Genomic DNA, 56,837 nt, shown 5'->3' with positions numbered 1-56,837 from the left:
CCGCGGCGGTTTCGGGGTCGATCCGAGTGATCGCGGCGCCCGCGACGGATCCGCCGAGCCGCTCGGTCAGCTGGCGGGTCTTCTCGGTGTCGCCGAGGGCGCTCCGCTCCGCCGTGGAGACGAGGAGGGTCTCGTCCGCGAGGCCGAGCGGGAGGGTGGAGTCGTGCGAGAGTCCCGCGCCGGCGTCGATCAGCACGTAGTCGGCGTCGTCGAAGGCGTCGACGACCTCCCGGAGCCCGGAGGGGTCGGCCGCCGCGTACGCGTCCAGGTCCGCCGCGCCCGGGACGACGCGGAGTCCGGACGGCCCCTCGTGAACCGCGTCGAGGGGGTCGGCCGCCCCCGAGAGCACGTCGTGGAGGGTGATCCCGCCGGGTGTCACGCCCACGGCCGCCGCGAGGTTCGCCATACCGAGGTCGGCGTCGATCGCGACGACGTCGGCGCCCGAGTCGGCCAGGAGCGTCGCCACCGCCGCGGTCGTGGTGGTCTTCCCGACCCCACCTTTCGCCGACGCGACCGCATACACCGTTGCCATACGGTGAGGGTCCGGCGACTGATACTTAAATGTAGGCGGCAACGGCGCGATCGGGACGGCGTTTCGGCGCGATCGGCCGCCTGAATCGGCGGAACCACCCGCGCATTTTCGCAAACACCTTATACGTCGCTTGTAGAGTTTCAGGCGATTAGTAGTATGGCGAGACCAGAGGTGCTCGACCGGATCAAGGAGGCTGAAACGGAGGCGGACGAGATCATCGCGGAGGCGGAATCGGACGCCGACGAGCGCCTCGCCGAGGCTCGACAACGCGCGGAGGAGATCCGCGCGGAGGCCGAGGAAGAGGCGGACTCCGAGGCCGACGACCGGCTGGCGGCGGCCCGCGAGGAGATCGAGGAACGCCGCGAGGAGATCCTCGAATCGGGTCGTGCCGACCGCGACGAGCTCGAACGCGAGGCCCGCGACCGCGTGGACTCGGCCGTCGACTACGCCGTCGAACGGTTCGAAGAAGCGGTGAACCAACAGGCCGAGGAGGCGGTGGATGCTCAGGCCTGAGCGGATGAGCAAGGTGTCGGTGACGGGCTCGAAGCGCGTCATCGACGACGTGATCGAGGCGACGTACGAACACCACTCCCTGCACGTCACGGACTACGACGAGCGCTACGAGGGCTTCTCGCCCGGCGAGTCGCTCGACGGCGCGGAGACCGTCAACGAGAAGCTCGTCACCGTGCGCTCGCTGGAGAGCATCCTCGACGTCGAGGGGGACGAGGCCGACGGGGCCCGCCCGATCGACGACGAGGCGCTCGAAGCGGAGCTCGCCGACGTGCGCGAGCGTGTCAACGATCTCAACGACCGGCGCGACGAGCTCAAAGCCGAGATCCGAGACCGGGAAGAGGAGCTCGACCGGATGGAGCCGTTCGCGGATCTGGGGATCGAGCTCGACCTGCTCGGCGGCTACGACTCGCTCGAAGTCGTCGTCGGCGAGGCGAAGCCGGAGGCGGTCGAGGCGACGCTCGCCGACGCGGACGGGATCGAGGCGTTCGAGGTGTTCGCCGGAAGCGATATCGTCGCGATCTTCGCGCGTCCCGCGGACGGGGCCGAGGAGGGCGTCCTGCAGGACTCGCTCGTGGGCGTCGACATCGCGCTGCTCGAAGTGCCGGAGGCGGAGGCCAGCCCGAGCGAGTACGTCGCGGAGCTCGAGCGAGAGCGCGAGGAGCTCCAGAACGACCTCGACGAGATCGAAGCGGAGCTCGCGGCGGTGAAGGAGGAGGCGGCCGGCTTCCTGCTGCGCGCCGAAGAGCAGCTCACCATCGAGGCCGAGAAGAAGCAGGCGCCGCTCTCCTTCGCGACCACCGAGAACGCCTTCATCGCGGAGGGGTGGGTGCCGACCGAGACGTTCTCCGACCTGCGGGCGGCCATCACCGACGCGGTCGGCGACCACGCCGAGGTCGAGGAGCTTGAGCGCGCGTCGTTCACCCCCGACGGCGACCACCACACCGAGGCGGTCGCGGACGGCGGCGCCGAGCGCGAGGCGGCCACCGACGGCGGCCACGCGACCCACGGCAGCGACGACCCGCCGGTCGTCCAGAACAACGGAAGCGCGGCCGGGCCCTTCGAACTGCTCGTGCAGGGATTCGGGCGGCCGAAGTACTCGGAGTTCGACCCGACGCTTCTGGTCTTCCTCACGTTCCCGCTCATGTTCGGCTTCATGATCGGGGACGTGGGGTACGGCGTGTTGTACGCCGCCATCGGCGCCTTCCTGTACAGCAGGTACGACGGGACGTTCCGCGAACTCGGCGCCGTCGCGCTGTGGGCCGGCGGCTTCACGATCCTGTTCGGGATCTACTTCGGGATCGACGTGTTCGGCTACCACGCCTATCAGCTGCTGCCGGGTGACGTCCACTGGCCCGTCGACGGGAAGGGCCTCTCACCCGCCGACATCGACTGGGCGCTGTCGTTCCTGGTCGCCAGCGTGCTGTTCGGGCTCGCGCATCTGAACGTGGGGCACATCCTCTCGTTCGTGAGCAACTACCAGCAGCACGACCTGAAACACGCGCTGTACGAGGGCGGCTCGTGGCTGCTGATCCTCAACGGCGCGTGGGTCTGGATCTTCAGCCAGCACCTCCCCGGTCCGAAGCCGGACTTCCTGTTCGACTCGTTCTCGATCCTCACCTTCGGGGCCGTGTCGTTCGCCGGCTTCCCGGTCGCGGTCGGGTACGCTGCCATCGTGGCGATCCTGCTCGGGATCGTCCTGCTCGCGATCGGCGAGCCGCCGGAGCTCGCCGAGGTGCTCTCGCCGATCGTCAACGTCATCTCGTACGCCCGGATCATGGCGGTGCTGCTCGCGAAAGGCGGGATGGCGCTCGCCGTGAACCTGCTGGCGTTCGGGGCGTACATCGGGGAGGGCGGCGAGGGGAGCTTCCACTTCATCTTCTCCGCCGACTACCTGGAGTACATCCAGAACCACCCGGAGGAGTACGAGCTCGTCTTCGCCGGGATCACGACCGCGTTCGACCCGGCATCGATCGGTGCGGTCGGCGTCGTCGCGCTCGTGGGCGGGATCGTCGTCGCGGTCGTCGGCCACATCGTCGTCCTGGCGCTCGGGGTCACCTCCGCCGGCATTCAGGCGGTGCGTCTCGAATACGTGGAGTTCTTCGGGAACTTCTACGAGGGCGGCGGCGACTCGTACCTGCCGTTCGGCTACGACCGGCAGTACACCGCCGACGAGGAGTAACGGTCGCGGTCTGCTCTGCGACCGCCCTCGCGGACGTCGTCCGGAGTCAGAAAATCGCCGTCGTTAGTCGCACCTTTCTCCCGTGTCCGGGGCGCTCTATTCGGTCGTTTTGGGAAGCTTTATGACCACTGTGGCGGCAACTAGCAACTGTTCGGAGACGAGCAACCGCAACTACTACCAATGCTTGAAGCTACCAACGAACTCGGGAACGTCGCACTGCAGGCCGGTGGAACGCTGACTGACGCCAACGCCGCGGCAGCACTCGCCGTCGGGCTGGCGGCGCTCGGCGCGGGCTACGCCGAGCGGGGAATCGGTTCCGCGGCCGTCGGCGCGATGGCCGAAGACGACGATCTGTTCGTCAACGGGCTCATTCTGACGGTCCTCCCCGAGACGATTGTCATTCTCGCACTCGTCGTCGTCTTCATCGTCTAAGCGGCACTCCCTTTCCACACCAATGAGTTTGGACACTGTCGTTGAGGACGTTCGAGACGAAGCCCGCGCGCGTGCAGAGGAAATCCGTGAGGCGGCGGAGTCCGAGGCGGACGAGATCGTCGCCGAGGCGGAGGCCGATGCCGAGCGCATCCGCGAAGAGCGGCTCGCCGAGGTCGATCGACAGATCGATCAGGAGCGCGAGCAGACGCTCTCCTCGGCCAAACTCGAGGCCAAACAGGAGCGGCTCGGCGCCCGTCGCGACGTCTTGGAAGACGTCTACGACGACGTCGAGGCCGCCATCGATGGGCTCGACGGCGATCGGCGCCGCGAGCTGACCGAGACGCTGCTCGACGCGACTCTCGCGGAGTTCGACGACGACGAGGACGTCGCCGTCTACACCCGCGCCGAGGACGTCGAGCTCGTCGAGGAGCTCGTCGAGGACCGCAACGCCGCGGTCGACGGCGAGGTCGACTGCCTCGGCGGCGTCGTCGCGGAGAGCGACACCTCTCGCGTTCGCGTGAACAACACGTTCGACTCGATCCTGGAATCCGTCTGGGATGACGAGTTGAAGAACATCTCGGAGCGACTGTTCGACCAATGAGCGCCGTCGGGAGCTCGAACCCAGAGTACGTCGTCGCGCGGGTTCGTGCCCGCCGCGGCAGCCTCTACGGTGACGAGGAGTACCGGAAGCTGACCCGGATGGGACCGTCGGAGATCGCTCGGTTCATGGAGGAGTCGAGCTACGGCGCGGATATCAACGCCCTCGGAAGTCGCCACGGCGGCGTGGACCTGATCGAGTACGCGTTGAATCGGAACCTCGCCGAGCAGTTCGACGACATCCTCGACTGGAGCGAGGGGTCGCTGTACGACCTGATCGCTCGGTACCTCCGGAAGTTCGACGCCTGGAACGTGAAGACGGTCATCCGCGGCGCCTACACCGACGCGGACCAGTCGGCCATTGAGACCGACCTGATCCGCGCCGGTGAGTTCGACGATCGGCGGGTCCGGCGGCTGCTCGAGGCCGACTCGATCGACGCGGTCGTCGAGGTGCTCGAAGACACCATCTACGGGGACCCGCTCCGGGAGGCGTACGCCGAGTACGAGGAGACGGACGTGCTGGTGCCGCTGGAGAACGCCGTCGACCGCGCGTTCTACGAGCGGCTCCTGTCGGGGCTCGGCGGCGACGAGCCGACCCGCCAGTACGAGGCGTTCCTCAAGGCGGAGGTCGACTTCCGGAACGCGATCAACGCCCTCCGGCTCGCCCGGTCGGGCGCTGACATCGACCCCGCTGCGTACTTCATCGAGGGCGGCGACCTGTTCACCCGCGGGTCGCTCGCGCGGCTCGCGCGGAACCTCGACGACCTCGTGGAGTACATCGCCGACAGCCAGTACGGCGAGGAACTCGGTCCCGCGCTGCGCGAGCTCGAGGAGGCGGACAGCCTCATCGCGTTCGAGCACGCGACCGACGCCGCCCTGCTGGCGTACGGCGACCGGCTCGGCACGATCCATCCGGTGTCGGTGACGCCGGTGATCTCGTACATCCTCGCGAAGGAGCGCGAGGTCGAGAACATCCGGGCGATCGCCCGCGGGAAGGAGGCCGGGCTGTCGGCCGACGAGATCGAATCGGAGCTGGTGATAACATGAGCCAGGAGATCGCCGTCGTCGGGAGCCCCGAGTTCACGACCGGATTCAGGCTCGCCGGCGTGCGGAAGTTCGAGAACGTACCGGACGACGAGAAGGACGAGCGGCTCGACGACGCCGTCGAACGGACCCTCGACGACGAGGACACCGGCATCATCGTGATGCACGACGACGACCTCGACCACCTCTCGCGGGGGACCCGCGAGTCGGTGGAGGGGAGCATCGAGCCCGTGCTCGTGACGCTCGGCGGGTCCGGCGCCGGCAGCGGCGGGCTGCGCGACCAGATCAAACGAGCCATCGGGATCGACCTGATGGAGGAGGACGACTAATATGAGTAAAGCAGAATCCACGGAGACCACCCCAAGCGAAGACGGTGTTATCCAAAGCGTGAGCGGTCCGGTCGTGAGCGCCCGCGACCTCGACGCCCGCATGAACGACGTCGTCTACGTCGGCGACGAAGGCCTCATGGGGGAAGTGATCGAGATCGAAGGCGACATCACGACCATTCAGGTGTACGAGGAGACCTCCGGGGTCGCCCCCGGCGAGCCCGTCGAGAACACGGGCGAGCCGCTGTCGGTCGACCTAGGTCCGGGGATGCTGGACGCCATCTACGACGGCGTTCAGCGTCCGCTGGACGTGCTGGAGGGAAAGATGGGCAGTCCGTACCTCGACCGCGGGGTCGACGCGCCCGGCATCGACTTAGAGGAGGAGTGGGAGTTCGAGCCCACCGTCGAGGTCGGCGACGAGGTCGGCCGCGGCGACGTGGTCGGCGTCGTCGAGGAGACGGTCACCATCGACCACAAGGTGATGGTGCCGCCGGACGCCCTCGACGAGGGGGAGACCACCGAGGTCACCGCCGTCGAGTCTGGCTCGTTCGACGTCACCGAGACGGTGGCCGAGCTCGCCAACGGCACGGACGTCTCGATGCACCAGGAGTGGCCCGTCCGCGAGGCGCGTCCCTCCGAGAACAAGAAGACGCCCCGGACGCCGCTGGTGTCCGGCCAGCGCATCCTCGACGGTCTGTTCCCAATCGCGAAGGGCGGGACGGCCGCGATTCCGGGGCCGTTCGGCTCCGGGAAGACGGTCACGCAGCACCAGCTCGCGAAGTACGCCGACGCGGACATCATCGTCTACGTCGGCTGCGGCGAGCGCGGCAACGAGATGACCGAGGTCATCGAGGACTTCCCCGAGCTGGAGGACCCGGCCAACGGCAACCCGCTGATGGCGCGGACCTCGCTCATCGCGAACACCTCGAATATGCCCGTCGCGGCGCGTGAGTCCTGTATCTACACGGGAATCACGATCGCCGAGTACTACCGCGACATGGGGTACGACGTGGCGCTGATGGCCGACTCCACCTCGCGGTGGGCGGAGGCCATGCGCGAGATCTCCTCCCGGCTGGAGGAGATGCCCGGCGAGGAGGGGTACCCCGCGTACCTCGCCGCCCGGCTCGCGCAGTTCTACGAGCGCGCCGGCTACTTCGAGAACGTCAACGGGACGGAGGGCTCCGTCTCGGCGATCGGCGCGGTGTCGCCGCCCGGAGGCGACTTCTCCGAGCCGGTCACCCAGAACACGCTGCGCATCGTGAAGACGTTCTGGGCGCTCGACGCGGACCTGGCGGAGCGCCGCCACTTCCCGTCGATCAACTGGAACGAGTCGTACTCGCTGTACAAGGACCAGCTCGACCCGTGGTTCGAAGACGAGGTCGCCGACGACTGGGCGGAGAAGCGCCAGTGGGCGGTCGACGTGCTCGACGAGGAGACCGAGCTGCAGGAGATCGTCCAGCTCGTCGGGAAGGACGCCCTGCCCGACGACCAGCAGCTCACCCTGGAGGTCGCCCGCTACCTGCGCGAGGCGTACCTCCAGCAGAACGCGTTCCACCCGGTGGACACGTACTGCCCGCCGGAGAAGACGTACCTCATGCTGACGACGATCGAGACGTTCAACGACGAGGCGTTCAAGGCGCTCGAAGCGGGCGTCCCCGTCGAGGAGATCGTCGACACCGAGAGCGCCCCCCGGATCAACCGGATCGGCGTCCAGGAGGACTACGAGGAGTACGTCGAGGAGCTCAAAGCGGACATCACCGAGGAACTCCGGAGCCTCTACTAACATGAAAGAGTATCAGACCATCACCGAGATCAGCGGTCCCCTCGTGTACGCCGAGGTCGACGAGGCCATCGGCTACGACGAGATCGTCGAGATCGAGACGGCACAGGGGGAGACGCTGCGCGGACAGGTGCTCGAATCCTCGGAGGGCGTCGTCGCCATCCAGGTGTTCGAGGGCACCTCCGGTATCGACCAGAACGCGTCCGTCCGCTTCCTGGGCGAGACGATGAAGATGCCCGTCACCGAGGACCTCCTCGGACGGGTCCTCGACGGCTCCGGCCGTCCGATCGACGACGGTCCGGAGATCGTCCCCGAGGAGCGACAGGACATCGTCGGCGCGGCGATCAACCCGTACTCCCGGGAGTACCCCGAGGAGTTCATCGAGACGGGCGTCTCGGCCATCGACGGGATGAACACGCTCGTCCGCGGCCAGAAGCTCCCGATCTTCTCCAGTTCCGGCCAGCCGCACAGCGAACTGGCGATGCAGATCGCCCGACAGGCCAGCGTGCCCGAAGAGGAGGAAGGCGACGACGAGGAGGGCTCGGAGTTCGCCGTCATCTTCGGCGCGATGGGGATCACCCAGGAGGAGGCCAACGAGTTCATGGAGGACTTCGAGCGCACCGGCGCGCTGGAGCGGTCCGTCGTCTTCATGAACCTCGCGGACGACCCCGCCGTCGAGCGGACGGTCACCCCGCGGATGGTGCTCACCACGGCCGAGTACCTCGCCTTCGAGAAGGACTACCACGTCCTCGTCATCCTGACGGACATGACCAACTACTGCGAGGCGCTCCGGGAGATCGGGGCGGCCCGCGAGGAGGTCCCGGGGCGACGCGGCTACCCCGGATACATGTACACCGACCTGGCGCAGCTGTACGAGCGCGCCGGGCGGATTCAGGGCCGTGAGGGGTCGGTCACGCAGATCCCGATCCTCACGATGCCGGGCGACGACGACACCCACCCGATCCCGGACCTGACCGGGTACATCACGGAGGGGCAGATCTACGTCGACCCCGACCTCAACAGTCAGGGCCTGCAGCCCCCGATCAACGTCCTCCCCAGCCTGTCTCGGCTGATGGACGACGGGATCGGCGAGGGGCTCACCCGCGAGGACCACGCCGACGTGAAAGACCAGATGTTCGCGGCGTACGCGGAGGGCGAGGACCTTCGCGACCTCGTGAACATCGTCGGTCGCGAGGCGCTGTCGGAGCTCGACAACAAGTACCTCGACTTCGCGGACGCCTTCGAGTCGGAGTTCGTCGACCAGGGCTTCGACCAGAACCGCGACATCGAGGAGACGCTGGAGATCGGCTGGGACCTGCTCTCGATGCTCCCGAAGGACGCCCTCAACCGGATCGACGAGGAGTTCATCGAGGAGTACTACCGCGAGGAGGACTCGGAGCGCCAGGTCGTCGAAGCGGCCGACTGATCGGCGGCTTTCCTCGCTATCCCTCGTCGAGACTTCTCCCCGGAGCACCGCTTATCGCCGTCGCGGTGAGCACCGACACGTCACGACTGAAAAGAATTATCCGCCTCGGAGCGGAACCGTTCCCCAACAAGATGGCCAAGGACGTCAAACCGACTCGCAAGAACCTGATGGCGATCGAGGACCGCATCGAGCTCTCCGAGCGCGGTCACGACACGCTCGAACAGAAGCGTGACGGCCTCATTATGGAGTTCATGGACATCCTCGATCAGGCGCAGGACGTCCGATCGGACGTGTCCGAGAACTACGAGACGGCCCAGCGGAAGATCGATATGGCCCGCGCGATGGAGGGCGACGTGGCCGTTCGCGGCGCGGCCGCGGCGCTGAAAGAACACCCGGAGATCACGACCCAGTCGAAGAATATCATGGGCGTCGTGGTCCCGCAGATCGAGTCCTCGAAGGTGAAGAAGAGCCTCGACGAGCGAGGCTACGGGCTGCTCGGCTCCTCGGCGCGGATCGACGAGGCCGCGGACGCCTACGAGGAGCTGTTAGAGAAGATCATCCTCGCCGCCGAGGTGGAGACGGCGATGAAGAAGATGCTCACGGAGATCGAGACCACCAAGCGCCGCGTGAACGCGCTGGAGTTCACGCTTCTTCCGACCCTGTACGAGAACCAGGAGTACATCGAGCAGAAGCTCGAAGAGCAGGAGCGCGAGGAGATCTTCCGCATGAAGAAGATCAAGGCGAAAAAAGAGGAGGAGGAGGCGGAAGCCGAGGCCGAGGCCGAGGCCGCCGCGGCCGAGACCGAGAATCCGGAGCCCGCGGACTGAACACCCCCGAATCGCTTCGTTCCCGCGTCCATCGATCGTCTCTCTCGTCGCAATGTCCTGTCCCCACTGCGACGCCGCCGTCGTCGCGTTCGCCGTTCCGCCCGCGCTCCGCGAGCACGCGCCGGACCCGCTGACCGCGATCTGCACGCGCTGTCTCCGGACGTTCCCGGCCGCCGCCACGGCTAGCGATCGGCCCGACGACGACGCCCCAACCGACGACACCGATCCCGACTTCTCGGCGGTCGATCCCGCGTTCCCCGCCGGCGAGGCCGGCGTCGCGCTCGCGCTCGCCTGCGGCCAGTTGGAGTCGCTCGCCCTCAACCGGGCGTCGATCGAGGCGCTCGTCGAGCACGCGGAGCGGTCGGGTGCGGACGCCTTCGCCTTCTTCGAGCGCCTCGACGGCGCCGACGCCACGTTCGACCTCGGACGGCGGCGGTCGGCGCTGCTCGACATGCTGTAGGCGGGACGGCCGCCCTCTAACTCGGTCGAGCCCTCGGATCAGCCGTCGTCGATGTCGATCCCGTCGGGATCGTTCCACTCGTCTCCGTCTCCCCTTCCGTCTCCACTTCCGTCTCCACTTCCATCTCCACTTCCATCTCCACTTCCATCTCCGTCCCCGCCGTCGTCGGCCTCGGACCCGGCCGGCCCGATCGCCTTCTCTCCGCGCCGTCGCTCGTGGACGGCGAGGCCGGCCTTGCGCGCGTCGCGTCCCGCTGCGTAGGGGTCCTCGGACGGATCGTAATCGCGTTCGCCTCGCTCGAACACGTACGCGAAGAAGCCGAAGAGCGGGACGAAAAAGCAGATGAGCGCCCATTTCCGCCGGTCCATCCCGTGGTTCGGCGCGTCGAGGTACGCGTATACCGCGAAGCTGACGAGCCACGCGAGCGGGACGCCGACGAGGATGACGGCGACGAACGGGTTCATACCTCTGCTTCGACCTCGACGACATAAGCGCACGGGTGGGGTCCGGTCGGACCGCAATCGCACTCGCCCCGGTCGGGGCTCGCGCGACGGGTGTTCGAAGAGGCGCTCGGGAAGCGGTGAGACGCCGTCACGGGCACGGCGAGATCGGGGTGACTCCGTTCCGTAACCGAGTCCTTTTCCGGAGTCCCCGAGAACACCGCGCTCATGTCTTCCGTCACGATCACGGATATCGAGGCCGCCGCCGACCGGCTCGAACCGGCGGCGATCGTCCAGCGCACGCCCGTCGAGCGCAGTCGATCGCTGAGCGAGCGGTGCGGCGCCGACGTGCGCCTGAAGATGGAACACCTCCAACGCACCGGCTCGTTCAAGACGCGCGGCGCGTACAACGCGATTTCTCGGGCCGTCGACGGGTCCGGGAAGGGAGACGGAGGGGACGACGAGAGCCGGGACCGAGAGTCCGCGGTCGAGCGTGTCGTGGCCGCGAGCGCCGGCAACCACGCGCAGGGGGTCGCGCTGGCGGCGTCGGGGGCGGGGATCGACGCGACGATCGTGATGCCGGAGTCGGCGCCGGCGGCGAAGATCGAGGCGACCCGCGGGTACGGCGCCGAGGTCGTGCTCCGCGGGAACGCGTTCCCGGAGGCGATGGCGCACGCGCAGACGCTGACCGACGACCCCGGGACGCGGTTCGTCCACGCGTTCGACGACCCGGACGTGGTCGCCGGACAGGGGACGCTCGGGCTCGAGGTGCTCGATCAGGTGCCCGGCGCGGACACGGTGCTCGTCCCGGTCGGCGGCGGCGGGCTCGCCGGCGGGGTCGCGACCGCCGTCAAGGCGCGTTCGCCCGAGACGCGGGTCGTCGGCGTCCAGACCGAGGGCGCCTCGACGCTTTCGGAGAGCCTCGCTGCCGGCGAGCTCGTGACGCGCGAGGAACCGGACACCATCGCCGACGGGATCGCGACCGGCGGGCTGAGCGACCTCACCTTCGGCCTGTTGAAGGAACATCTCGACGAGGTGGTCGTCGTGAGCGACGACGACGTGGCGAGCGCCATCCTGCTGCTCTTGGAGCGCGCGAAGCAGATGGTCGAGGGCGCGGGCGCGACCGCCGCGGCCGCCCTCCTCGACGACGGCGCCGTCGACGAACTCGATCTGGCCGGCGAGACGGTGGTCCCGCTGCTCTGTGGCGGCAACATCGACGTCACGACGCTGAAGGAGGTGGTGACGCACGCCCTCGTCGACCGCGATCAGCTGATCGAGCTCTCCGTCCGGATCGACGACACGCCCGGCACGATGGGGGAGATCACCACCCTGATCGGGGGGGAGCGCGCGAACATCCGGACGGTGCGCCACGAGCGCAGCCGCCCGGACCTGCCGGTCGGCGACGCCGACCTCGTGTTCGAGGTGGAGACCAACGGTCCGGCCCACGTCGATCGGGTCCTGAACGCGGTGCGCGAGGCGGGCTACGAGGTGACGTGGACGACGCAGGAAACGTGAGAAACGAGGCGAGTGGCCGATACCCGGACGGCGGTCTCGCTCGATCCGACGGGTAAAAGTCGCACCCCGGCGATCACCCGGTAATGAGTCTCGTCGTTACCGACACCCTGGAAGACGAGCGCGTCGAGTTCACGGCCGACGGCGACGTCACGCTGTACGTCTGCGGCCTGACGGTGTCGGACGACCCCCACCTCGGACACGCCCGCCTGTGGTTCCACGCCGACGTGCTCCACCGGTGGCTCGACCACGTCGGCTACGACGTGCGCCACGTCGAGAACGTCACCGACGTCAACGAGAAGATCACGGCCCGCGTCGGCGAGCGCGACGAGTGGACCGAAGAGCGCGACGTGGCCGAGACGTTCACGGCGACCGTCTTCGACGCGATGCGCGGGCTGAACCTGTTGCGCGCAGAGGTGTACCCCCGCGTCACCGAACACGTCCCGGAGATCCGCGAGCTCGTCGGGACGCTGATCGAGAAGGGGTACGCCTACGAGTCGAACGGCTCCGTCTACTTCGACGTGACCGCGTTCGACGGCTACGGGAAGCTCTCGAACCAGAACGTCGAGGACCTAGAGGCGCAGGGCGAGCCCGACGAGCGCTCGGAGAAGCGCAACCCGTCGGACTTCGCGCTGTGGAAGGCCGACGGCGTGAGCGAGACCGCCGCGCGCGAGCACGCGAAACACGACCACGGCGACGATCCGCCCGCGGGCGAGACGTGGGAGTCGCCGTGGAGCGAGGGCCGCCCCGGGTGGCACGTCGAGTGCTCGGCGATGTCGACGACGCACCTCGGCGACACCCTCGATATCCACATGGGCGGGCGCGACCTGGTCTTCCCCCACCACGAGAACGAGATCGCGCAGTCGGAGGCCGCCACCGGCGAGACGTTCGCTCGCCACTGGCTCCACGTCGGCCTGCTGGAGATGGAGGGCGAGAAGATGTCCTCCTCGATCGGTAACTTCTGGACCGTCCCGGACGCCCTCGACGAGCTCGGCGTCAACGTGATCCGCACCTTCTACGCCGGGGCCGCCTACCGCTCCGAGCAGGCGCTCACCGAGGAGACGATCGCCGAGGCGGAGGAGCGCTGGGAGCGCCTCTCGCGCACTTACGACCGCGCCGTCGAGGCGCTCGACTCCACCGAGGCCCGCGCGAAGGCCGAGGACGAGGCGCTTCGCGAGGCCGTCGAAACCGCTCGCGACGACTTCGCGAGCGCGATGAACGACGACCTGAACCTCCGGGAGGCGACCGCGGCGCTCTTGGACCTCACCGACGCGGTGAACCGGCACGTGGACGGCGTCGAGGATGGCGATCCCGGGTCCGCCTACGACTACCGCGGCCTCCGCGACGCTGTCGAGGCGTTCGAGGCTCTCGCCGGCGACGTGTTGGGCCTCCAGTTCGGGTCGACGACCGACGGCGACGTCGATCTGGCCGGCGAGCTGGTCGAGCTGGTGCTGGACGTGCGCGAGGCCGAGCGCGAGGCCGGCAACTACGAGCGCGCCGACGAGCTCCGGGACGCGCTCGCCGAAGTCGGCGTCGAGATCGAGGACGGCCCGGACGGCGCGACGTACCGGTTCGAGTGAGCCGAAGCCCGCCCACACCTGCAACCACACACCTCCTCAGACTCGCGTGCGCTCCTCGTGGCCTCGCGGCCACTCGGGGGCGCGCGCCGCGTGTCGCCGAGAAAGAGCTCTACTCCAACACATGCTCGGTGTCGTACGACCCGAGCACCTTGACCCAGCCGTTGTCGGCGATCGCCTCGATGTCCTCGACCGCCCTCGCCATGTGCGCCTCGTAGAGGCCGGCGTCGACGTCGAAGTGGAACAGGTAGTCGCCGAGTCGCTCGCCGCTCGGACGCGACTCGATCCGCGAGAGGTTGAGGTTGCGGTCGGCGAACGCCTCCAGCAGTTCCAAGAGGAGGCCGGGGTAGTTCGCGTTCGGGTAGACGATCAGGGTCGTCTTCCCGCCGGCGTCGGAGCGCGCGGACTCGGGCGCGACGACGAGGAAGCGCGTCGCGTTGGAGGTGCGGTCCTGGATGTCCTCGGCGAGGATCGTGAGGTCGTCGCCGGCGTTGTCCGGGTGGCCGATCCCGGCGATTCGGGCGTCCTCGCGGGCGCGCTCGACCCCGCGAGCCGTGGAGGCGACCGCTTCGAGGCCGGCGTCCGGGTGGTTGGCCTCCAGCCAGTTGCGACACTGCGCGAGCGCCTGCGAGTGGCTGGCGACGACATCGAACTCCGGCTCCTGCGCGAGGAGGGCGTGGCGGATCGGGGTGACGACCTCGCGGGTGACCGCCACGTCGTGGTCGGCCAGGGCGTCGAGGCTCTCCGAGACGGATCCCTCGATGCTGTTCTCGATGGGGACGACTCCCCGCTCGAACTCGCCGGCCGCGACGGCGTCGACGATGGCGGTGACCGACTCGCGGAACGACACCTCGGTGGCGACGGCCCGCGCCGCGCGGTGCGAGTACGTACCGGCGGGACCGAGCGTGACGGCGTTCATCGACCCTACCTATCAGACCGCGTTAGAAAAGCGTGCGGGGTCGCACGGATATTGACTGGAGAGACGGGAGACAGGGGGCCGATCGGTGACTCAGCCCTCGTCGACCGGAACTGCCGCCAGCGCCGCCTCCGCGACCCGGACCGCGGTCGCGCCGTCGCGCCGTCCAACGACGACGACGAGCGTCTCCGCCGCCACGCCGGCGGCCTCGACCGCGACATCGGCGGCCGCGAGACGGCGGAGGACCGCCCCGAGCGCCGCGGCGTCGACCGCGCCGGTCGCGAGGATCGCGGTGTCTCGCCCCTCCGGGACGACCGCCGCGCCGCCGACGCGGAGGAGGGGGCCGGGATCGGTGGCGTCGGTGTCGTCACCGCCGTCGGCACCCGCCTCATCGGAATCGACGACCGCCACCCCGCTCCGCATCGACACGCTGGCGGCGCGGTCGGCGGTCCCGTAGTCGGGCAGCTCCTCGCGGAACCGTCGAAGCGCGGTCGCGATCGCGTCGGCGTCGCCGTCGAGGCCGGCGTCGTCGGCCAGCCACGCGGCGGCGGCGCTGTGGTTGAGAACGCCGGCGCGGAGCGCGTCGAGGACGAAGGGGCGCGCCCGGGCCGCCTCGCGGGTCTCGGCTGCGAGCGACATGGCCGGACCTGCGGCGCGGGTCGCCATGGCGGTTTCGATCGCGGTCTCGGGGCGAGAGACGGGCGTCGGGTTCCCGCGACCCCGGACGTGCCGAAGTCCCTAAGAGCGGCGCGCCCCCAGCGCGTGTATGCAGTCGCTCGTCATCGTCGCACACGGCTCACACCTCAATCCGGGGTCGAGCGCGCCGACGTACGACCACGCGGACACCATCCGCGCGACCGGCGCCTTCGACGAGGTGAAGACCGGCTTCTGGAAGGAGGAACCGCACTTCCGAGAGGTGCTCCGCACCGTCGAAGGCGACGAGATCTACGTCGTCCCGCTGTTCGTCTCGGAGGGGTACTTCACCGAGCAGGTGATCCCCCGCGAGCTCCGGCTCGACGGCTGGGACGTCTCGGAGTGGGACTCCGACGGCCTCTCCGCCGACCAGGCCACCCTCGTCGCCGAGGACATCGACCACGAGGTCCACTACTGCGGCCCGGTGGGGACCCACCGCGCGATGACCGACGTGATCGTCCGGCGCGCGGAGTCGGTGACCGGCGACCCCGACGTGGGCGAGGGGTTCGGCCTCGCCGTCGTCGGCCACGGCACCGAGCGCAACGAGAACAGCGCGAAGGCGATCGAGTACCACGCCGACCGGATCGCCGAGCGCGACCGCTTCGACGAGGTGAAGGCGCTGTACATGGACGAGGACCCCGAGGTCGACGACCTTCCCGACTACTTCGAGAGCGACGACGTGGTCCTCGTCCCCCTCTTCATCGCCGACGGCTACCACACCCAGGAGGACATCCCGGAGGACGTCGGGCTCTGCGAGGACCACACCGAGGGGTACGACGTGCCCACCGAGGTCGACGGCACTCGGATCTGGTACGCGGGCGCGGTGGGCACCGAACCGCTGATGGCGGACGTGATCCTTGAGCGCGCGGCCGACGCCGGCGCCGACCTCGGGACCGCGCTCGACGACGTGCGCGAGACGACCCGCGTCGCCACGGGGGACTGACCGTGCCGGAACCCACTTCCGACGCGACCGCAGACGAGGGCGCCGCGGCCGACGACGACACCGAGACCGCCCCGGAGGTCCCCAGTATCGACCTCCCGAGCGACGCCTTCGACGCGGTGCTCGACGCGCTCGACGGGCGCGATCCGAACGACCCCCTCCGCTTCGAGGGGTTCAGCGTCGCGCGCGACGACGGGGGCTACGTCCTCGACCCCGCCGACGGCGACCGCCAGACCGGGGTGAGCGAGCGCGAGCTCCACGAGGCGCTCGACGAGCGCGCTCCCGCGGTCACCGACTGGTACGCCTTCGAGCGCGTCGTCGGCGAGTTCGGCCCCCGCCGCGCGTTCCTGCGCTGGCTGGAGGACGCCGACGGCGCGACGGTGGCGACTCGATACGCCGCGCTCGCCGAGGGGATCGAGCGCGCGTGGGGCGAGCTGAAGATAACGGCCACGGTCACCGACCGCGGCGAGCGCCGGTACGACGTGCGCCACGCCGACGACGCGGGCGTTCCGGTCGACGAACTCGACCGCTACGACGACCCGCTCGACGCCCGAGAGCTCGTCAAGCTCGACGAGAAGGGGCGGTACCGCCCCCTCAAGACCGCGCCGACGCTCGCGGGCGGCTGGGTCTTCCCCGACCTCGGCCCGCGTGACGCCTACGAGGCGGTCGAAACGGTCTACCCCGCGACGGTCGCCAACTGGCACCGGGAGCGCGAGGGGGAACTCGACGTGAGCCACTGGCGCGAGACGATGGAGCGGCAGTCCGGCATCTACGGCGTCGTGAAGACGTGGGACCGGGGCGAGGGCCACGAGCACGTCGACTGGGTCGCGGAGGCGTGCTGCGACGACTCGCAGTGTCTGAAACGGCGCGAGTGGGAGTACGACGACGAGACCGACCTCAATGTCGACGGCGGCGACGGCGCCTTCCCCTGCCGCGAGCCCTGTTCGGTCGTCGTGAGCGCCGCGCGCAAGTGGACCCGCCTGGAGAGCGAACGGCCCCGCACCTACGAGTTCGACTTGACGCCGAGCGAGAAGGAGCAGGTCGAAGACATCATCGACGCGGTCGCCGACGGCCGGATCGACGAGATCCGCGAGGCCGACACGAAGGAGGGGGCGAACCGCTACCGCACCCGCTTTTTGCGCGCCAAGCGGTTCGACGACGAGGGGAACCTCGGCGGCGTGCCGACCGAGCCAGCCGAGACGGGAGACGAGGAGTAGCGGAAGCGGCGCGATCGCCGTTTTCGGCGGCCTATTCGAGAGATTCCCTCAGATCGGGTACTCGCGCGGCTCGTGCTGGACGGAGATCCACTTCGTCTCCGTGATCTCTCGCAGGAACGCGTCGCTGTTGTACTCGCCGACGCCCGACGCGCCGATCCCGCTGAACGGGACGTGCGCCTCGTCGTTGATCGGCTGGTCGTTGATGTGGACGTTCCCGGTCTCCATGCGGCCGGCGATCTCCTTGGCGACCGCGAGGTCGCCGGCGTGGACGGAGCCGGAGAGCCCGTACTCGGTGCCGTTGGCGATCGCGACCGCCTCGTCGACGTCCGAGAACGGGATGACGGGCGCGATGGGGCCGAAGTGCTCGTTGCACGCCGCGGCCATGTCGTTCGCGACGCCCGAGAGGACCGTCGGCTTCACGACGAGCGAGTCGTCGACGCCGTCGATGTCGGCAGTCTCGCCGCCGGTTTCGAGGGTCGCGCCGGCCTCGATCGTCCGGTCGACGTACCCCAGCATCTCGTCGCGCTGAGACTCGTCGATGATGGGGCCGACGACGGTGTCGGGCTCGTGGGCGCTCCCGACCGGGAGCTCCTCGGCGCGCTCGGTGAGCTTCGCGACGTACTCGTCGTACACGTCCTCGTGGACGACGTGACGGTTGATCGAGATACACACCTGTCCCTGGTGGACGAAGGAGCCGAACGTCGCCGCGTCGACGGCGCGGTCGACGTCGGCGTCGCTCGTGACGACGTGGGCGTTGTTGCCGCCGAGCTCCATCGCCGGCACCGCGAGGTTCTCGCCCGCGAGCCCCGCGACGCGCCGGCCGACCGACGTGGAGCCGGTGAAGGAGACCACGTCGCTCTCGGGGTGGCTGGCGACGCGGTCGCCGATCTCGGAGCCGCGGCCGGTGACGACGTTGATCACGCCGTCGGGGAGGTCGGTCTGCTCGAAGAGCCGCGCGAACAGCAGCCCGCCCGTGATCGGCGAGTTCGTCGACGGCTTGAGGACGACGCCGTTCCCGGCGGCGATGGCGGGAAGGACCGCTCGCGCGCTCAGGTTCAGCGGGAAGTTCCACGGCGAGATCACCGTCACCACGCCCTTCGGCCCCCGCTCGACGACGTTCTCTTTACCGGGGATGTTCGACTCGGCGCGCTCGCCCTTCATCCGGCGCGGGAGCGTCGCGGCCTCGCCGGCGTGGTCGGACGCGATCTGGATCGAGGTCTCGCCCATGATCGCCGAGCCGCCGACCTCGTTGGCCAGCAGGTCGACCACGTCCTCGTCGTGTTCCTGTAAGGCCTGCAGGAACTGCTGAACGACCGCCGAGCGCTGCGCCGGCGGGGCCTCGGCCCACCCCTCCTGTGCGGCGGCCGCGGCCTCGTAGGCGTCGTCGACGTCGCCCTCGGTCGCGCTCGGCACCTCGGCGACGACCTCGCGCGTCGAGGGGTCCTCGACGGCGATGGTCTCGTCGTCGCCGGCGGCGACCCACTCGCCGTCGATGTACTGCGCGCTCCAGTCGGCGTCGATGGACAGGTCGGTCGACATCTGTGTTTTACCAAACGGTAGAATAAGGGAAAAGGCGGCCGATAGGAGTAGCATCGCCCGGATCACAGCTCGGCGACAGATCCTCGGCAGCGGTGCGTCGACCGGCGTCGCTCGCTGGCGATCGCACGCGCGTGCGTGCGATCAGGCATCGCGAAAGCTTTAGACGGGAGAGCGGCCTACCTCGGGGCAATGAGTCGCGGCCCCGAGCTTATCATCACGGAGAAGGACAACGCGGCGCGTCGCATCGCCGACATCCTGAGCGGCGAGTCCGCGACGGCGGAGCGGGAGAACGACGTGAACGTGTACAAGTGGGGCGGCAAGCGCTGTATCGGCCTCTCGGGCCACGTCGTCGGCGTCGACTTCCCCGCCGAGTACAACGACTGGCGCGACGTGGAGCCCGTCGAGCTGATCGACGCGCCGGTGACCAAAGAGCCCACGCAGGAGGGGATCGTCGCCGCGCTCCGCAAGCTCGCGCGCAACGCCTCCCGGGTCGTCATCGCGACCGACTACGACCGCGAGGGCGAGCTGATCGGCAAGGAGGCGTACGAGCTGGTGCGCGAGGTGAACGAGGACGCTCCCATCGACCGGGTCCGCTTCTCGTCGATCACCGAGAACGAGGTGCGAGAGGCGTTCGCGAACCCCGACGAGCTCGACTTCGACTTGGCGGCCGCCGGGGAGGCCCGACAGGTGATCGATCTCACGTGGGGGGCGGCGCTCACCAGGTTCCTCTCGCTTTCCGCCCGCCAGCTCGGCGACGACTTCATCTCGGTGGGTCGGGTGCAGGGGCCGACCCTCAAGCTGATCGTCGACCGGGAACGGGAGATCCAGGCGTTCGACCCCGAATCCTACTGGGAGCTGTACGGGAACCTGACGAAGTCCGGCGGCGACCCCTTCGAGGCGCGATACTTCTACCTGAACGACGAGGGCAACGAGGCCGAGCGCGTCTGGGACGGCGACGCCGCCGAGGTGCTCACGGAGGCGCTCGACGCGGCCGAGGATGCCGTCGTCGACGACGTGCGCCGCCGCACTCGTACCGACGACCCGCCGACCCCGTTCAACACCACGGCGTTCATCCGCGCCGCGGGCTCGCTCGGCTACTCCGCGCAGCGCGCCATGTCGCTCGCGGAGGACCTGTACACCGCCGGCTACGTCACGTATCCCCGGACGGACAACACGGTGTACCCCGACGACTTAGAGCCCCGCGAGCTGATCGAGGAGCTCTCGGCCGCCTCGACGTTCGGGACGGACGCGAAGAGCCTCCTCGACCGGGAGGAGATCGAGCCCACCGAGGGCGACGAGGAGACCACCGACCACCCGCCGATCCACCCGACCGGCGAGCTCCCATCGGCCTCGGACCTCTCGGAGGACGAGTGGGAGGTGTACGAGCTGATCGTCCGCCGCTTCCTCGCGACCTGCGCAGAGCCCGCGACGTGGGAGCGGCTCCGCGTCGTCGCGCTCGCGAACGGCGAGGCGACTCCGATCGCCGAGCGCGCCGACGGGCTCGCCGCCCTCCGCGACCCGGACGAGGCGACCGGTCCCGGCGACCTCGCCGCCGACGGCGGGCTTCGGCTGAAGGCCAACGGGAAGCGCCTGTTGGAGGCCGGCTACCACGACGTGTACCCGTACCGCTCCAGCGACGAGCGCATCGTCCCCGACGTCGAGGTCGGCGAGACGCTCGCGCTCACCGACCGGCGGACGGACGCGAAGGAGACCCAGCCCCCCCGCCGGTACGGCCAGTCCCGGCTCATCGAGGAGATGGAGAAGCGCGGCGTCGGCACGAAGGCGACCCGCCACCGCACCTTAGAGAAGCTGTACGACCGCAACTACATCGAGAGCGACCCGCCGCGGCCGACCCGACTCGCGGAGGCGGTCGTCGAGGCGGCCGAGGAGTTCGCCGAGCACATCGTGAGCGAGGAGATGACCGCCCAGCTGGAGCGAGACATGCAGGCGATCGCGGCCGGCGAGAAGGAGTACGAGGAGGTGACCGAGGAGTCCCGCGAGCTGCTCGACCGCGTGTTCGACGACCTCACCGAGTCGCGCGAGGCGGTCGGCGACCACCTCCAGAAGTCGCTGAAGGCGGACAAGACGCTCGGCCCCTGTCCCGAGTGCGGCGAGGACCTCCTCGTCCGGAAGTCCCGACAGGGGTCGTACTTCGTCGGCTGCGACGGCTACCCCGACTGCGAGTACACCCTGCCGCTCCCCTCCACGGGGAAGCCGCTCATCCTCGACGAGACCTGCGAGGAGCACGACCTCCGACAGGTGAAGATGCTCGCGGGCCGGAAGACGTTCGTCCACGGCTGCCCGCAGTGTAAGGCCGACGAGGCCGACGAGCAGGAGGACGAGGTGATCGGAACGTGTCCCGAATGTGGTGAGGAGCACGGCGGAGAGCTGGCCATCAAACGGCTCCGCTCCGGCTCCCGGCTCGTCGGCTGCACGCGCTACCCCGACTGCGACTACTCGCTCCCGCTCCCCCGGCGCGGCGAGATCGAGGTCACCGACGAGACCTGCGAGGAGCACGACCTCCCGCACCTCCGGATCCACTCCGGCGACGAGCCGTGGGAGCTCGGCTGTCCAATCTGCAACTACCGGGAGTTCACCGCCCGGCAGGAGGGCTCGGAGCTCCAGACCGTCGAGGGGATCGGCGAGAAGACCGCGGAGAAGCTGAAAGACGCCGGCGTCGACGGCGTCGACGACCTCAAGTCGATCGATCCGGACGATCTGGCGGCCGACGTGGACGGCGTGGGCGCGGACACGGTCCGCGACTGGCAGGCGAAGGCGGACTGAGTGGACTCCCCGTCGGCGACGGCGGACTCCCCCACGGCGGTGCGTCCCTCGCCGTTTATAAGCTCTGAGCTCGTGAAGCGGGTATGAATGGATCGTGACGGCGAGGCGACACCCCGCGTGGTTCGGTCGTTCGTCGAGGCGATTCCGACGCCGACGTTAGCCTGCGATCCGGAGACGCACGCGATCCGAGCGGCGAACGCGCCGGCGGCCGAGCTGATCGGGCAGGACCGCGGGACCCTGACGCTGATGGGGCTCACGGACCTCGATGAGACCGACGAGACGGTCGACGGCGATCCGGTGGGCGCGGTCGTCGACGACGCGGTCGACCGTGAGGGGGTCACCGAGTTCGAGTGGGAGACCGTCGACGAGCGGGGGCGTCGCCGCCTCGCCGTGTCGCTCCACGCGACGACGATCGCCGACGAGCGGTGGCTGATCGTCGGGTTGACCGACGTGACCGATCGCGTCACCGCCGAGGAAAGCCTCCGGTCGCAGCTGCGCGTCGTCGACGCGGTCGCCTCGACGGTTCCCGCCGCGCTGTTCCAGTGTAGCGTGGACGGGACGCTCGCGCGCTGGAACGACCGGCTCGCCGCCGACGCCGAACGCGACGGCGAGGAGCTGTCGGGGACCGATCTGACGGTGCTGTTCGACGACGAGACCCGTGACGGCGTCGCCGAGGCGCTTCGGCGCGTGTACCGCGATCGCGAGCCGGCCGACTGCGAGGCGACGCTTCTGACGCGGTCCGGCGAGCGCGTCCCGTACCGGCTCGCGCTGGGGCCGATCGTGGACGACGGCGAGGTCACCGGTGCGATCGGCGTCGGCGAGGACCGCACCGAGGCGTCGCTCCGCGAGGAGCGGCTGGCCGTCCTGACACGGGTCCTCCGGCACAACTTCCGGAACGACCTCAACGTGGTGACCGGCTTCACGGAGCGGGCCATCGAGTCCGTCGACGACCCGGATCTGGCGACGGAGCTCGAACGCGTCGTCGACACAGCCGAGCGCCTGCTCCGCGTCGGCGAGACCTCTCGGCGCGTCGAGCGGCTGCTCTCCGACCGGCCCGCGCCCACCCGGCTCGACCTCGCCGAGGCGGTCGACGAGGCGCTGATCTCGCTCCCGGCGGAGCTCCGCGAGGGCGCCGACATCGAGGTCGACGTGCCAGAGGGGGTCACGGTGTCGGCGATCGGCTACCTGGCCGAGGCGATCACGGAGCTCGTCGACAACGCCATCCGACACAGTGAGGCCGAGCGCCCGCGCGTCGAGATCACGGCCGCCGAGCTCCCGAGCGAGTCGTGGGCGTCGCTCGTCGTCGCCGACGACGGCCCGGGAATCCCCCCGGCCGAACGGTCGGTGCTCACCGGCGAGGAGACGCCGCTGGAGCACGCGAGCGGACTCGGCCTCTGGTACGTCAACTGGATCGTCAGCGCCGGCGGCGGGTCGTTCGACATCGGCTCCGCGTCGGCCGGCGGGACGCGGATCGAGATGGATCTCCGGACACCGGACGACGAGTGAGCCGGGTCGTCGGGCGGTGTTGACGCCGGGTCACTCGACGAGCCGGACCTCGTCGCCGACGGCGACCTCGTCGGCCGCGCCGGCCGGGAGTTCGACAACCGTGTCCGCGCGGCCGCGGCCCAGTCCGACGAACGGTGCGAGCCGCTTCGCCTTCTGCACCTCGCCGTCGACGAGCCACAGCGCGTCGATCGCGAAGGGGACGAACAGCATGTGGAGCCACTGCGTGTCCGGGGCGTCGAAGGGGAACACGAGCGCGTAGTCGTCGGGGATCGACCGGCGGAACATCAGCCCGCGACCCTGTTCGAGCGTCGAGCGCGCCACGTCGACGTCGCTCGCGAGGGGCGTCGACGGGGCGTTGGATCGGCCACTGCGGTGGACGAGTCGCACGCTGGGCACGTTGCGGGCACCGGATAAATAGACTCGCGATCGGCCGGCAATACGGCGTCGGAAGCGGCCGGCGAACCGCCTAGCTCGCGTCGCCGTACGTCTCTTCGAGGTACTCCACGATGTCGTCGCTCTCGGACATCCCCTCGATCCCGTTCGCCTCGTCGACGAGGACGGGGACGCCGGTCTGGCCGGAGACCGCCTCCACCTCGGTGCGCTCGCCGTGCGACCGCGGCACCATCACCGACTCGTACTCTAGGTCGAGGTCGGCGAGCTTGGTCTTCACCTTCGCGCAGTACGGGCACCCTTCCAGTTCGTAGAGCGTCAGGTCCGTCATCACTGTGGGATAGGGGACAGACGCGTAAAGAAGTACGGTGGGCGGTGCGCGCGGCGCGCACGGACGCCGGACGGACGCCGGACGGGAGGGTGAAACACCGCTTTCAGCCTCTGGAAAGCATATACCGGTGCAAGGCGGGCGTAGGGACATGAACCGCCGCACGCTGCTCGCGGGCGCCGGAATCGCCGTCACGTCGTCGCTCGGAGGCTGTCTCGACGGATCGCTCGGTGACGGCACCCGAGACGGGGGCGATGAGCCCGCGTCCGGCGATCCCGACCGCCCCACCGAGCTCCGCGACGCGACGATCACGCTCGGGATCGACGACGCGCCGGCGGCCGACGAGCCGCCTCGAGTCGCGTTCGACGAGGAGGCGTCGGTAGTGACCGTCGAGGGGACGGTCAGCTACTCGTCGAGCTCGTGCGGAGAGGTCGCGCTGAAGCGCGCGACGTACGAGCCCGGGGGGAGCGCGGCCACCGTCCGAGTGGTCGGTCGGCGGGATCCGGAGGCGGGCGAGGAGTGCACGGACGACATCGCGGCCGACTCCTACCGGGTCGAGCTGACGTTCGACATGGGTGTCCCCGACACCGTCGAAGTCACCGAGGACGGGGAGTTCGACGAATTCGTCGTGACCGCGCCGTAGCTGGGGCGGCGGATGGCGGCGAGGAAGAGCGCAGCGGTCCGCGCGAAGCGGGTGGCGCCGGGGGTTAGAGGATGACGCCGCGCGTCTGCAGGACGTAGTACAGCGCCAGCAGCGCCGCGATGACGTACTGCCCGAGCGCGACCTCGTCGTAGTCGCCGACCGCGACCTTGATCAGCGGGTAGGCGATGATACCGGCGGCGAGCCCGTCGGCGATCGAGTAGGCGAACGGCATCACGGTGACGGTGAGGCCGGCCGAGACGGCCCACGCGGGGTCGTCCCAGTCGACCTCGACGAGCCCCTGCAGCATCATCACGCCGACGACGATCAGCGCGATGAAGGAGGCGTACGCCGGGATGGCGGCGACGACGGGTATCACCGCGAGCGACGCGACGAAGAGGCCGGCGATGACAAGCGCCGTCAGGCCGGTGCGGCCGCCCTCCTCGACGCCGGCCGACGACTCGATGAACGTCGTCACCGTGGAGGTGCCGAGCATCGCGCCGGCGGTCGTCCCCACCGCGTCCGCCATCAGCGGCTTGTCCATGTCGGGGAGGTCGCCGTCCTCGTCGAGGAAGTCACCGAACTGCGAGACGCCGATGAGCGTCCCGGCGGTGTCGAAGAAGTCGACGAAGAAGAACGTGAACACGACCAGGACGAACGTGAGGGGATCGATCTGCCCAAGCCCGTCGACGAACGCGCCCGCGAGGGGCGTGATGTCGTACTGCGCGCTCGGGAGCGTCTCCGGCGTGACCGTGCCGCGGGCGAAGACGCCGGCGAAGGTGAGCCCCCAGCCGACGAGGGAGGTCGTCACGATACCGATCACGATCGAACCCGTGAGCCCGCGGGCCCAGAGGCCGAAGGTGAACGCGACTCCGAGCAGGCCGAGGATCGCCCACGGGTTCCCGAAGATCCCGCCGAGCGTGACGAGCGTCGACTCGTCGGGAACGACGATCTGGAGCTCCTGAAAGCCGATGAAAAGCAGGAAGAGACCGATACCGGCACCGACAGACCGCTTCACCGGCTCGGGGAACAGCCGGATGACGTACTCGCGCGCGCCGACCGCGGTGAGCAGCATGAACAGGACCCCTTCGACGAAGACGGCGGCCAGCGCCGTCTGCCACGGGACGCCGAGCCCGAGCACGACCGTGTACGCGAAGAAGGCGTTGAGCCCGAGGCCGGGCGCGAGTCCGAACGGCCGGTTCGCGTACAGCGCCATCACGACCGTTCCGATCGCCGCCGAGAGGACCGTCGCGATGGCGATCATCTGGAACACCTCGCCCTGTCTGTACCCCTCGATCTGGATCGCTTCCGAGAGGATCGCGGGATTCACCACGATGATATACGACATCGCGAGGAAGGTAGTGACCCCCGCGATCAGTTCCGTCCGAACGTCGGAGTCGTGCCCATCTAGGTCGAACTGCGCAGCGAGCGTGTCTGTAAGCCCCATTGAACGGGTGAGTGTTCCCCGGGATCGAGTGATAAGCTTTGCTGAACGTTAGCGCAAGATACACAAGTTCATGTGTATAAACCCGGTTTGAAACGTCGACACGCCTATAGAAATGCGCGAACGTGTGTACTCAAAGGCGCGGCCGCGCTCACTCGAACGTCGTCAGCGCGCCGACCGGAGCGTCGGTGATCGCTCGCGCACGCTCCATCCCCTCGTCGCCGACGGCAATGAGCGTGAACACGCCAGTGACGTCGGCGTCGGCCTGTAAGGCGATGTCTAAGAGTAGCTCCTGCGTTTCGCCCGACCGGATCAGGTCGTCGACGACGAGCACCGTGTCGCCGGCGTCGATCGCGCTCGCGGGGAGGTAGTAGGTGAGCTCGATGCCCGAGGCGAGCCGCTGGCGCGACTCGATGAACTCCTCGACGGCGGTCTCCTTCGACTTCTTGGCGTACGCGAGCCGCGCGTCGAAGAAGGAGGCCATCGCCGCGCCGAGGGTGATCCCGTCGGTGGCGGCGGTGAGCACCACGTCCGGCGACTCGAACTCGAACGTCTCCGCGGCGACGGGCGCGACCAGGTCGAGGAACGACTGGTCGAAGACGACGCCGGAGTTGTCGACGTACCCCTCGTCGTCGAACTCGACGCGGGCGAGGAGTTCGTCGGCGAGCGCGTCGCGACCGACCGCCTCGACGACCTCGCTCGCGCGGTCGGTACCGGGGAGCACGTGGCCGTTGACGTACCGGTTCAGGTCGCCCGCGGGCAGGTCGGTCACCTCGGATAGCTCCTCGTAGGTTCGCGTCTCCTTCAGCATCCGCAACACGGCGACCGCCTGCAGCTGGAGGGCGGCCTTCTCTGCTCGGTTCATGTAGATGATCGTGATCGCACAAGTATGAATACGTCGAAGTCGCCGGACGGAGCGATCGCCATGAACGTGTGTTCGGGGCCGTCACACGCGGCGCGACCGGCGTTACTCCTCCGGATCTCGGAAGAAGATATCCGGATCGTCGATCGCGAACTCGACGCGGTCGCGGTCGTCGAGCGGGCGGAGCCGGAGCGTCAGCCGGTCCGCGTCGGCCGCGGCCGCTTCGAGCGCTTCCCTGTCCGAGTCGAGGACGAACGTCGGGACGCAGACGGCGACCTCCGCCGTCTCGCTCTCGGCGACGACCAGCCGGTAACTTACCGTCTCGCCCGCCGCCGCGTACACCCGAACCGATTCGATCTGTACCCCGGAGAGCAGCTCGTCCGCCTCGTCGAACTCCGACCCGGGCAACAGGACGTGAAGCCGCGCCTCGTCGGCGATCGGGTTCACGTCGCCGGGATGGAGCGCGATCGCCTCCCAGCCGCGGTCGCGGTACTCCGCCGCGGTCGCCTCGGTGTCGTCGAACACGCGCTGCCACCGCTCGCCGAGATCGGCTCTGCTCATAAGGGGGAGGCGTCGCCGCGGGGAATTAAACCTTCCTCGCGCGTCCTCGGGGCGAACATGAGACGGACGAGTAGACGGCAGAGGCGGTGTTAGACGCTTAAACGTCGTGTCACGTGACCACAGCCCTTATGTCCCCCGATAGTATTGAACTGCCTATGTTACGCGATGACTCGGACGTGAACCGCCGGACGTACCTCAAATACGTCGGAGGCACTGCAGCCACCGTCGGGCTCGCCGGCTGTTCGGACAGCGGCGGCGACGGAAGTGATGGAAGCGACGGGAGCGACGGGTCGGACGGCTCCGACGGCACCGACGGCGAGGACGGAGAGCAGCTCCCGGAGCCGGAGACCCGCGAGGAGCACCTCCAGCGCGCGAACCTCCGGCTCAACGAGCGCGCTCCGTGGATCTTCCTCAACCGCCAGTACAGCGTGTACGGCATCGCGAGCCGGCTCGACTGGACCGCCCGCCGCGACGAGCGGATCGAGGCCCAGGCCATCTCGGTGACCGAGGGCGAGCCGTCGGTCACCATCACCCAGTCGTCGATGGACTCGGGGCTCGACCCCCACGACCACCGAGAGACGCCGACCGACAACATCGTCGTGCAGGCCCACGACGGCGTGCTCGGCCGCAACGCCGACGGCGACATCATCGACGCGCTCGCGACCGACTACGAGCGGCTCGAAGAGGGCCGCGTCCGGTTCGAGATACGCGACGGCGTCACGTTCCACAACGGGGACGAGCTCCAGCCCTCGGACATCGCCTACAGCGTCAACCGCGTCGTCGATAGCGAGGTCGGGATCGAGAGCCCGCAGAGCGACCAGCTCGCCGGCGTCACGGGCGCCGAAGTCGTCGACGGCGGCGTCGAGGTCACCTCCGACGGGATCAACCCGATCGTGTTCTCGCTTTTCGCCTCGTACTGTAAGGTCGTCCAGCAGGACTGGATCGAGTCGCGCGACTCCTCGGAGATCAACTCCGACATGAACGGGACCGGCCCGTTCCAGGTCGTCGAGTACGAGCAGGACGTGGAGATCGTCTACGAGCCCTACGAGGACTACTGGGGCGACGCGCCGGAGATCGAGGAGCTGACGATCCGCGCGACCAGCGAGTCGAGCACGCGAGTCTCGCAGCTGCTCGCCGGCGAGACGGACCTCGTCGTCAACGTGCCGCCGCAGGAAGTGAGCCGCGTCCGAGACGAGGACAGTACGGAGATCACGGCGGTGCCGAGCACCCGCGTCATCTTCAACGCCATGCGGTACGACGTGGAGCCGTTCTCCAGCCCGGAGTTCCGGCAGGCGCTGAACTACGCCATCGACCTGAACAGCATCATCGAGAACATTCTCCAGGGGTTCGCCGACGCGACCGGCCAGCCCACGCTCGAAGGGTTCGTCGGCTACAACGGGGAGGTCGGCCCGTACCCGCAAGACGTCGAGCAGGCCGAACAGCTCGTCGAGGACTCCGGCCACGCCGGCGTCGAGATCACCCTCGAAACGCCCGTGGGTCGGTACCTCCGCGACGTGCAGATCGCGCAGGCGGTCGCCAGCCAGATCGACGAACTCTCGAACGTCTCCTGCCAGGTCGAGCAGCGCGACTTCGCCTCGCTCGCGGGCGAGGTGACGAGCGGCGACATCGAGAACATGCCGCACTTCTACCTGCTCGGCTGGGGGAACACCACGTTCGACGCCAGCCAGACGATCATCCCCCTTCTCACCTCTGACGGAGCGCTCTCCAGCTACCGGGGGGACGAGGAGGTCGACGAGCTCATGTCCGAGTCCCAAAACCTGCCGGGCGAAAACTAAGGTTCGATGGCGCTGGGACGGTTCCTCCTGAAACGCGGGATCCAAGGCGTGCTGGTCGTGTGGGGGGTCGTGACCGCAGTGTTCCTACTGCGATTCATCACCCCCGGCGACCCGGTGACGTTCGTCGCGCCGCTGGACGCGAGCGCCGAGCTTCGCGCACAGATAGCCGCGGATCTGGGGCTCGATCAGCCGCTGTACGTCCAGTACGTCGACTACATCGTCGGGCTGCTTCAGGGAGACATGGGGTACTCGTACCTCCGCGGGACGGAGGCGAGCACCATCGTGCTCGCCCGCGTGCCGGCCACCGTCGAGCTCGCGGTCGCGGCGACGGTCGTCGCGATCGTCATCGCCATCCCGCTCGGCGTCATCAGCGCGACGCGACGGCGCGAGCCCGCCGACTACGGAGCGACCCTGTTCTCGCTCGTGGGCATCTCGACCCCGAACTTCTGGCTCGGGATCATGCTCATCCTGGTGTTGTCGGTGCAGCTCGATATCTTCCCGACGAGCCGGCGGCCGATCGGCCTCTTCGAGACGTTCGCGTTCCTCGTCACGGTCGAGAACGGGCTCGCCGCCCCGATGGACGTCGGCGCGTTCCTCGACGGGCTGTGGACGTGGCTGTGGCACATCGCGCTGCCGGCGGTGACGCTCGGCACGTACTTCACCGCGCTCGTCACCCGGTTGACCCGAAGCGGGATGATCGAGGAGCTCGGGCAGCCGTACGTCCGGGCGGCGCGCGCGAAGGGGCTCCCGGAGTCGCTGATCCAGTACAAACACGCGCTGCAGAACACCCTCATCCCGATCGTCACCGTGTTGGGGCTCCAGCTGGGGACCCTGATCGGCGGCGCGGTGATCACCGAGGCCGTGTTCTCGTGGCCCGGCCTCGGCACGCTGGTCATCGACTCGATCAACGTCCGCGACTGGCCGCTGATCCAGGGGTCGCTGATCGTGATCGGGACCGGGTTCGTGCTGATCAACATCTTCGTCGACGCGCTGTACGCGTACCTCAATCCGCGGGTGGTCCACTGATGACGAACCGAACTCTCTCCGTTCTCTCAGGCGGTGTGACGTGTCACACGGTTGAGCCTCGAACGACCGGGGCGGCGCGCGGGGCGTCTCCCGAGACGGCTCCGGGGGTGACCGGCCGGTGATCTCTCCCCGGACGCTCCGGAACCTCCGGAGCGAGCTCTCGCGGAGCCTCCTCGCGAAGCTCGGGATTGCGATCCTCGCAGTGATCCTCTTTACCGCGGTGTTCGCTCCGCTCTTGGCGCCCCACGACCCGACGGAGCAGGACCTCGACAACGCGAACATTCCGCCGCTCGGATTCACGGCGACGGAGAATCAGACGACCTCGCAGATGGTCGACGGCGAGGTGCAGATCGTCGAGGAGGAGGTCGTCGTCAACACCACGGTCGCTCACCCGCTCGGAACCGACTCGCTCGGCCGCGACGTGCTCTCGCGGACGATGTTCGGCGCGCGCACGTCGCTTCTGGTCGGCCTGTTCGGGACCTCGATCGCCGTCGTGCTCGGCGTCACCGTCGGTATCACGGCCGGCTACTACGGCGGCCGGATCGACGACGCGCTGATGCGGTTCGCCGACGTAATGTTAGCGTTCCCGTCGCTCGTGCTCGCGATCGCGCTCATCGGGCTGTGGGGGCAGGCGTCGCTTCGCATTCCCGACCCGCTGGTCGAGCTCGGGATCGCGTCGTCGGAGATGCCGAGCGACATCGTGTTGCCGGGGACCGTGATCGCCGTCGTCGCGCTCGTGAACTGGGTGTGGTTCGCCCGCGTCGCGCGCGGCGAGGCGCTGTCCGTCCGCGATCAGGAGTACGTGAAGGCGGCGAGATCGATGGGCGGAAGCGACCTGCACGTGATCCTCAGACACGTGCTTCCGAACAGCCTGACGCCGATCTTAGTGCTCGCGACGATCCAGGTCGCCGCGATCATCCTGCTCGAGTCCTCGCTGTCGTTCCTCGGCTTCTCGGGGGCGCAGCTCTCGTGGGGCTTCGACATCGCGCAGGGCCGGGACTACCTCTCGTCGTCGTGGTGGATCGCCACCGTCCCCGGGCTGGCCATCGTCGCCGCCGTCGTCGGGATCAACCTGATCGGCGACTGGCTGCGCGACGCGCTCGATCCGGGCATCGAGGGACAGGGGGGTGCGCCGTGACCGACCTGCTTCGCGTCCGGGACCTCTCGACGCGTTTCTTCACCGAGGAGGGGCAGATCAACGCGGTCGAGAACGTCTCGTTCACGGTGGAGGCCGGCTCCGTCCTCGGCGTCGTCGGCGAGTCCGGCAGCGGGAAGTCCGTCACCGGGCTCTCGCTCATCGACCTCGTCGAGTCGCCGGGGAAGATCACGAGCGGGGAGATCTGGTACAACAACGCCGACCTCGCGGAGCGGGTCGAGGGCGATCGCCCCGAGGCGGTCGACGGCGACTTCGTCGACCTCCGCCGCCTCTCCGAGGCGGAGCGCCGGTCGCTCCGCGGCTCCGCGTTCAGCATGATCTTCCAAGACCCGATGAGCAGCTTCAACCCCTCGATCACCGTCGGCGAACAGATCGCCGAGGCGGCCGAGGTGCAGCGCCGCGCGAGCGCGAACCCGCGCTCGACCCGGTCGCGGACGCAGGGGTACGGGCTGGGGCAGATGCTCCTCGACGGCGTCCTCCCCAACCGCTCGTACACGTCCGAGGAGAGCTGGGACCGCGCGGTCGAGCTGCTCGAACGCGTCGGCATCCCCGATCCGGCCGAGCGCGCCGAGGAGTACCCGCACCAGTTCTCCGGCGGCATGCTCCAGCGTGCGATGATCGCGCAGGCGCTCGCCGGCGACCCGGATCTCTTGGTCGCCGACGAGCCGACGACCGCGCTGGACGTGACCATCCAGGCGCAGATCCTCGACCTGCTCGCCGACTTACAGGAGACCATGGAGATGAGCGTCGTGCTCATCACCCACAACCTGGGCGTCATCGCCCGCGTCGCCGACCGGGTGAGCGTCATGTACGCCGGCGAGGTGGTCGAGCGCGGAACTCTGCGAGACGTGTTCGACGACCCGGTCCACCCGTACACGAAGGGGCTGTTGGGGTCGGTGCCGGACATCGATCAGCCGGGCGAGCGGCTCGAACCCATCGCGGGCAACGTGCCGGACCTCGTCGACGCGAACATGCCCGACCGCTGTTACTTCGCCGACCGCTGTCCGAAAGCCATGACAGACTGTCTCACGCGACCGCCGGAGTACGAGGTGAGCGACGGCCACCGCGCCCGCTGCGTCCTCGCCGAGCGCGAGTACAGCGAGGCCGACGCGGTCCCCGACGAGCGGTTCGCGAGAGCGACCGACGACGGGACGGCCGCGAACGACGGATCGACCGCGGCCGATGGGTCGATCGCCTCCGACGCGGAGGTGAGCGATGACTGATCCCCTCGTCACCGTCGACGACCTCGAGAAGTACTACTACGAGAACGACACGCTGTTAGACCGGCTGACCGGCGCGGAGCGGGAGGCGGTGCGGGCGGTCGACGGCGTCTCCTTCGAGGTCCGCGAGGGCGAGACGCTCGGCGTCGTCGGCGAGTCCGGCTGCGGGAAGTCGACGCTCGCGGAGACGCTGATGCGCCTCCGCGAGCCCACCGGCGGCTCCGTGACGTTCGACGGCGATCCCGTCTTCGATCTCTCGGGCACCGACATGAACGCGTTCAGGCGGCGGGCGCAGGTGATGTTCCAGGACCCGTTCTCCAGTCTGGACCCGCGGATGACCGCCGGCGAGATCATCACGGAGCCGCTCGCGATACACGGCGTGGGAACCTCCGGGGAGCGCCGCGAGCGCGCCGAGACCCTCCTTGATGAGGTCGGACTCTCCGCCGACCAGATCGACCGGTACCCCCACGAGTTCTCCGGGGGGCAGCGCCAGCGCATCGGGTTCGCCCGCGCGCTCGCCATCGACCCGGAGTTCATCGTCCTCGACGAGCCGGTCTCCGCGCTCGACGTGAGCGTGCAGGCGCAGGTGCTGAACCTGCTGGCCGACATGCAGGCGGAACGCGACCTGACGTACCTGTTCATCGCGCACGACCTCTCGGTGGTGCGCCACATCTCCGACCGGGTCGCCGTCATGTACCTCGGCGAGATCGTCGAGATCGGTCCCACCGAGGAGATATTCGAAGACCCGAAACACCCGTACACGAAGGCGCTGTTGGAGTCGGTCCCGCGGGCGGACACCGACGAGCGGGACCGCACCGTCGAGACGATCCGCGGCGACGTGCCCTCTCCGCGGAACCCGCCCTCGGGGTGTTCGTTCCGGACGCGGTGTCCGGAGCTGATCCAACCGCCGGGGCTGGACCTGCCGCAGGCGACGTTCCGCGGGATCAGTGAGTTCAGGACCCGGATCGAGAACGGCGACATCGACGTGGACCTGCGGTGGGAACAGGTCGGCGATCCCGACCGGGAGGACCGGGAGGCGTTCGTCGACTCGCTCCGCGAGGAGGCGTTCGACACGGAGCTCCCGGACGCCGAGGAGGAGACGGTCAGCGAGGCGATCCGCGCGCTCGCCGACGGCGACCGCGAGACCGCCGCGGCGACGCTGCGAGAGCGGTACCGGTCGCCCTGCGAGGCGATCGATCCCGGGTTGCCCGCGGGGGAGCACCCCTCCGCGTGCCTGCTGAACGAACAGCCGGAGGACGTGGAGACGGCCCGCGAGGAGTGGGAAGCGGACTACGAGGCTCCGGAGGCCGGGGCGTCGTCGCGGTAGCTCCGCGCGCGTTTCCGCCGAGTCGAACCAAAAGCGGGACCGGTGCGAGTCGCCCTCGTTCCCTACCGCTCCCGCACGACGACGAACTCCGCGAGGTCGCGGAGGTACTCGATCGCCTCCGTCTCCGGCGGGTCGGCGTCGTCCAGCGCGGCTAAGGCGAGTTCGGACTGCTCGCGGGCGCGCTCGTCGATCTCCTCGGGCGACAGCGACGTGACCTGCAGGACCGAGGGGCGGTCCATCTCCGCGTCCTGCCCGGTCGGCTTGCCGAGGTCGTCGGCGTCCGCGGTCGCGTCGAGCACGTCGTCGCGCATCTGGAAGGCGACGCCGACGCGCTCGGCGTACTCGCCGAACGAGTCGACCGCGCCGGGGTCGGCGCCGCCGGCGATCGCGCCCAGTTCGGCCGCCGCCCGGAACAACGCGCCGGTCTTCCGGCGCGCGAGCTCCATGTACTCGGCCTCGGTGGTGGGGCGGGCGGCCAGCTCGGTGGCCTCGCCCTCCCCGAGCTCGACGAGCGCCTCGGCGACAGTCCGCATCGCGCGGGGCTCGGCGGAGAACAGCGCGAACGCCTCGCCGAGGAGTCCGTCGCTGGCGATGATCGCCGGGCCGTAGCCGTACTCGGCCCACGCCGACGGCGTGCCGCGGCGCACCTCGGAGCGGTCGATGATGTCGTCGATCACGAGCGACGCGTTGTGGACGAACTCGATCCCGGCCGCGAAGTCGACGGCCGCGTCGGGGTCGCCGTCGAACGCCTCGCAGGCGAGGATCGTCACGGCGGGTCGGACCCGCTTGCCGCCGGCGAGGACGACGTGGCCGACCTCCTCGGACAGCTCGTCGGGCTCGACCTCGTCGATGACGGCCTCCAGCCGGTCCTCGACCAGCGCGACCCGGCGCTCCAGGTACTCCATCTATCGCCCGGAGGGACCGGTCGCGCAAAGGCCTAACGGAACGACCGCCGGCCTCGGATCACTTGAACTCGATCCCGAGGTCGTGGAGCCCGTCGTTGTGCTGGGCGACGTTGATCAGAAGCGGCGTGAGCGCCTCGATCTCCGGGGCGTTGGCGACGCCGCCGGCGTCGAGCGCGCGAAGCCCCTCGATCCCCTCGGCGAGGTCGACGACCGTCCGCTTGGCGTCCCCGTCGTCGCCGATCACGAGCGTGTCGATCCCGAGGTCGGCGTCGAGGTTCGCGAGGCGGTCGGCCGCGAGGTTGTGGAACGCCCCCACGACGTCGACTCCGTCGGGCGCCGCGTCCGCCGCGATCCGCGTCACCGAGCCCGCGCCGGGCCTGTGGTAGTGGAACCCCTCGTCGTCGCGTTTCATGCCGGTCGCGGGGGAGACGAGCACGTCGCCCTCGTCGAGCGCGTCGGCGATCGACTCGACGGTGTCGCCGACGTGGTAGGGCGGGATCGCGAGCACGACGACCGTGGCCGCGGCGGCGGCGGCCTCGTTCTCGGCGCCGGTCACCGCGGCGTCGAGGCCGCGGCTGTCGAGTTCGGTGGTGTACTCCTCGGCCTTGGTCGCCGCCCGCTCCGCGTCGCGCGAGCCGATGGTGACCTGGTGGGGAGTGTCGGCGGCGAGCCGGAGCGCGAGGCCCTGTCCGATGTCGCCCGTGCCGCCGAGTATCGCGATTTTCATACGATCAGTCGCATCGCTCGCGTCTTAGGGGTTGCGCGACCGGACGTCCTCGCCGGGGTTCCAACGGACCTCGGCTACTCCGCCGCCGCCTCGCGCCGATCGAGCGCCCCGTTTATCGCCAGCGGCACGACGACCCCGCCGCCGAGGAACAGCGCGAGGGGCACCCATCCCGGGTACGCAAGGTTCAGCGATTCGACGACGAGGGCGAGGGCGACCGTGAGGGCGATACACGTCCCGATGACCGCGTTCTCGCGGGAGACCATACGCGGCGCAAGGGTCTCGCGGAAAAAATAGATACCGACCGTCCGGTCGCGACCCCGCCGCGGTCGGACCGCGCGTTCGATCGCCGCGGTCCGGCCCGGTCACCCAAAGCCGTCGAGCCCCGCGGCCGCGAGGTCGACGTGCTCGGCGACGAGGTCGGCGGCGCGGTCGTAGGGAGACCGACCGTCGTCCGGCGCGCTTTCGTCCGACTGAGACGGTTCCGTGGGCCTCGACGCGCCCGCCGCCTCGAAGACGGTCGCCGCGAAGGCGTCGCGGACCGCCTCGTTCTCGAAGAGCCCGTGGAGGTAGGTCCCGAGCGCGCGGTCCGTCGCCGCGCTCTCCGGACCCAGCGGCCGGGGGACCTCTCCGATCGGCGACGACCGACCCATGTGGATCTCGTAGCCGGACGCGCTCCCGTCCGCACCCGTCAGCGGGCCGACGCCCTCGACGGACCGGGTCACGCGCTCGACGCGCTTCTCGGGCGAGAAGCGGGTCTCGACCGGGAGCACGCCGACGCCCTCGACCTCGGTCACCCCACCGGTTCCCTCGATGTCCGCGCCCGTGATCCGCTCGCCGAGGATCTGGTAGCCGCCGCAGATCCCGGCGATCGGTCCCTGGAAGCGGCGGATCGCGTCGTCGAGGCCCACCTCGCGCAGCGCGAGCAGGTCGTCGACCGTGTTCTTCGAGCCGGGGAGGACGACCGCGTCGGCGTCGGCGAGGGGGGAAGCAGCGGAGGCGTCGAGCGGGACGTACGCCACCCGGACGCCCGGTTCGCGAGCGAGCGGCTCCAGGTCGGTGAAGTTCGAGATGCGCGGGAGCCGCGGGACCGCGACCCGGACCGCGGACTCCTCGGGGACGCCGTCGTCCGCACCGAGGACGGCTCCGCCGCGCCCGGGGCCCCCGCCGCCCGCGCCTCCGCCGCCGGTTTCCGCCGCGTCCGGCAGCGAGAGGCTGTCCTCCGCCGGGAGCCCGGGGTCGTCGTGGGGGACGACGCCGACGATCGGAACCCCCGTCCGTTCCTCGATCTCCGCGACACCGGGCTCGAGGAGGGAGCCGTCGCCGCGGAACTTGGTGATGACCGCGCCGGCGACGCGGTCGCGCACGTCGTCGGGGAGGAGTTCGAGGGTGCCGTAGAGGCTCGCGAAGGCGCCGCCGCGCTCGATGTCGACCGCGATCAGGATCGCGGCGTCGGCGAAGCGCGCGCACTCGACGTTCGCGAGGTCGCGGTCGTGGAGGTTGATCTCGGCGATGCTCCCCGCCCCCTCCGCGACGACCACGTCGTAGTCGCCCGCCAGCCGGCGGTGGGCCGCGACCGCCGCGTCACGCGCCCGGTCCCAGTGCGACTCGTAGTACTCGCCGGCCGCGACGTGGTCGTCCGCCGCGCCGTCGATCACCAGCTGGCTCTCGCCGTCGCCGCGCGGCTTGAGCAGGACGGGGTTCATGTCGGTCGTCGCCGGGACCTCGGCGGCGCGCGCCTGCACGTGCTGGGAGACGCCGATCTCGCCCCACTCGCCGTCGGGCGCGAGCGCGACGCGGGCGTTGTTGCTCATGTTCTGCGCCTTGAACGGCGCGACCGAGACGCCCCGGCGCGCGAGCAGCCGACAGAGCCCGGCCGCGAGCGTGCTCTTGCCGACGTGGCTCGCGGTGCCGGCGATCAGGACGGTGTCGGCGTCGGTGTCGGTCACGGGGGGCACCCTCGGGGCACGCTCAGTACTCCGTCCCCCGCCGGGCGCGGTGGCCCGCGTCGAACGGGTGGGCATCCTTCCGGACGTTCGTGATCAGGTCGGCGACGCCGTCGAGGTAGTCGGGCTCGTCGTGGCTCCCGGTGAGGACGAGTTCGAGGTTCTCGGGCTTCGACGCCGCGAGCGCGACGATCGCCTCGGGGTCGACGAGCCCGCGGTCGGCGGCGTACAGCACTTCGTCCAAGATCAGCATGTGGACCCCCTCGTCGGGGTCGCCGTCGAGCGGGAGGGGTTCGGTCAGGTCCGCGTCGGCGGCGCCCGCGACGAGTTCCTCCGCGCGCTCGAACGCCGCGCTCGCCTTCGCCTCGTGCTCGTCGTCCGCGGAGCCGTCGAGGAGGCCGTGCCAGCCGTAGTGCCCGGCGTTCTCGTAGGAGAAGCCCGGCATGGCGGCGATTGCGTTGTACTCCCCCCTGACGCCCTCGACGCTGTCGGCGCCGCCCTTCATGAACTGGAGCATGTGGACGCGGTAGCCGTGGCCCGCGGCCCGGAACCCCATCCCCATCGCGGCCGTGGTCTTCCCCTTGCCGTCGCCCCACCACGCCTGCACGAGCCCGAACTCCTCGGGCGCGGCCGACTCGATCGGCTCCGGTTCGGGGGCGGCGCCACCGCCGGGAGTGCGGGCGGCCGTGTTCTCGCCGCTTTCGGCCGATACTTCGTCCGTCGGTGCGTCTTCGTCGCCGTCGGTGTCAGTGTCGTCGTGTGTCATAGCTCAAAAACCTCCGCCCGATCGTCGGCGACGACGCCGTGTTCGGCGTCGGCCGTCGGGCCGGGGTACTCGCCGTCCGGGTACCGCGACCGCAGGCTCGCGCGGACCGCGTCCCGGACGCAGACGCGGGCCGCCGCGCCGACCGGGGTGGCGCTGCCCGAGAACGCCGCCGGCTCCCCGGTCGGGTCGTCGCCGACGACCACGGCGTCGCTCGTCGTCCCCGGCACGCCCGCCGTCGCGAGCAGCGTCGCCGCCTTCGCCTCGGCCGCGACCGCGACGAGGTTCGCCGCCGCGCCGTCCGCGAGCCGGCGGGTCGTCCCGAGGATCAGGTTGACCGTGCCGGGTCGCCGAGCCGGCTCTCCGGTCGGCGCCTCGACCGGCGCCTCGGCGTCAGGCTCGGAGGAGCCGGCGTCGTCGTTCGCCGTTCCCGTCGGATCCACCGGTAGCATCGCCGGATTCGACAGGCCGGCGGTCGCGTACGCGACGACCGGGCCGCGGCGCGCGCCGCGGGCGTGGGCCATCGAGACGCCGGTGAACAGGGTCGGCGGGTCTCCGTCGTCGGCGAACCCCGCCCGCGCCAGCCGCTCCTCCCGGTACGCGCCGAGGTCGGTCCGGTCGAATCCCTCCGGCACCGAGACGTTGTAGGCGGTTCCGCCCCGCGATCGTCCCCCGTCCCAGCCGGTCGAGAGCCAGCGCGTCTCGGGGCGGCGCAGGCGGAGCACGCCCTCGCGCACCGTGGCGTCAAACATCGTCGTTCCCCGCGTCGGTCGCCCCCGCGTCACCCCTCGCGCCGTCCCTCACGCCCAGCGCCGCGAGCAGGCGGTCGTTCTCGGCGGGCCGGCGCACCGCCACCCGGACGTGCGAGTCGAGCCCGCGGAAGGTGGTCGCGTCCCGGACCGCGACGCCGCGGTCCCGGGCGTCCGCGACCACCCGCTCGACGGAGCGGCCGCCCGCCGCCTCTCCCACGTCGAGCAGCAGGAACGGCGCCTCGGAGGGGACCACGTCGTACCGCTCTGCGAGGGCCGTCGCCATCCGCGACCGCTCCGCTCGGACGCGCTCGCGGGTCTCTCGGACGAACGCGTCTTGTCGCATGCAGTACGCGCCGGTCGTAAGCGCCGGGACGCTCGCGTTCCACGGGCGACGGGCGCGCTCCAGCGCCGCGCCGAATTCGCCCGTCGCGACCGCGAACCCCGTCCGGATCCCGGGGAGCCCGAACAGCTTCGTCAGCGACCGCGCGACGACGACGCCCTCGGTCCCCGCGATCGAGGGGCGGTCGGTGAACCCGCGGAACGCCTCGTCGACGAGCAGAGGGGTGTCGGCCGCGCGGCACCGCGCCGCGAACCGCTCCAGTGCGGCCCGCTCGTAGTCGGTCCCCGTGGGGTTGTTCGGGGCGCAGACGACCGCGAGCGCGTGGTCTGCCGGGTCGGCGTCGAGGACCGCGTCGGCCGGGACGAAGGCGGGCTCGCCGCCCTGCAGTCGCACCTCCCGGGCGTACTCGCCGAAGCTCGGCGCCGGGAGCAGGGCGGTGTCCCCCGCGTCGACCGCGAGCCCGATCGTGAGCCTGATCGCGGCGAGCCCGCCCGGCGTCGGCACGACCGCCTCGGGGTCGCAGTCGACGTAGTCGGCTGCGGCCTCGCGGAACGCCGCCGGCGGCTCCGCGGGGTACGACCGCGCGTCGGCGAACGCCTCGCGGTACACCTCCTCGACGCCCGGCGGGACCTCGGGGTTGGTGTTCGCCGAGAAGTCGAGCAGGTCGGGGTCGTCGCTGCTGCCGTGCGGTTCGCGGTCGAGGCCGAGCGCGGTGTCGAGGTTCATCGGTCGGTGTGGTGTGTTGAATCGTCCGCCAGCAGTCGCTCTGCGGTCCGCACGTCCGACGGGTAGTTGACGTTGACGGCGATTCGGGCGTCGTCGGTGAGGTGGACCGCGCCCTCGCCGGCGTCGTCCGCGTCGTCCGCGGAGCCGTCAGCGTCGTCCCCCGTGCCGTTCCCGCCGTCGCCCGCCCGGCCGCCGACGACGTTGATCCCGGCGGGGACGACCTCGCGGCCGTCGATCTCGGTCGTCGCGTCCGCGCTGACGCCGAGTTCGCGCTTGCGGGCCGCGGGCACGCAGACGGTGAGCGAGTCGCCGTCGACGGCGCGGGCCGCGTCGAGGACCGCGTTCACCGCCGCGCCGTCGAGCAGCGGGAGATCGGCGGCGACGGTCAAGCGAGGTCGCCCGTCCGCGCCGATCGCCTCCATCGCGTGCTGCAGGTCGGCGACGTAGCCGTTTCCGGGCGCCTCGACGACCGACGGCGACGCCGACTCGCTCGCTCGCGCCGCGAGGTGTGCTCGCGTCCGCGTCGCGTGCGGGGAGACGACCGCGTGGATCGTCTCGACCCGGCTCTCGGCGAGCGCGTCGAGCACGCGGTCGACCATCGGCCGGCCCGCGACCTCGCGGAGCGGCTTCTCCGTCCCGCCGCCGAGGCGGGTGCCGCGGCCGCCGCACATCAGAAGCGCGTCCACGCGATCACCCCCGCGTGCAGCGCGGCGACCCGCGCGATCTCGGTGGTCGCACCGAGCGCGTCGCCGGAGATCCCGCCGAGCCGGCGTCGGGCCCACCGCGCGACGAGCGCCGCCGTCGCCAGCGCGGCGAGGAGCGCCGCGACGCCGGGAAGCACCCGCGGCCACGCGAGCAGCGCGGCAGGCGCTGCCAGCGCGATGACGGGGAGCGCCGAGCCGGGAGCTGACTCGTCGGTGAGCGCCGAGCCGAGCCCCTCGTGGGGCGCGTCGCCGACGCAGACGAGCGCCGCGGTCGCGGCCTTCGCGCCGACCTCCGCGGCGACGACGATCCCGAGCGCGGCGAGGGAGACGCCGCCGCTCCCCGCGGTCGCCGCGACCTCGACCACCGCGAGCGCGGCGGTCGCCAGCCCGAGCACGACCAACGCGAGCGCGACGGTCCCGCCGACACCGAGTCGGGAGTCCTTCAGCACGCGCCGGCGCTCCTCGCGGTCCCCGTGAACGGCGGCCGCGTCGCCGAGGTCGGCCACGCCGTCGAGGTGACCGATCCCGGTGACGGCGTAGACGGCGAGGACGAACCCGAGCGCGGCCGTTGGGGAGGGGACCGACGCCGGGGGCGAGGCGAGCAGCAGCGGGGCAGCGACCAGCCCGCCGACGAGGTACCCGACGACCGGGAACGTCCACGGCGAGCGCGCGAACGCCCCCCACGCCGCCTCGTCGCGACCGATCGGGATCCGAGTGAGGAAGCCGATCGCCCCGCGGAGCGCGGTCAAGACCATCCGACCACCCCCGCAGGGGTCGGGAGCCAACCGCGCGACAGCGCCCAGCCGACCGCCGCCAGCCATCCCGCCGCGAGGACGACCGCGACCCCGCCGGCGGCGCCGACGAGCCGGACCGCGCGCGTCGCGTCGGTGACGCTCGGCGGGCTCGCGTCCGGGTTGAGGACGTAGTGACCGGGCTTCTCCAGTCGCGCGTCGAGCGCGGCCGCAGCGGTCGCCATCGGCCACCCGGAGTTCGGCGACCTCGGCTCCCGCGCCCACGAGGCGCCTCGGCGGAGCGCGCCGAGGGATCCGGCCGCGAGCGCGAGACAGCCCGCGGTCGCGCGGGCCGGAACGAACATGACGGCGTCGTCGAGGCGGGCGCTCGCCCACCCGACCGGCTTCGAGCGGTAGCCGAGCATCGAGTCGAGCGTGTTGACGGCCTTCACCCAGACCGCGCCGGCGACGCCCGCGGCGAGCGGGAGGGCGGTCCCGGACCCGCCGACAGCGGCCCCGGCCGTCGGACCGACCGCCAGCCCGAGCGTCGCCCCCAGCGCGAACCCGCAGAGGGTGGCGACGAACCCGTCTGCGAGGTTCTCGGCCGCGCTCTCGATGGCCGCGCTCCGGAGGTCGGCCGGCGAGAGGTCAGTCGCGTCCCGGCCCGCGAGCGCCCGGAGCGACTCCCGTGCCGCGTCCGGGTCCGTCTCAGTCAGCCCGACGACCTCGGCGGTCGTCGCCAGCAGCAGCCGGAGGCTGACGGTGGAAAAGAGGAGCGCGCCGGCGACGAGGACGGGGATGGCGGGGGAGACCCGCGCGCTCGTCGCGCCCGCAACCGCGACGACCCCGCCCGCGACCGCCGCGGCGGCGAGCGGGAGCGCGACCGCGACCGCGACGCCGACGGGACGCGGGCGCGACCACGACCGGTCGAATCGCCCCACGATCGACCCGAACAGCGCGACGGGGTGGACCCGCGCCGGCGGCTCCGCGAGCGCCAGATCGAGCGCGACCGCGATCGTCAGCGCGGCGAGGGGGGCGAGCGCCGCGCCGAGAGGTGAACCGATCGCCATCGCGGTCACAGCCCGTCGAGGAACGCGTCGAACGCCCCGCTCTCCGGGTGGACGTGACAGTACGTTCCGAGCGTTCGGTGTTCGATCAGCCCGTCGCGGTCGCCGTCGATCCCGGTCCCGCGCTCCACGTCGAAGGCGAACCGGGCGTCGCTCGCGGCGTCGGCGGTCGAGTAGTGGAACTCGTGGCCGCGCAGGGTCGCGCCCGCCGACGCCGTCGGCGCGTCCCGCGTCGCCCGCAGTTCGACGTGATCGAGCGCCTGGTACCGGTCGCGCATGCGCACGTCGGCCGGGAGGACGCCCGCCATCGCGTGCGTCTCGCCCTCGGCGGTCGTCAGCGACTCCGCGAGCGCCATCAGCCCCCCGCACTCGCCGAGCACGGGAGTCCCCTCGGCGGCCGCGCTCGCGATATCGTCGAGCGCCGGGCTCGCCGCCAGTTCCGCGGCGTGAAGCTCTGGGTAGCCGCCGGGGAGGTAGACGCCGTCGCAGGGCGGGAGCGGGTCGCCCGCGACCGGAGCGAACGGTTCGACGGTCGCCCGCTCGCGCAGGCGCTCGACCGTCGCCGGGTACGCGAACCGGAAGGCGTCGTCGCGGGCGACCGCGACGCGCGGGCGGTCGGCGGTCGGCGCGACCGCTTGCGGTGGGTCCGGTGCGCCCGCCGGCTCCCGCGCGAGGTCGACGAGCCGGTCGACCCGGAGCCCCTCCGCGGCCGCGTCGAGTGCGTCGTCGGGCAGGGGCGACTCGTCACCCATGTGGAGCCCGAGGTGGCGGTCGGGAACTTCTAGGTCGTCGTTCGGCGGGATCCGACCGAAGTACGCGATCTCGTCCGGGAGCGCCTCCCGGATCCCGTCGGCGTGGCGCCCGCCGTGCGCGCGCTGGGCGATCACGCCGGCCACGTCGATGTCGCGACCGATTTTGTCGGCGTAGGCGCGGAACCCGAGCGCGGTCGCGGCGACGCTCTCCATGCCGGCGCTGGCGTCGACCACGAGCACGACCGGGAGGCCGAGCGCCTCGGCGACCGCGGCGGTGCTCGACCCGTCGCCGTCGTACAGCCCCATCACGCCCTCGACGACGCAGACGTCGCCCTCGCCGCGGGCGTAGTTCCGGCGGAGCCCGTCCTCGCCCTGTAACCACAGGTCCAGCGTGCGCGAGGGGCGCCCCGCCACGCGCTCGTGGTGGCTCGGGTCGATGAAATCTGGTCCGGCCTTCGCCGGCTGGACCGCGTGGCCGGCGCCGTCGAGCGCCCGGATCGCCGCGAGCGTCGCGACCGTCTTGCCGACCCCGGAAGCGGTGCCGGCGAGCACGATCCCCCTCATCGGGGAGCGCCTCCCGTCGCGCCTCCCGCCTCCCGCTCGGCCAGCAGGCGGTCGGTGAGCGCGGCCACGCGGTCGCGCACGTCGCCCGCGGGGACGCCGGCGCGCTCGGAGAGGGCCAGCGCGCCACCCATCCCGACGCCCTCCTTCGCCTCGCCGCGGGCGTACGCCGCCATCGCCGAGTGGTCGCTCTCGCCGAACGCCGGGTCGGTCGCGGCGAGCGTCAGCCCGAGGTCGTCCGCGAGCGCGCTCACGTCGGCGGAAGGGTCGTCGGCGACGAACGAGGTCGTCGCGAGCGGGAGCCGGCGCTCGACGCCCGCGTGTCGCGCGAGCGCGGCGACCGCCGCCAGTTGGGTCCCGCCCGCGAGCGTCACCGGCACGCCGCGTTCGACCGCGCCGACCACGAGGCCGGCGGCCGCGGCGAGGACGGGGTCGCCCATCAGTCGGAGCGCGTCGAGCGGGTCGCCCGCGGCGTCGCCGGCGGCGAGTCCGCCGGCGGCCAGCCCCTCCTCGACGACCGCGCGCTTGGTCCGAAGGGGGTTCGCCGGCAGCGACGAGGAGACCGCCGGGCGCTCGCCGAGCGCGGTGAGAACGCCGAGCGCGGTCGTCGTGCCGCCGGGGATCGTCTCGGCGACGAGGAGGTCGCGGTCGTCGGCGTCGATATCGCCGCCGTCGGGCGCGTCCGACCGCCCCTCCACCGCTGCCGGCACCATCCCCCGCGCCCGCTCGAAAATCGCCGCCGCGTCCGGGACGGGCTCCGGATCTCGCACGTCGCCGCCGGGCGCGGCGCCCGCGTCGAGGACCGGCGCCCCCGTCGGCGCCGTCGGGACCGCGAGGCCGGCGTCGATCCCGACGAACTCGAACCCGACGAGTTCGCGCACGGCGCGGGTGACGACCGCCGGAGTCGGGCAGCCGGAGGGGCTGACCGGGACGGCCGAGTCGGGAGCGGGACGCCCGTCGGCGACGATCTCGAGGTCGGCGCTCGGGGTGTGTTCCCGCAGTTCTGGGTCGGCGCCCGCGGCGCTGATCCCGTCGATCGCGGCGGTCGCGGTCGTTCCAGCGACGACCGCGAGGGTCACGTCCGTCACGCGACGCCCCCGGCTCGCCGCCCCGATCGGTCGAGTTTCTGGGCCGGTCGATCGCGTCCGTCGCCCGCCCGGTCGATGACAACCACTAGCGGTTGATTAGCACAAGTCGACTTTAATCGATCGGGACCCGACCCGTCGCGAACGGGCCCGTCGCGAACGCCGTCGCTACCCGTCGATGCGCGAATTCGAACCGCGCCCTACTCGGTGAGGGGGAGGAAGATCCCGAAGACGAACGGCGTGACGAGCGCGATCGCGGTGCCGAGGAACTCCAGATCGAGCAGGAGCCGCTCCTCCCAGCCGGGCACCTGCGCGCCCGTCATGTGGATGTACGCCTCGCCGACGGCCCCGATCAGGAACAGTCCGAGCCCGAGCAGGACGCCGCGTTTGGTGATCGTCGGATAGTCGAGGTTGCCGTATCGGCCAGCCATGCGCGAGGATCGCTCGGAGAATCGCATAAGGGTTGCCGTTCGGACGGGTTCATACCACCGCGAACGACCGGCCGTCAGCCCCGGAACAGCCGAACGACCTCGTCGCTGATACCGGCCCTGACGGCGACCAGATACCGGTAGCCGGGTTCCAACACCATCTCCGGCCCCGGGAGTTGGTTGCTGTCGCGTCCGGCGACGACGACCGACCCGCGCGGGAACGCGACGTCGCGGAGTTCGCGGTCGGCGACCGGCGCGTCGCCCGCCACGGTGAGTTCGAGCAGCGCGAGATCCCCCGTCACCTCCTCGATCGTCTGGACGCCGCCGCCGGCGACGTGGAGGATCTCGTTGGTCGCCGCGTGCGCCGCCAGCTCCTCCGGATAGACGACCCGGTCGACGAGCCCGTCGTACTCGTCCCGGTCGCCGTGGTCGATCCGCGCGACGGTCCCGATGTCGGGTTCGATCTCCGTCGCCATCGCGCAGATGCCGATGTTCGTCATCGCGCCGTAGCCGGTGAGCGCCGCGATGACGTCGCTCCGGTCGAGCCCCGCCTGTTGCAGGACCGATCGCCGGCCGCCGTCGCCGTGAATGACGGTCGCGTCGTACTGGTCGCTCAGGAACGCCACTCGCTCGGGGTCCTTCTCGACGACGACCACGTCGTGACCGCGCTCGGAGAGCTGGCGCGCGGCGTGATACCCGACGTGGTGACCGCCGACGATCACGACTCGTAAGTCCGCGCTCACTCGCCGGACTTCTGTGCGCAGCCAATTGTAGGTTACGCCCGGCCGAACCGTCGGAGCGGCGAACCGGCGAACCGGCGGAGCGACGAAACGACGGATCGCCCCGACGAAACGTGCGCGCTGGCGGGACCAGATTAATGTGGGTACGGTCGCGGCAATTGAGATAGCCTTCGCATGACCGCCCTCGGACGCGAACCCCGGATCACGAACGCATGAGCAGCCACGATCAGCGGAAACCGGAGGCCGAACTGGGCCTGCTGGACGCGACGATGATCGGGATGGGCGCGATGATCGGCGCGGGGATCTTCGTCCTCACCGGCCTCGCGGCCGAGATATCCGGGCCCGCAGCGCTGCTCGTCTTCCTGCTGAACGGGGTCGTCACCGCGTTTACCGGGCTCTCGTACGCGGAGCTCGCGTCCGCGATCCCGAAGAGCGGCGGCGGATACGCGTTCGTGCGGGAGATATTCGACGACTTCGGCTCGTTCATCATGGGATGGATGCTCTGGTTCGCGTACATGATCGCCGGCGCGCTGTACGCGCTCGGCTTCGCGCCGAACTTCCTCGAACTGCTCCACGTGTACGGCGTGGTGGCCCCGCCCGGTCAGGTGGGCGCGGTGGTCCTCCCGCTGCTCGGCGTGGGCGTCCCGGCGAAGTTCCTCCTCGCGTTCCTGGCGGTCGCCGGGCTCGTGGCGATGAACGCGGCGTCGACCGCCGCGAGCGGGAGCGCCGAGACGGTGTTCACGCTCGTGAAGGTGTCCATCCTCGTCGTGTTCGTCGCGTTCGGCTTCCTCTCGGCGGGCGGCGGCGGCGAGACCAGTTTCACGTTCCAGAACTTCGACCCGCTGTTTCCGGAGGGGGGCGGCGCGTTCAGCATCCTCCCCGCCATGGGCCTGACGTTCATCGCGTTCGAGGGGTACGACCTCATCACGACCGTCACCGAGGAGGTCGAGAACCCGCGCGAGAACATCCCGAAAGCCATCTTTGTCAGCTTGGCCGCCACCGTCGTCGTCTACCTCCTGGTCGTGACGGTGGCGATCGGAACGCTCGGCGCCTCGGAGCTCGCCGCCGCCGGCGAGGCCGGCATCGCGACGGCGGCGACCTCCTTTATGCCGACCGGCGTTCCCCTCATCCGGAACGGCGGCGCGCTCATCGTCTTCGGGGCGGTGTTCTCGACTATCACCGCGCTCAACGCGGTGGTGATCGCCTCGTCGCGCGTCGCCTTCTCGATGGGCCGAGAGGGCCAGTTGCTGCCGTCGATCGGGCGGATCCATCACCGGTTCGGCACGCCGTTCGTCGCGGTGCTGCTCAGCGCGGTCGTCATGCTCGGGTCCGTCGTGCTGCCCACGCAGAGCGCGGGGAACATGTCGAGCCTCTTCTTCCTGCTGTCGTTCATCATCGTCAACGTCGCGGTGATCAGGCTCCGCCGGGAACGACCGAGCATGAACCGCCCGTACGAGATCCCGTACTACCCGATCCCGCCGATACTGGCGATCGCGTTGAACGGGATACTCGCCGTCGTGCTGATCCGGTTTCTCGTCCGAACGGACCCGCTCGCGCTCCTGCTCAGCGTCGGGTGGGTCGGTGCGGGCGCGGTGACGTACGTCGCGCTGAACAGGCTCCGAGCGCGACGAGCCGCCGAGGAGGCCGAAGCGTCGACCGACCGGGCGACCGCGGACGGAGCGGGAGAGGACTGAGCCGACGGCGAGAGAGGACCGAACCGGCGGCAGACGCATCGACGGCGGGACCGCCGGCGAGCGGTCCGGTCACACCAGCCCGCCCGCGGTGAACACCGCGTAGCAGATCGCCACGAGCACGCCGGAGTGGAACAGCGCCGCGTAGCGCCCGCGGGAGGCGGTGCCGGCGAACCACCCGGACGCGAGCATCGTCGCCTGCGTGACGACGTACAGGCGGAAGCGTTCGAGATCCGGGAGCACCGTCTCCGGCTCGGTCACGAGGTCGGTGGCGCCGGCGAGGTCGGCGAGCCGCGCGGCGTCGATCACCTGCGTGTTGACCACGGCGACGACCGCCGCGACCAGCGCGGCCGCCGCCCAGCCGACCGCGACGTACGGGTGCATCGACGAGCGGAGCGCGCGCTGTTCGCTGTAGAGCCGCCCGACCTCGATCCGGAGCGTCTCGAAGACGGCGTCGGCGTCGCTCCCGGCGTTGAGGGCGTCGGTGACGAGCCCGAGCGTCCCCTCGGCCAGCGGGGTCCCGACGCGGTCGACGAACCGGTCGATGGCGGCCTCGCGAACGTCGGTCGCGGGGGTCGGCGCTTCGGCACCGTCCGCGCCCTTCCTTCGTTCCGCGCCCCCCGCGTTCCCCGTCGCGGTCGTCGACCGGAGCGCGAACGCGAGGTCGGCCACGTCGTCGTTGAGCACGCCGAGGTCGGCGTCCCGCCCGACCGCCTCGACCGCCGCGGGGAAGGGACGCCCCTGCGCGACGTGGCCCGAGACAGCGTGGACGAAGTCCGTCAGCTCCCGGTCCTTCGCGTCGTCGATCCGGGTCCGTCTCCCCGCGACGGCGCCGACGGGGACCGCGAACGCGGCGTACGAGAGCAGCCCCACGTTGACGAGGGTGTAGCCGGAGGCGGCGAGTCCGACCGCGAGCAGGCTCGCGGGCGGCGCGCAGACGACCGCGGCGCTGGCCGGATTGCGGCCGGCCGAGGCGAGGATCGCGCGCGGCGTCGCCGGCAGGTCGTAGCTCGCGCGCTGGTTCGGCGGGCGGAGCGTGCCGACCGCGACCGCTCCGGCGAGGCCGATGGCGACGAGGAAGGCGACGGCGCCGTAGAGGACGACCGCGCGCGTCGGCACCACGCCGACCGGGGTGTCGACCGGCGGGAGCAGCTCCGGGACGACGACGGTGAGCGCGGTCGCCGCGATGACGAGCAGCGCCGGCAACACCAACACGACGACGAACAGCTCCGTGAGCAGCTCCAGGAATCGCCGGGCGCGCTTCCGGGCCCGGTCCTGCCGGTGCGCGAGCATCCGACTCTCCCGCTGAAGGTACTCCGCGAGCGCCGCGTCGCCGGTGGCCGCGTGCTTCCGGAACTTCAGCAGGAACGGGGCGAGCAGCTCCCGCGAGGGCGTGTCGCGGGCGACCCGTCGGAGCCCCTCGTCGAGGCTTCCGGCGAGCCGCGCGGCGTTGAGCGCCTTCCGCAGCGAGGCCGCGGTCCCGCCGTACGCGTCGTTCGCGGCGGCCTTCTCGACCATCTCTCGGGGACCGTCGCTCCCGGCGGCGAGCAGTTCGAGGTATCGGACCGCGGGGGGGAGCGTCCGCTCGATGTCGGTCCGGCGCGTCGCCGTGAGCCACCGGAGGTGGAGTCCCCCGAGCCGCACCGTCGCGCGCTTCGCGAGGAACCCGGCGATCCCGGCGGCGACGACGGCGGCGCGATCGGGAGACAGCGATCCGATCGGAACCGGCGAGCGAGCGCCGAACCGAGCGTCGACCGCCGCGAGCAGACCCGGAGCAGTCGACGCGGCGACGAGCAGCGCCGGGACGATGACGGCGACGCAGACGGCCCACGAGAGCCCGTACACCCGCGACAGGTACGTCTCGAACCCCGTGTCGAGCGCGGTTCCGCGGTACCGCTTCCGGTCTGCGTCGTGCCGGCGGTCGCCCGCGTGGCGCGCGAACAGGGCGTACAGCACGCGGTCGACCACCGAGGAGCCGCCGGCCCGAGTGTACCCGTCGCTCTCGGCCGCGTCGAGGGCGCGACGGCCGCCCGCGGCGTCGGGTCCGCTCTGTGAGGTCTCGCTCACGACCGCCCCTCCCCGCCCGCGGTTCGAGCGGCGCGCTCAACGGTCGCCGCCTCGTCGGTCCGGAGGTCGGCGAGGAACTCGAACAGCGCGTCGAAGTCGTCGACCCCCTCGCGGACGAGGTACTCGACGTACCGGCGCTTGGACGCGAACTCGGACTCGACGGCGCCGACGTCGCGGTCGGTGTGGTCGGCGATGCGAGCGAGCGCGTGGAGGCGACGCCCGTTACCGGGCGCGGTCGACGCGGTCAACGCCCCACTCTCGGGCGCGCCCGGGAACCGGAACCCGCCGTCGGCGTCGCGCCACGCGACCGTGTTGTAGTACACGTTCTCGGTCCCCTTGTCGACGACGCCGGCGCCGCCGTGTTTGGGGTTCCCCGTCGGGCTGCGCGTCGCCTCGGGGTCGAGCGTCTCGTACTCCGCCTCGGAGAGCAGTTCGACCGCCCGCGAGACGTAGCGCTCGCCGTCGACCTGCCGCGGGAAGACGACGAGGTCGACCTCGCGGAGGAGGTAGGCGGGGAGCCCCCGCTCGATCACGCGGTTGACGAGCGCCTCCACGTCCTCGGCGTGAGTGGTGCCGATCACGCCGTGGCCCGTGTTCAGCGTCTCCGCGAACGTCTCGAAGCTCGCGGGGGTGTTGATCTCGGCGATCACCTCCACGTCGGGGTTGAGGTAGTTCGCTTCGGCCATCAGCTCCGACATGCTCACGGCCTTGTACGCGTCCTCGTGATCGCGCGTCGTGAGCGACACCCCGGTCTCGTGCGGAAGCCGGACCTCGCGGGACCCCTCGTCGATCGACACCGGGCGGTCGTCGAACGGGATGAAAGGCGTGTGAGCATTTAGCAGGGTCGTCTTCCCCACCCCGGTCGGCCCGGCGAAGAGGACAGTCCCCCGGTGCTCGTACAGGAGCCACAAAAGCGTGACCAGATCGGGAGAGAGCGTCCCCCGATCGACCAGATCGACGGGCGTCAGGGCGTCCGCGCTCTGTTTGCGGATCGAGACGTGCGGGCCGCCCTCCGAGATGACGGGGAGCGCCACCGCACACCGGATCGTCTCGTCGACGCCGTCGACGTCGAGGTTCACCTTCGCCGACGGCGTCGACGCGTTGAGCTCGGTGCCGTCGCGGGCGGCCAGCCCGGTGACGACGTTGACGAACGCGGTCTCGTCGTCGAACGCGAGGTTGGTCGGGACGCGTCGCCCCGCCTCCGCGGGGCCCCCGGCGCCCCCGACGCCACCCTCCCCGCCCCCCTCCAGGATCGAGGCGCGCGGAACCACCTTCACGCGCTCGCCGACGCGGTTCGCCTCCACGTCCTCCAAATTCGGGTCGCGGATCGGGACCGTGAGGATCCCCTCCCCGACGAAGTCGCGGAGCACGTAGTACGCGAGGTCGTCGAGCCGGTCGTGGGCGTACCGGGAGTCGACCGGCGGGACCGCGAGCCCGCGGTCGGCCAGCGCGGACCGGGCGCGGTGAGCCGCCGCGCCGAGCCACGCGCGGGTGTTGCGCGCGGTGAGTCGCCGCGAGAGGAACCGGCGGGCGTGCTCGGCGACGAAGGCCTCGCGGTCGTCGACGACGCCGTTGACGGTCGTCTCCCAGATGCGCTGTTTGCACTCCTCGATCAGTGCCTCGTCGCCGGGGAGGAGGTCGGGCTCGCGGACGGCGTACTTCGTCTCGAACGCGTCGGAGCCGAGCAGTCGCTCGCGGGCGACGACCACCTCGACCGAGAGCCCGGCGAAGCCGACCGCGTACCGGGCGAGCCGCTCGGCGGCGACGCGCTCGACGTACTCGGCGTCGGCGTCGATACCGGTCTCTAAGGGCGCGAACGTCTCGGTGTGGACGACCAGCTCGCGCTCGTCGCCCACGTCGGCCACCTCGATCCGGTCGTCTAAGGCGAGCGGCGTCACGTCGCCGAGGAGCCGCAGATCCCGAAGCGCGTGGTAGTCGATCCGGCGGCGCGCCGCCGCGCTGGCGTCGAGCAGCCGGTCGAGCGCGCGCTCGTACTTCGGCTCGAACCCCGCCTCGGCGCGCTCGTTCACGCCGACCCGCGTGAGGGGTCGGCGGTGGCGAACCCCCGAGAAGTGGTCGCGGACGCGGTCGAGCGCACTCTCGTCGGCCGCCGACAACGGGGGCTCGCGAACGTCGTAGCCGAACCGGCCGCCGTCGCGCTCGCGGACGGTCGCGACGACCCCCGGCTCCGATTCGTACTGCGCGCGAACCGCGGGCGCGTACCACGCCTCGGGGTCGTCCGGCGGCACCGGCGCTGGGACCGCACCGCCCGAGTCGTCGTCCGCGTCGTCGACGATTCGGAGAGTCGGCCCGTCGCTCACGGCCCGACTCCCCGCGTCGCTCGGTTCGTCGCGGCGTCGGCGTCGAGTCTCCGCGTCATCGTTCGATCGGCGGGTGGTCGGCGACCCGGTTTAAGGGTTCTTTTCTGTCAGAACGTCGTAATTTCAGCATTCGAAAACGTTCGTTCTAACGGTCTGATTTGGCGCTGTCGACCCGCCTCCCGAGCGCGAGAGACGTTAATTATAGTTCGATCAAATTTTCACATATGAAAACCGATTTATGACGCTCTCTGCAACTCGCGTTTCACGACTCAATGAGCGCTTCACTGTCGAGCGGCGTGCAGCGTACCATTCTCCGGTATCAGCACGTCTTCGTGTTCCTCGCCCCCCTCCTGTTCGTCGCGGGGGTGTACAGCTTCGCGCCGACGCCGGCCGACGCCGGCGCCGGCTACTGGACCGAGTACTGGTGGCTGTTCGTCGCGTTCGGCATCGGCGCGACCATCGTCAACACCGTCGGGATCAGCGGGTCGGCGCTGTTCGTCCCGTTCCTCATCTTCGTCTTCCCGCTCGTCGCGTACCCGCTGGAACCGACGACGCTGGTGAAGATCGGGCTCATCAGCGAGTCGTTCGGGCTGTCGAGCTCGTCGCTCGCGTTCATCCAGTACGGGCTCGTGGACCGGCGGCTCTCGCTGTCGCTCGTGCTCGGCGGCGTCCCCTTCGTCGTCGGCGGCGCGCTCCTCTCCTTCGTCATCCCCGAACCGCTCTTTCACGCGCTGTTGGGGATCGCCCTGATCGCGGCGTCGTATCTGCTCTTCCGAGCCGATCTGGGACACGGGGAGCCGACGGGAAGCGGGGACGGTGAGGAAGTCGCCGCGGACGGCGGGTCGCCCCGAGACCTCCCGGACGACGCGAACAAGCTCGGTCCCGCGGGCGTCGACACCGACGAGTCCGGCACGGTCACTCGGGTCGACCGCGACGGCGACGACTACGTCTACTCGCGCGGCGGCTACCTCGAACGGTTCGCCAACTACAGCGTCGGCGGCGTGTTCCAGGGGCTCGCCGGCTTCGGTATCGGTGAACTCGGGATCATCTCGATGCTCCGCACGCAGGTCCCGGTCCGCGTGGCGATCGGAACCAACCACATCGTCGTCGCGACCACCGCCGTGCTGGCGTCCGTCGTGCACGTGTTCGGCGGTGGGCTAGTCGGCGGCCACACGATGGACCTGGCGACGACGCCGTGGAACATGGTCGTCTGGACCGTTCCGGCGACCACCCTCGGCGGCCAGATCGCGCCGTACGTCTCGACGGCGCTGAACACCGAGACGATCAAGCTGGGCGTGGGCGGGCTGTTCGCGGTCATCGCCGTCGCGCTGTTCGCGATGGCCGGCGGCGGGATCTGACGGCTCTCCCGTCACTCTCGCGGGTAGTCGTACGCGAGGACCTCGTTCGCGTTCTCGTCCAGCACGATGACCGTGTCGCCGTCGTTGTTCCACACCGGCTGTCCCGCGTCCCAGTAGAGGTCCGTCTCGGTCCACTCGCCCGCCCCGGTGTGGAGGCGGAACGCGTCGCCCGCCTGCAGGACGAACTCGCTCGGCAGGTGGAACTCCCAGCCCGTCTCGTCGCGAACGGTGTGCTCCGAGAGGTCGAGTTCCTCGTCGCCGTCGTTTCGGAACTCGACGTACTCCTCGGTGAGGTTCTCCCTGTCGTCGCCCTCGGGGTCGACGTGGAGGTTCGAGACGACCAACTGCGGCTCCTCTCTGTCGGCGTTCTCGAACCCGCCCGGTTTGACGACGTCGCGGCCCCGCACGTACGTCTTCTCGCCCGCCTTCGAGACGAGGTACCCGTACGCCGAATCGAGCGAGAAGTTCGCCGCCTTCGCCTTGTACTGCAGGCGGAGCGAGTCCCCCTCCATCGCATACGACTGGGGCTGAGCGGCGTTCTGTCCCGCGAGATACCGCTTCGAACCGAAGTTCACCGCGTAGTTCCCCGGGTCGAGCTCGTCGGGGGCGACCCACTCGCTCTCGTCGACGCCGGACGGTGGCCGTTTCACCGCCACGGTCAGCGACTCGTTCGAGTAGGGGTCGAACTCGGCCACCTCGGAGTCCGGCATGATGTCGAGGTTCGCCTTCTTCACCGTCTTCCCCTTCGTCGGCTTGATCTTCACCGGCTTCTCCCGAAACAGGTCGTGTCGGATCAGGCTCCCCAACTCGCCCGAGACGAACGTCCAGGCGTCGACGCCTCGCAGAGTTTTCGGGGTCACGCTGATCGTGAAGTCCTCGCGGTCCAGCCCGCCCCAGAACGCGCCGCCGTCACTCGTGTTCGTGCCCCACTCCCACTTCACCTTCGCGTTGCCGCCGTCCCACTTCTCGAAGTCGTCGCTCACGCTCATCGGGTCGTCGCGCACCGCCCACTCGCCCTGATCGCGGCTCAATCCCGAGAACGAGAAGGCCGCCGTTCCCCCGTGATCAACGTCGGTAGACCCGTGCAGGAAGACCAGCGAGGAATTCACCGGCCCGTCGTAGATGAACATCCGCGAGGCGGCGTCCGTCTGAACGATGTCCCCCTCCGGGCTCGCGGAGGTGTCCGTGTAGTCGTAGAACTGCTCGACGTTCATCTCGCCTTTCGAGATCGGATCGACCTCGTACCGGAGATAGCCCTGCTGGAGGAGGAACGGCGACTCCGCTCCCCCCGATCCGGAACCCATCGACAGGTACGCACCCGCGCCGCCGAGAGCGAGAACGCCGACGGCCCCGCCGCTGATCGCGAACTCGCGGCGACCGAGCCCCGACTCGTTCTCCCCGCTCGCGTCGCCATCCCGCGCCGAAGACTCCGACCGTGCCCCCGGCTCGTCAGTAGAATCACTCACGGTCGAAGCGCTGCGTTCGGATCGAAAAAGGAGGACGGCCAAAGCACGTAGGTGTGGGATTTGGCCTCACCCGCGGGAGCGACGCCGACCTTTTGTGACGCGCACCGGTAGCGGGTCCCATGCGCGCAGCCATTTTCAACGGCCCCGGCGACATCGACGTCGAGGAGCGACCCCGTCCCGAGATCGAGGCTCCGACCGACGCGATCGTCCGGGTGACTCACACCGCGGTCTGCGGCTCCGACCTGTGGTTCTACCGCGGCGACAGCGACCGCGACGAGGGCTCCCCGGTCGGCCACGAGCCGATGGGGATCGTCGAGGCGGTCGGCGACGCGGTCACCTCTGTCGCCCCCGGCGACCGCGTGCTCGCCCCCTTCGCCATCTCCTGCGGCGAGTGCGAGTTCTGCCGCAAGGGGCTCCACACCTCCTGCGTGAACGGCGACTCGTGGGGCGGCGACAACGGCGGCGGTCAGGGCGAGTACGTCCGGTCGACCCACGCCGACGGGACGCTGGTTCGGGTTCCCGACCGGTTCGCGGACGACGAGGACACGCTCCGGTCGCTGCTTCCGCTGACGGACGTGATGGGAACCGGCCACCACGCGGCCGTCAGCGCGGGCGTCGAGACGGGGTCGACGGTCGCGGTGATCGGCGACGGCGCGGTCGGGCTCTGCGGCGTGCTCGCGGCCCGCCGGCTCGGCGCCGAACGGATCGTCGCGGTGGGTCACCACGAGGACCGGCTCGCGATCGCCGAGGAGTTCGGCGCAACGGAGACCGTCTCGGAGCGCGGCGAGGCCGCCGTCGAGCGGGTCCGCGAGCTCACCCACGGCGGACCGAACCACGTGATGGAGTGCGTCGGCGCCGCGAGCGCGATGAACACCGCGATCGACGTCGTGCGCCCCGGCGGCACCGTCGGCTACGTCGGCGTCCCCCACGGGGTCGAGGACGAGGGACTCGACGTGTTCGGGCTGTTCGGCGACAACGTGACGCTCGCGGGCGGCGTCGCCCCGGTGCGCGCCTACGCCGAGGAGCTGATGGCCGACGTGCTTCAGGGCACCCTCGACCCGGCGCCGATCTTCACCGAGACCGTCGGCCTCGACGAGGTCGCCGAGGGATACCGCATGATGGACGAGCGCGAAGCGATCAAGGTGCTCGTCAAGCCGTAGAAACGCCCGTCTCGGCCGCTTCCCTCCGCTCTCGGCGTAATCCTTATCTGCCGGAAGTCATTGGTAATAATGGTCATGTGTCATCACTACTCCGAGGCGCGCTCGATCGAGGAGCTCCGAGAGCGTCACCGATCCGAGGAGGCGGACGCACGGCCCGACGAGATCTCCGACGCCGAGGCCGTCGACGATCCGGCGGGCGAGCCCGAGGAGCGCGACCCCCCGGCCGAACCGCGTTCCCCGGCGGACGACTGACGCGGTCGGGGCCGGTTCCGCCCCGAACCCCGACGATTTCTCGCGGTCGACTCGCGGTGAGTGACTCCGGTTCGATCGGGAGAGAGGTCTCGCAGAGCGGCCCTCACCGGGTCTTCACCCGGTTCCGCTTCAGAGAAAATACCCCCGCGTGAGGTATCTTTATTTTCATGGACGAGCGTGATAGACTCGCTATATGACGGACGTTACCCTTCGCCGGACGCAGCTTGCAACGCCCGCGAGCGACGAGAAGATGATGCACTCGGCGGCCGACAGCGACGCCGACGAGGTGTTTCTCGACTTGGAGGACT

At 70.4% G+C, this 56,837-nt stretch carries 53 protein-coding genes and 1 pseudogene (1 of these 54 running past the window's edge); 27 read left to right on the top strand and 27 right to left on the bottom strand.

What is annotated here, in order from left to right:
- Positions 1-532, bottom strand: the 5' end (the start) of a protein-coding gene (locus C471_RS11200) for a nucleotide-binding protein (protein ID WP_004049081.1). It extends 1,076 nt beyond the left edge of the window; 532 of the gene's 1,608 nt are visible here — the first part of the coding sequence; it begins with the start codon at positions 530-532; the stop codon falls past the left edge of the window.
- Positions 533-688: 156 nt separating this feature from the next.
- Between C471_RS11200 and ahaH the strand changes: the two genes are divergently transcribed.
- The 10 genes from ahaH to C471_RS11150 all read left to right on the top strand — a co-directional run bounded on the left by ahaH (position 689) and on the right by C471_RS11150 (position 10,116).
- Positions 689-1,045: an ATP synthase archaeal subunit H gene (gene ahaH, locus C471_RS11195; protein ID WP_008005198.1), complete on the top strand. Its 357-nt coding sequence runs from the start codon at positions 689-691 to the stop codon at positions 1,043-1,045.
- Between the two features lie 4 nt (positions 1,046-1,049).
- On the top strand, positions 1,050-3,224 hold the full coding sequence (locus C471_RS11190; RefSeq protein WP_004049079.1) for a V-type ATP synthase subunit I: 2,175 nt from the start codon (positions 1,050-1,052) through the stop codon (positions 3,222-3,224).
- A 180-nt stretch (positions 3,225-3,404) separates the two neighbouring features.
- Positions 3,405-3,656 carry a hypothetical protein gene (locus C471_RS11185; RefSeq protein ID WP_004049078.1) on the top strand — a complete coding sequence of 84 codons (252 nt, stop codon included), beginning with the start codon at positions 3,405-3,407 and terminating at the stop codon, positions 3,654-3,656.
- A gap of 22 nt (positions 3,657-3,678) precedes the next feature.
- The gene (locus C471_RS11180; protein WP_004049077.1) at positions 3,679-4,257 is read left to right on the top strand and encodes a V-type ATP synthase subunit E; all 579 of its coding nucleotides are present in this window, start codon (positions 3,679-3,681) and stop codon (positions 4,255-4,257) included.
- On the top strand, positions 4,254-5,300 hold the full coding sequence (locus C471_RS11175; protein ID WP_004049076.1) for a V-type ATP synthase subunit C: 1,047 nt from the start codon (positions 4,254-4,256) through the stop codon (positions 5,298-5,300). Before C471_RS11180 ends, C471_RS11175 begins: the two co-directional genes overlap by 4 nt.
- On the top strand, positions 5,297-5,626 hold the full coding sequence (locus C471_RS11170; RefSeq protein ID WP_004049075.1) for a V-type ATP synthase subunit F: 330 nt from the start codon (positions 5,297-5,299) through the stop codon (positions 5,624-5,626). The genes C471_RS11175 and C471_RS11170 overlap by 4 nt, the downstream gene beginning before the upstream one ends.
- 1 nt (position 5,627) lies before the next feature.
- Positions 5,628-7,406, top strand: coding sequence for an ATP synthase subunit A (locus C471_RS11165; protein WP_049909324.1), 1,779 nt, complete (start codon positions 5,628-5,630; stop codon positions 7,404-7,406).
- A gap of 1 nt (position 7,407) precedes the next feature.
- Entirely contained in the window at positions 7,408-8,829 is a 1,422-nt protein-coding gene (locus C471_RS11160; protein ID WP_004049073.1) for a V-type ATP synthase subunit B, read from the top strand.
- 131 nt (positions 8,830-8,960) lie between these two features.
- Positions 8,961-9,656 (top strand): V-type ATP synthase subunit D, encoded by a 696-nt coding sequence (locus C471_RS11155; protein ID WP_004049072.1) that lies wholly within the window; start codon positions 8,961-8,963, stop codon positions 9,654-9,656.
- Positions 9,657-9,708: 52 nt separating this feature from the next.
- Positions 9,709-10,116, top strand: coding sequence for a DUF6276 family protein (locus tag C471_RS11150; RefSeq protein ID WP_004049071.1), 408 nt, complete (start codon positions 9,709-9,711; stop codon positions 10,114-10,116).
- A 38-nt stretch (positions 10,117-10,154) separates the two neighbouring features.
- Here the strand turns inward: C471_RS11150 and C471_RS11145 are convergent, their stop codons facing one another.
- Positions 10,155-10,580, bottom strand: coding sequence for a hypothetical protein (locus tag C471_RS11145; protein WP_004049070.1), 426 nt, complete (start codon positions 10,578-10,580; stop codon positions 10,155-10,157).
- Positions 10,581-10,784: 204 nt separating this feature from the next.
- Between C471_RS11145 and ilvA the strand changes: the two genes are divergently transcribed.
- Positions 10,785-12,071, top strand: a complete 1,287-nt coding sequence (gene ilvA, locus C471_RS11140; RefSeq protein WP_004049069.1) for a threonine ammonia-lyase — start codon at positions 10,785-10,787, stop codon at positions 12,069-12,071.
- A gap of 83 nt (positions 12,072-12,154) precedes the next feature.
- Positions 12,155-13,648 (top strand): cysteine--tRNA ligase, encoded by a 1,494-nt coding sequence (cysS, locus tag C471_RS11135; protein WP_004049068.1) that lies wholly within the window; start codon positions 12,155-12,157, stop codon positions 13,646-13,648.
- A 109-nt stretch (positions 13,649-13,757) separates the two neighbouring features.
- Here the strand turns inward: cysS and pheA are convergent, their stop codons facing one another.
- The gene (gene pheA / locus C471_RS11130) at positions 13,758-14,564 is read right to left on the bottom strand and encodes a prephenate dehydratase (RefSeq protein ID WP_004049067.1); all 807 of its coding nucleotides are present in this window, start codon (positions 14,562-14,564) and stop codon (positions 13,758-13,760) included.
- Positions 14,565-14,654: 90 nt separating this feature from the next.
- Positions 14,655-15,200, bottom strand: a complete 546-nt coding sequence (locus C471_RS11125) for a DUF7523 family protein (protein WP_049909322.1) — start codon at positions 15,198-15,200, stop codon at positions 14,655-14,657.
- Positions 15,201-15,327: 127 nt separating this feature from the next.
- Between C471_RS11125 and C471_RS11120 the strand changes: the two genes are divergently transcribed.
- Both C471_RS11120 and C471_RS11115 read left to right on the top strand, forming a co-directional pair.
- A complete protein-coding gene (locus C471_RS11120) occupies positions 15,328-16,197 on the top strand; it encodes a CbiX/SirB N-terminal domain-containing protein (protein ID WP_004049065.1) in 870 nt (289 codons plus the stop codon).
- 2 nt (positions 16,198-16,199) lie between these two features.
- The gene (locus tag C471_RS11115) at positions 16,200-17,411 is read left to right on the top strand and encodes a DR2241 family protein (RefSeq protein ID WP_004049064.1); all 1,212 of its coding nucleotides are present in this window, start codon (positions 16,200-16,202) and stop codon (positions 17,409-17,411) included.
- Between the two features lie 48 nt (positions 17,412-17,459).
- Here C471_RS11115 and C471_RS11110 read toward each other — a convergent pair whose 3' ends face one another.
- Positions 17,460-18,950, bottom strand: coding sequence for an aldehyde dehydrogenase family protein (locus C471_RS11110; protein WP_004049063.1), 1,491 nt, complete (start codon positions 18,948-18,950; stop codon positions 17,460-17,462).
- 189 nt (positions 18,951-19,139) lie between these two features.
- On the opposite strand from C471_RS11110, the gene C471_RS11105 reads away from it, so the two are divergent.
- Entirely contained in the window at positions 19,140-21,734 is a 2,595-nt protein-coding gene (locus C471_RS11105) for a DNA topoisomerase I (protein WP_004049062.1), read from the top strand.
- A gap of 87 nt (positions 21,735-21,821) precedes the next feature.
- The gene (locus C471_RS11100; RefSeq protein WP_004049061.1) at positions 21,822-23,240 is read left to right on the top strand and encodes a sensor histidine kinase; all 1,419 of its coding nucleotides are present in this window, start codon (positions 21,822-21,824) and stop codon (positions 23,238-23,240) included.
- Positions 23,241-23,270: 30 nt separating this feature from the next.
- On the opposite strand, the gene C471_RS11095 is transcribed toward C471_RS11100, so the two are convergent.
- Positions 23,271-23,636, bottom strand: a complete 366-nt coding sequence (locus C471_RS11095; protein ID WP_152421899.1) for a DUF192 domain-containing protein — start codon at positions 23,634-23,636, stop codon at positions 23,271-23,273.
- A 70-nt stretch (positions 23,637-23,706) separates the two neighbouring features.
- Positions 23,707-23,961 (bottom strand): glutathione S-transferase N-terminal domain-containing protein, encoded by a 255-nt coding sequence (locus C471_RS11090; RefSeq protein ID WP_004049058.1) that lies wholly within the window; start codon positions 23,959-23,961, stop codon positions 23,707-23,709.
- Positions 23,962-24,109: 148 nt separating this feature from the next.
- Here C471_RS11090 and C471_RS11085 point away from each other — a divergent pair, with 148 nt between their 5' ends.
- Positions 24,110-24,601 (top strand): hypothetical protein, encoded by a 492-nt coding sequence (locus C471_RS11085; RefSeq protein ID WP_004049056.1) that lies wholly within the window; start codon positions 24,110-24,112, stop codon positions 24,599-24,601.
- A 64-nt stretch (positions 24,602-24,665) separates the two neighbouring features.
- Here C471_RS11085 and C471_RS11080 read toward each other — a convergent pair whose 3' ends face one another.
- From C471_RS11080 to C471_RS11070, 3 genes are all read right to left on the bottom strand, one after another.
- Positions 24,666-26,045, bottom strand: coding sequence for an NCS2 family permease (locus C471_RS11080; protein WP_004049054.1), 1,380 nt, complete (start codon positions 26,043-26,045; stop codon positions 24,666-24,668).
- A 148-nt stretch (positions 26,046-26,193) separates the two neighbouring features.
- Positions 26,194-26,907, bottom strand: coding sequence for a phosphoribosyltransferase family protein (locus C471_RS11075; protein WP_004049053.1), 714 nt, complete (start codon positions 26,905-26,907; stop codon positions 26,194-26,196).
- Between the two features lie 102 nt (positions 26,908-27,009).
- Complete coding sequence (locus tag C471_RS11070; protein ID WP_004049051.1) at positions 27,010-27,465, bottom strand: DUF7529 family protein; 456 nt, start codon at positions 27,463-27,465, stop codon at positions 27,010-27,012.
- A 155-nt stretch (positions 27,466-27,620) separates the two neighbouring features.
- On the opposite strand from C471_RS11070, the gene C471_RS11065 reads away from it, so the two are divergent.
- The 5 genes from C471_RS11065 to C471_RS11045 all read left to right on the top strand — a co-directional run bounded on the left by C471_RS11065 (position 27,621) and on the right by C471_RS11045 (position 33,990).
- Complete coding sequence (locus C471_RS11065; protein ID WP_004049048.1) at positions 27,621-29,261, top strand: ABC transporter substrate-binding protein; 1,641 nt, start codon at positions 27,621-27,623, stop codon at positions 29,259-29,261.
- Positions 29,262-29,267: 6 nt separating this feature from the next.
- Positions 29,268-30,287, top strand: coding sequence for an ABC transporter permease (locus C471_RS11060; protein ID WP_004049046.1), 1,020 nt, complete (start codon positions 29,268-29,270; stop codon positions 30,285-30,287).
- 118 nt (positions 30,288-30,405) lie between these two features.
- Positions 30,406-31,425, top strand: coding sequence for an ABC transporter permease (locus tag C471_RS11055; protein WP_004049044.1), 1,020 nt, complete (start codon positions 30,406-30,408; stop codon positions 31,423-31,425).
- Positions 31,422-32,666 (top strand): ABC transporter ATP-binding protein, encoded by a 1,245-nt coding sequence (locus tag C471_RS11050; RefSeq protein ID WP_004049043.1) that lies wholly within the window; start codon positions 31,422-31,424, stop codon positions 32,664-32,666. The genes C471_RS11055 and C471_RS11050 overlap by 4 nt, the downstream gene beginning before the upstream one ends.
- Positions 32,659-33,990: an ABC transporter ATP-binding protein gene (locus C471_RS11045; RefSeq protein WP_004049041.1), complete on the top strand. Its 1,332-nt coding sequence runs from the start codon at positions 32,659-32,661 to the stop codon at positions 33,988-33,990. Before C471_RS11050 ends, C471_RS11045 begins: the two co-directional genes overlap by 8 nt.
- Positions 33,991-34,052: 62 nt before the next feature.
- Here the strand turns inward: C471_RS11045 and C471_RS11040 are convergent, their stop codons facing one another.
- The 14 genes from C471_RS11040 to C471_RS10975 form a co-directional block, all read right to left on the bottom strand.
- Positions 34,053-34,895 (bottom strand): polyprenyl synthetase family protein, encoded by an 843-nt coding sequence (locus C471_RS11040; protein WP_004049039.1) that lies wholly within the window; start codon positions 34,893-34,895, stop codon positions 34,053-34,055.
- A 58-nt stretch (positions 34,896-34,953) separates the two neighbouring features.
- Positions 34,954-35,622, bottom strand: coding sequence for an NADPH-dependent F420 reductase (gene npdG / locus C471_RS11035; RefSeq protein ID WP_004049037.1), 669 nt, complete (start codon positions 35,620-35,622; stop codon positions 34,954-34,956).
- A gap of 74 nt (positions 35,623-35,696) precedes the next feature.
- Positions 35,697-35,885: a hypothetical protein gene (locus tag C471_RS11030; protein ID WP_004049035.1), complete on the bottom strand. Its 189-nt coding sequence runs from the start codon at positions 35,883-35,885 to the stop codon at positions 35,697-35,699.
- Positions 35,886-35,984: 99 nt separating this feature from the next.
- Positions 35,985-37,568, bottom strand: a complete 1,584-nt coding sequence (locus C471_RS11025; RefSeq protein WP_004049034.1) for a cobyric acid synthase — start codon at positions 37,566-37,568, stop codon at positions 35,985-35,987.
- 22 nt (positions 37,569-37,590) lie between these two features.
- Complete coding sequence (locus C471_RS11020) at positions 37,591-38,331, bottom strand: cob(I)yrinic acid a,c-diamide adenosyltransferase (RefSeq protein ID WP_004049032.1); 741 nt, start codon at positions 38,329-38,331, stop codon at positions 37,591-37,593.
- A complete protein-coding gene (locus C471_RS11015; RefSeq protein WP_004049030.1) occupies positions 38,328-39,080 on the bottom strand; it encodes an adenosylcobinamide amidohydrolase in 753 nt (250 codons plus the stop codon). Before C471_RS11015 ends, C471_RS11020 begins: the two co-directional genes overlap by 4 nt.
- Entirely contained in the window at positions 39,073-40,146 is a 1,074-nt protein-coding gene (locus C471_RS11010; RefSeq protein WP_004049028.1) for a pyridoxal phosphate-dependent aminotransferase, read from the bottom strand. Before C471_RS11010 ends, C471_RS11015 begins: the two co-directional genes overlap by 8 nt.
- Entirely contained in the window at positions 40,143-40,817 is a 675-nt protein-coding gene (locus C471_RS11005; protein ID WP_049909318.1) for a GTP--adenosylcobinamide-phosphate guanylyltransferase, read from the bottom strand. Before C471_RS11005 ends, C471_RS11010 begins: the two co-directional genes overlap by 4 nt.
- Complete coding sequence (gene cobS / locus C471_RS11000; RefSeq protein ID WP_004049024.1) at positions 40,817-41,605, bottom strand: adenosylcobinamide-GDP ribazoletransferase; 789 nt, start codon at positions 41,603-41,605, stop codon at positions 40,817-40,819. The genes C471_RS11005 and cobS overlap by 1 nt, the downstream gene beginning before the upstream one ends.
- On the bottom strand, positions 41,596-42,651 hold the full coding sequence (locus C471_RS10995) for a CobD/CbiB family cobalamin biosynthesis protein (protein WP_049909317.1): 1,056 nt from the start codon (positions 42,649-42,651) through the stop codon (positions 41,596-41,598). The genes cobS and C471_RS10995 overlap by 10 nt, the downstream gene beginning before the upstream one ends.
- Before the next feature lie 5 nt (positions 42,652-42,656).
- Positions 42,657-43,964 carry a cobyrinic acid a,c-diamide synthase gene (locus C471_RS10990; RefSeq protein ID WP_004049020.1) on the bottom strand — a complete coding sequence of 436 codons (1,308 nt, stop codon included), beginning with the start codon at positions 43,962-43,964 and terminating at the stop codon, positions 42,657-42,659.
- Positions 43,961-45,049, bottom strand: coding sequence for a nicotinate-nucleotide--dimethylbenzimidazole phosphoribosyltransferase (locus C471_RS10985; RefSeq protein WP_004049018.1), 1,089 nt, complete (start codon positions 45,047-45,049; stop codon positions 43,961-43,963). The genes C471_RS10990 and C471_RS10985 overlap by 4 nt, the downstream gene beginning before the upstream one ends.
- A 197-nt stretch (positions 45,050-45,246) precedes the next feature.
- Positions 45,247-45,477, bottom strand: coding sequence for a DUF7860 family protein (locus tag C471_RS10980; RefSeq protein WP_049909316.1), 231 nt, complete (start codon positions 45,475-45,477; stop codon positions 45,247-45,249).
- 74 nt (positions 45,478-45,551) lie between these two features.
- Entirely contained in the window at positions 45,552-46,217 is a 666-nt protein-coding gene (locus C471_RS10975; RefSeq protein ID WP_049909314.1) for a potassium channel family protein, read from the bottom strand.
- Between the two features lie 209 nt (positions 46,218-46,426).
- Here C471_RS10975 and C471_RS10970 point away from each other — a divergent pair, with 209 nt between their 5' ends.
- Positions 46,427-47,908, top strand: coding sequence for an APC family permease (locus tag C471_RS10970; protein ID WP_004049013.1), 1,482 nt, complete (start codon positions 46,427-46,429; stop codon positions 47,906-47,908).
- A 69-nt stretch (positions 47,909-47,977) separates the two neighbouring features.
- On the opposite strand, the gene C471_RS10965 is transcribed toward C471_RS10970, so the two are convergent.
- Together C471_RS10965 and C471_RS10960 are read right to left on the bottom strand one after the other, a co-directional pair.
- Positions 47,978-49,972 carry a type II secretion system F family protein gene (locus C471_RS10965; protein WP_004049011.1) on the bottom strand — a complete coding sequence of 665 codons (1,995 nt, stop codon included), beginning with the start codon at positions 49,970-49,972 and terminating at the stop codon, positions 47,978-47,980.
- Positions 49,969-52,293, bottom strand: a complete 2,325-nt coding sequence (locus C471_RS10960) for a type II/IV secretion system ATPase subunit (protein WP_004049010.1) — start codon at positions 52,291-52,293, stop codon at positions 49,969-49,971. The genes C471_RS10965 and C471_RS10960 overlap by 4 nt, the downstream gene beginning before the upstream one ends.
- A gap of 272 nt (positions 52,294-52,565) precedes the next feature.
- Between C471_RS10960 and C471_RS10955 the strand changes: the two genes are divergently transcribed.
- On the top strand, positions 52,566-53,651 hold the full coding sequence (locus C471_RS10955) for a sulfite exporter TauE/SafE family protein (RefSeq protein WP_049909312.1): 1,086 nt from the start codon (positions 52,566-52,568) through the stop codon (positions 53,649-53,651).
- An 11-nt stretch (positions 53,652-53,662) separates the two neighbouring features.
- On the opposite strand, the gene C471_RS10950 is transcribed toward C471_RS10955, so the two are convergent.
- A complete protein-coding gene (locus C471_RS10950) occupies positions 53,663-55,117 on the bottom strand; it encodes a lamin tail domain-containing protein (RefSeq protein ID WP_004049005.1) in 1,455 nt (484 codons plus the stop codon).
- Positions 55,118-55,236: 119 nt separating this feature from the next.
- On the opposite strand from C471_RS10950, the gene C471_RS10945 reads away from it, so the two are divergent.
- From C471_RS10945 to C471_RS18290, 3 genes and pseudogenes are all read left to right on the top strand, one after another.
- Positions 55,237-56,277: a zinc-dependent alcohol dehydrogenase family protein gene (locus C471_RS10945; protein WP_004049003.1), complete on the top strand. Its 1,041-nt coding sequence runs from the start codon at positions 55,237-55,239 to the stop codon at positions 56,275-56,277.
- 75 nt (positions 56,278-56,352) lie between these two features.
- Positions 56,353-56,529 (top strand): hypothetical protein, encoded by a 177-nt coding sequence (locus C471_RS17720; protein WP_169332429.1) that lies wholly within the window; start codon positions 56,353-56,355, stop codon positions 56,527-56,529.
- Between the two features lie 193 nt (positions 56,530-56,722).
- Positions 56,723-56,837: pseudogene (locus tag C471_RS18290) on the top strand (HpcH/HpaI aldolase/citrate lyase family protein); the annotation flags it as partial.

The organism is Halorubrum saccharovorum DSM 1137, from assembly GCF_000337915.1.
GTDB classification, from domain to species: Archaea; Halobacteriota; Halobacteria; order Halobacteriales; family Haloferacaceae; genus Halorubrum; species Halorubrum saccharovorum.
Note: the sequence above shows the minus strand (reverse complement) of the source record. Positions and strands in the feature narration are given on the sequence as shown.

Coding starts and splice junctions, on each gene's coding strand:
- ahaH (WP_008005198.1), top strand. CDS start 689: ATGGCGAGACCAGAGGTGCTCGACCGGATCAAGGAGGCTGAAACGGAG.
- C471_RS11190 (WP_004049079.1), top strand. CDS start 1,050: ATGAGCAAGGTGTCGGTGACGGGCTCGAAGCGCGTCATCGACGACGTG.
- C471_RS11185 (WP_004049078.1), top strand. CDS start 3,405: ATGCTTGAAGCTACCAACGAACTCGGGAACGTCGCACTGCAGGCCGGT.
- C471_RS11180 (WP_004049077.1), top strand. CDS start 3,679: ATGAGTTTGGACACTGTCGTTGAGGACGTTCGAGACGAAGCCCGCGCG.
- C471_RS11175 (WP_004049076.1), top strand. CDS start 4,254: ATGAGCGCCGTCGGGAGCTCGAACCCAGAGTACGTCGTCGCGCGGGTT.
- C471_RS11170 (WP_004049075.1), top strand. CDS start 5,297: ATGAGCCAGGAGATCGCCGTCGTCGGGAGCCCCGAGTTCACGACCGGA.
- C471_RS11165 (WP_049909324.1), top strand. CDS start 5,628: ATGAGTAAAGCAGAATCCACGGAGACCACCCCAAGCGAAGACGGTGTT.
- C471_RS11160 (WP_004049073.1), top strand. CDS start 7,408: ATGAAAGAGTATCAGACCATCACCGAGATCAGCGGTCCCCTCGTGTAC.
- C471_RS11155 (WP_004049072.1), top strand. CDS start 8,961: ATGGCCAAGGACGTCAAACCGACTCGCAAGAACCTGATGGCGATCGAG.
- C471_RS11150 (WP_004049071.1), top strand. CDS start 9,709: ATGTCCTGTCCCCACTGCGACGCCGCCGTCGTCGCGTTCGCCGTTCCG.
- C471_RS11145 (WP_004049070.1), bottom strand. CDS start 10,580: ATGAACCCGTTCGTCGCCGTCATCCTCGTCGGCGTCCCGCTCGCGTGG.
- ilvA (WP_004049069.1), top strand. CDS start 10,785: ATGTCTTCCGTCACGATCACGGATATCGAGGCCGCCGCCGACCGGCTC.
- cysS (WP_004049068.1), top strand. CDS start 12,155: ATGAGTCTCGTCGTTACCGACACCCTGGAAGACGAGCGCGTCGAGTTC.
- pheA (WP_004049067.1), bottom strand. CDS start 14,564: ATGAACGCCGTCACGCTCGGTCCCGCCGGTACGTACTCGCACCGCGCG.
- C471_RS11125 (WP_049909322.1), bottom strand. CDS start 15,200: ATGTCGCTCGCAGCCGAGACCCGCGAGGCGGCCCGGGCGCGCCCCTTC.
- C471_RS11120 (WP_004049065.1), top strand. CDS start 15,328: ATGCAGTCGCTCGTCATCGTCGCACACGGCTCACACCTCAATCCGGGG.
- C471_RS11110 (WP_004049063.1), bottom strand. CDS start 18,950: ATGTCGACCGACCTGTCCATCGACGCCGACTGGAGCGCGCAGTACATC.
- C471_RS11105 (WP_004049062.1), top strand. CDS start 19,140: ATGAGTCGCGGCCCCGAGCTTATCATCACGGAGAAGGACAACGCGGCG.
- C471_RS11100 (WP_004049061.1), top strand. CDS start 21,822: ATGGATCGTGACGGCGAGGCGACACCCCGCGTGGTTCGGTCGTTCGTC.
- C471_RS11090 (WP_004049058.1), bottom strand. CDS start 23,961: ATGACGGACCTGACGCTCTACGAACTGGAAGGGTGCCCGTACTGCGCG.
- C471_RS11085 (WP_004049056.1), top strand. CDS start 24,110: ATGAACCGCCGCACGCTGCTCGCGGGCGCCGGAATCGCCGTCACGTCG.
- C471_RS11080 (WP_004049054.1), bottom strand. CDS start 26,045: ATGGGGCTTACAGACACGCTCGCTGCGCAGTTCGACCTAGATGGGCAC.
- C471_RS11075 (WP_004049053.1), bottom strand. CDS start 26,907: ATGAACCGAGCAGAGAAGGCCGCCCTCCAGCTGCAGGCGGTCGCCGTG.
- C471_RS11070 (WP_004049051.1), bottom strand. CDS start 27,465: ATGAGCAGAGCCGATCTCGGCGAGCGGTGGCAGCGCGTGTTCGACGAC.
- C471_RS11065 (WP_004049048.1), top strand. CDS start 27,621: ATGTTACGCGATGACTCGGACGTGAACCGCCGGACGTACCTCAAATAC.
- C471_RS11060 (WP_004049046.1), top strand. CDS start 29,268: ATGGCGCTGGGACGGTTCCTCCTGAAACGCGGGATCCAAGGCGTGCTG.
- C471_RS11045 (WP_004049041.1), top strand. CDS start 32,659: ATGACTGATCCCCTCGTCACCGTCGACGACCTCGAGAAGTACTACTAC.
- C471_RS11040 (WP_004049039.1), bottom strand. CDS start 34,895: ATGGAGTACCTGGAGCGCCGGGTCGCGCTGGTCGAGGACCGGCTGGAG.
- npdG (WP_004049037.1), bottom strand. CDS start 35,622: ATGAAAATCGCGATACTCGGCGGCACGGGCGACATCGGACAGGGCCTC.
- C471_RS11030 (WP_004049035.1), bottom strand. CDS start 35,885: ATGGTCTCCCGCGAGAACGCGGTCATCGGGACGTGTATCGCCCTCACG.
- C471_RS11020 (WP_004049032.1), bottom strand. CDS start 38,331: ATGACACACGACGACACTGACACCGACGGCGACGAAGACGCACCGACG.
- C471_RS11015 (WP_004049030.1), bottom strand. CDS start 39,080: ATGTTTGACGCCACGGTGCGCGAGGGCGTGCTCCGCCTGCGCCGCCCC.
- C471_RS11010 (WP_004049028.1), bottom strand. CDS start 40,146: ATGAACCTCGACACCGCGCTCGGCCTCGACCGCGAACCGCACGGCAGC.
- C471_RS11005 (WP_049909318.1), bottom strand. CDS start 40,817: ATGTGCGGCGGCCGCGGCACCCGCCTCGGCGGCGGGACGGAGAAGCCG.
- cobS (WP_004049024.1), bottom strand. CDS start 41,605: ATGGTCTTGACCGCGCTCCGCGGGGCGATCGGCTTCCTCACTCGGATC.
- C471_RS10995 (WP_049909317.1), bottom strand. CDS start 42,651: ATGGCGATCGGTTCACCTCTCGGCGCGGCGCTCGCCCCCCTCGCCGCG.
- C471_RS10990 (WP_004049020.1), bottom strand. CDS start 43,964: ATGAGGGGGATCGTGCTCGCCGGCACCGCTTCCGGGGTCGGCAAGACG.
- C471_RS10980 (WP_049909316.1), bottom strand. CDS start 45,477: ATGGCTGGCCGATACGGCAACCTCGACTATCCGACGATCACCAAACGC.
- C471_RS10970 (WP_004049013.1), top strand. CDS start 46,427: ATGAGCAGCCACGATCAGCGGAAACCGGAGGCCGAACTGGGCCTGCTG.
- C471_RS10955 (WP_049909312.1), top strand. CDS start 52,566: ATGAGCGCTTCACTGTCGAGCGGCGTGCAGCGTACCATTCTCCGGTAT.
- C471_RS10945 (WP_004049003.1), top strand. CDS start 55,237: ATGCGCGCAGCCATTTTCAACGGCCCCGGCGACATCGACGTCGAGGAG.
- C471_RS17720 (WP_169332429.1), top strand. CDS start 56,353: ATGTGTCATCACTACTCCGAGGCGCGCTCGATCGAGGAGCTCCGAGAG.